General features: G+C 49.6%; 47 protein-coding genes and 1 pseudogene (1 of these 48 running past the window's edge). 27 read left to right on the forward strand and 21 right to left on the reverse strand.

The window, feature by feature from the left end:
- Window positions 1–63: 63 nt before the first annotated feature.
- Together napF and ACO6VE_RS15405 are read right to left on the reverse strand one after the other, a co-directional pair.
- Entirely contained in the window at window positions 64–633 is a 570-nt protein-coding gene (gene napF / locus ACO6VE_RS15400; protein WP_422462156.1) for a ferredoxin-type protein NapF, read from the reverse strand.
- 241 nt (window positions 634–874) lie between these two features.
- Window positions 875–2,197 (reverse strand): TatD family hydrolase, encoded by a 1,323-nt coding sequence (locus ACO6VE_RS15405; protein WP_422462158.1) that lies wholly within the window; start codon window positions 2,195–2,197, stop codon window positions 875–877.
- Window positions 2,198–2,766: 569 nt separating this feature from the next.
- Between ACO6VE_RS15405 and ACO6VE_RS15410 the strand changes: the two genes are divergently transcribed.
- Window positions 2,767–4,623 (forward strand): hypothetical protein, encoded by a 1,857-nt coding sequence (locus tag ACO6VE_RS15410; RefSeq protein ID WP_422462160.1) that lies wholly within the window; start codon window positions 2,767–2,769, stop codon window positions 4,621–4,623.
- An 86-nt stretch (window positions 4,624–4,709) separates the two neighbouring features.
- On the opposite strand, the gene ACO6VE_RS15415 is transcribed toward ACO6VE_RS15410, so the two are convergent.
- Entirely contained in the window at window positions 4,710–4,991 is a 282-nt protein-coding gene (locus ACO6VE_RS15415; protein WP_422449841.1) for a hypothetical protein, read from the reverse strand.
- 180 nt (window positions 4,992–5,171) lie between these two features.
- On the opposite strand from ACO6VE_RS15415, the gene ACO6VE_RS15420 reads away from it, so the two are divergent.
- The gene (locus ACO6VE_RS15420) at window positions 5,172–5,456 is read left to right on the forward strand and encodes a hypothetical protein (protein WP_422462162.1); all 285 of its coding nucleotides are present in this window, start codon (window positions 5,172–5,174) and stop codon (window positions 5,454–5,456) included.
- 81 nt (window positions 5,457–5,537) lie between these two features.
- On the opposite strand, the gene ACO6VE_RS15425 is transcribed toward ACO6VE_RS15420, so the two are convergent.
- Window positions 5,538–9,464 (reverse strand): ankyrin repeat domain-containing protein, encoded by a 3,927-nt coding sequence (locus tag ACO6VE_RS15425; protein ID WP_422462164.1) that lies wholly within the window; start codon window positions 9,462–9,464, stop codon window positions 5,538–5,540.
- 494 nt (window positions 9,465–9,958) lie between these two features.
- Here ACO6VE_RS15425 and ACO6VE_RS15430 point away from each other — a divergent pair, with 494 nt between their 5' ends.
- The 4 genes from ACO6VE_RS15430 (at window position 9,959) to ACO6VE_RS15445 (ending at window position 15,519) form a co-directional block, all read left to right on the forward strand.
- Window positions 9,959–11,485 (forward strand): hypothetical protein, encoded by a 1,527-nt coding sequence (locus ACO6VE_RS15430; protein WP_422462166.1) that lies wholly within the window; start codon window positions 9,959–9,961, stop codon window positions 11,483–11,485.
- 59 nt (window positions 11,486–11,544) lie between these two features.
- On the forward strand, window positions 11,545–11,667 hold the full coding sequence (locus ACO6VE_RS15435) for a hypothetical protein (RefSeq protein WP_422462168.1): 123 nt from the start codon (window positions 11,545–11,547) through the stop codon (window positions 11,665–11,667).
- Between the two features lie 68 nt (window positions 11,668–11,735).
- Window positions 11,736–12,146 carry a hypothetical protein gene (locus ACO6VE_RS15440; protein ID WP_422462169.1) on the forward strand — a complete coding sequence of 137 codons (411 nt, stop codon included), beginning with the start codon at window positions 11,736–11,738 and terminating at the stop codon, window positions 12,144–12,146.
- 91 nt (window positions 12,147–12,237) lie between these two features.
- Window positions 12,238–15,519 carry a pilus assembly protein gene (locus ACO6VE_RS15445; RefSeq protein ID WP_422462171.1) on the forward strand — a complete coding sequence of 1,094 codons (3,282 nt, stop codon included), beginning with the start codon at window positions 12,238–12,240 and terminating at the stop codon, window positions 15,517–15,519.
- Window positions 15,520–15,638: 119 nt separating this feature from the next.
- Here the strand turns inward: ACO6VE_RS15445 and ACO6VE_RS15450 are convergent, their stop codons facing one another.
- From ACO6VE_RS15450 to ACO6VE_RS15460, 3 genes are read right to left on the reverse strand one after another with little or no spacing between them, the layout of a single operon-like run.
- Window positions 15,639–16,481 carry a dimethyl sulfoxide reductase anchor subunit family protein gene (locus ACO6VE_RS15450; RefSeq protein WP_422462173.1) on the reverse strand — a complete coding sequence of 281 codons (843 nt, stop codon included), beginning with the start codon at window positions 16,479–16,481 and terminating at the stop codon, window positions 15,639–15,641.
- 2 nt (window positions 16,482–16,483) lie between these two features.
- Window positions 16,484–17,104, reverse strand: coding sequence for a DMSO/selenate family reductase complex B subunit (locus ACO6VE_RS15455; protein WP_422449833.1), 621 nt, complete (start codon window positions 17,102–17,104; stop codon window positions 16,484–16,486).
- A gap of 21 nt (window positions 17,105–17,125) precedes the next feature.
- A complete protein-coding gene (locus tag ACO6VE_RS15460) occupies window positions 17,126–19,555 on the reverse strand; it encodes a DMSO/selenate family reductase complex A subunit (RefSeq protein WP_422449832.1) in 2,430 nt (809 codons plus the stop codon).
- Window positions 19,556–20,004: 449 nt separating this feature from the next.
- On the opposite strand from ACO6VE_RS15460, the gene ACO6VE_RS15465 reads away from it, so the two are divergent.
- Entirely contained in the window at window positions 20,005–23,283 is a 3,279-nt protein-coding gene (locus ACO6VE_RS15465) for a hypothetical protein (RefSeq protein WP_422462175.1), read from the forward strand.
- Between the two features lie 141 nt (window positions 23,284–23,424).
- Here ACO6VE_RS15465 and ACO6VE_RS15470 read toward each other — a convergent pair whose 3' ends face one another.
- On the reverse strand, window positions 23,425–25,029 hold the full coding sequence (locus ACO6VE_RS15470) for a glycosyltransferase (protein WP_422449830.1): 1,605 nt from the start codon (window positions 25,027–25,029) through the stop codon (window positions 23,425–23,427).
- Between the two features lie 709 nt (window positions 25,030–25,738).
- Here ACO6VE_RS15470 and ACO6VE_RS15475 point away from each other — a divergent pair.
- Window positions 25,739–26,167, forward strand: coding sequence for an HNH endonuclease family protein (locus ACO6VE_RS15475; protein ID WP_422449829.1), 429 nt, complete (start codon window positions 25,739–25,741; stop codon window positions 26,165–26,167).
- A gap of 275 nt (window positions 26,168–26,442) precedes the next feature.
- Here ACO6VE_RS15475 and ACO6VE_RS15480 read toward each other — a convergent pair whose 3' ends face one another.
- From ACO6VE_RS15480 to ACO6VE_RS15495, 4 genes are all read right to left on the reverse strand, one after another.
- A complete protein-coding gene (locus ACO6VE_RS15480; RefSeq protein ID WP_422462177.1) occupies window positions 26,443–26,883 on the reverse strand; it encodes an HNH endonuclease in 441 nt (146 codons plus the stop codon).
- The gene (locus ACO6VE_RS15485) at window positions 26,849–27,301 is read right to left on the reverse strand and encodes a group II intron reverse transcriptase/maturase (RefSeq protein ID WP_422449828.1); all 453 of its coding nucleotides are present in this window, start codon (window positions 27,299–27,301) and stop codon (window positions 26,849–26,851) included. The genes ACO6VE_RS15480 and ACO6VE_RS15485 overlap by 35 nt, the downstream gene beginning before the upstream one ends.
- Entirely contained in the window at window positions 27,282–28,289 is a 1,008-nt protein-coding gene (locus ACO6VE_RS15490; protein WP_422462179.1) for a reverse transcriptase domain-containing protein, read from the reverse strand. Before ACO6VE_RS15490 ends, ACO6VE_RS15485 begins: the two co-directional genes overlap by 20 nt.
- 651 nt (window positions 28,290–28,940) lie before the next feature.
- On the reverse strand, window positions 28,941–29,336 hold the full coding sequence (locus ACO6VE_RS15495) for a hypothetical protein (protein WP_422462181.1): 396 nt from the start codon (window positions 29,334–29,336) through the stop codon (window positions 28,941–28,943).
- 474 nt (window positions 29,337–29,810) lie between these two features.
- Here ACO6VE_RS15495 and ACO6VE_RS15500 point away from each other — a divergent pair, with 474 nt between their 5' ends.
- The 9 genes and pseudogenes from ACO6VE_RS15500 (at window position 29,811) to ACO6VE_RS15540 (ending at window position 32,377) form a co-directional block, all read left to right on the forward strand.
- A complete protein-coding gene (locus ACO6VE_RS15500; RefSeq protein ID WP_422462183.1) occupies window positions 29,811–30,140 on the forward strand; it encodes a hypothetical protein in 330 nt (109 codons plus the stop codon).
- Window positions 30,141–30,145: 5 nt separating this feature from the next.
- Window positions 30,146–30,388: a hypothetical protein gene (locus ACO6VE_RS15505; protein ID WP_422462184.1), complete on the forward strand. Its 243-nt coding sequence runs from the start codon at window positions 30,146–30,148 to the stop codon at window positions 30,386–30,388.
- A complete protein-coding gene (locus tag ACO6VE_RS15510; protein ID WP_422462186.1) occupies window positions 30,381–30,551 on the forward strand; it encodes a hypothetical protein in 171 nt (56 codons plus the stop codon). Before ACO6VE_RS15505 ends, ACO6VE_RS15510 begins: the two co-directional genes overlap by 8 nt.
- Before the next feature lie 187 nt (window positions 30,552–30,738).
- Window positions 30,739–30,897, forward strand: a pseudogene (locus tag ACO6VE_RS15515) (hypothetical protein); the annotation flags it as partial.
- 3 nt (window positions 30,898–30,900) lie between these two features.
- Window positions 30,901–31,068: a hypothetical protein gene (locus ACO6VE_RS15520; protein WP_422462187.1), complete on the forward strand. Its 168-nt coding sequence runs from the start codon at window positions 30,901–30,903 to the stop codon at window positions 31,066–31,068.
- A gap of 33 nt (window positions 31,069–31,101) precedes the next feature.
- Window positions 31,102–31,410 carry a hypothetical protein gene (locus ACO6VE_RS15525; RefSeq protein ID WP_422462189.1) on the forward strand — a complete coding sequence of 103 codons (309 nt, stop codon included), beginning with the start codon at window positions 31,102–31,104 and terminating at the stop codon, window positions 31,408–31,410.
- A gap of 7 nt (window positions 31,411–31,417) precedes the next feature.
- The gene (locus ACO6VE_RS15530) at window positions 31,418–31,582 is read left to right on the forward strand and encodes a hypothetical protein (protein WP_422462191.1); all 165 of its coding nucleotides are present in this window, start codon (window positions 31,418–31,420) and stop codon (window positions 31,580–31,582) included.
- Between the two features lie 9 nt (window positions 31,583–31,591).
- The gene (locus tag ACO6VE_RS15535; protein WP_422462214.1) at window positions 31,592–31,930 is read left to right on the forward strand and encodes a 5-methylcytosine restriction system specificity protein McrC; all 339 of its coding nucleotides are present in this window, start codon (window positions 31,592–31,594) and stop codon (window positions 31,928–31,930) included.
- Between the two features lie 108 nt (window positions 31,931–32,038).
- Window positions 32,039–32,377, forward strand: a complete 339-nt coding sequence (locus tag ACO6VE_RS15540) for a PcfJ domain-containing protein (RefSeq protein WP_422462216.1) — start codon at window positions 32,039–32,041, stop codon at window positions 32,375–32,377.
- Between the two features lie 1,019 nt (window positions 32,378–33,396).
- Here the strand turns inward: ACO6VE_RS15540 and ACO6VE_RS15545 are convergent.
- The 6 genes from ACO6VE_RS15545 to ACO6VE_RS15570 all read right to left on the reverse strand — a co-directional run bounded on the left by ACO6VE_RS15545 (window position 33,397) and on the right by ACO6VE_RS15570 (window position 41,415).
- Window positions 33,397–33,792, reverse strand: a complete 396-nt coding sequence (locus ACO6VE_RS15545) for a hypothetical protein (RefSeq protein WP_422462193.1) — start codon at window positions 33,790–33,792, stop codon at window positions 33,397–33,399.
- Between the two features lie 393 nt (window positions 33,793–34,185).
- The gene (locus ACO6VE_RS15550; RefSeq protein ID WP_422462195.1) at window positions 34,186–35,034 is read right to left on the reverse strand and encodes a dimethyl sulfoxide reductase anchor subunit family protein; all 849 of its coding nucleotides are present in this window, start codon (window positions 35,032–35,034) and stop codon (window positions 34,186–34,188) included.
- 2 nt (window positions 35,035–35,036) lie between these two features.
- Window positions 35,037–35,672: a DMSO/selenate family reductase complex B subunit gene (locus tag ACO6VE_RS15555; RefSeq protein ID WP_422449819.1), complete on the reverse strand. Its 636-nt coding sequence runs from the start codon at window positions 35,670–35,672 to the stop codon at window positions 35,037–35,039.
- Between the two features lie 21 nt (window positions 35,673–35,693).
- A complete protein-coding gene (locus ACO6VE_RS15560) occupies window positions 35,694–38,186 on the reverse strand; it encodes a DMSO/selenate family reductase complex A subunit (protein WP_422462197.1) in 2,493 nt (830 codons plus the stop codon).
- Between the two features lie 230 nt (window positions 38,187–38,416).
- Window positions 38,417–40,981: a phosphoenolpyruvate--protein phosphotransferase gene (gene ptsP / locus ACO6VE_RS15565; RefSeq protein WP_422449817.1), complete on the reverse strand. Its 2,565-nt coding sequence runs from the start codon at window positions 40,979–40,981 to the stop codon at window positions 38,417–38,419.
- Entirely contained in the window at window positions 40,978–41,415 is a 438-nt protein-coding gene (locus ACO6VE_RS15570; protein ID WP_422462199.1) for a glucose PTS transporter subunit EIIB, read from the reverse strand. The genes ptsP and ACO6VE_RS15570 overlap by 4 nt, the downstream gene beginning before the upstream one ends.
- Window positions 41,416–41,652: 237 nt before the next feature.
- On the opposite strand from ACO6VE_RS15570, the gene nagB reads away from it, so the two are divergent.
- The 5 genes from nagB to ACO6VE_RS15595 all read left to right on the forward strand — a co-directional run bounded on the left by nagB (window position 41,653) and on the right by ACO6VE_RS15595 (window position 47,572).
- Entirely contained in the window at window positions 41,653–42,453 is an 801-nt protein-coding gene (nagB, locus tag ACO6VE_RS15575; RefSeq protein ID WP_422462201.1) for a glucosamine-6-phosphate deaminase, read from the forward strand.
- Between the two features lies 1 nt (window position 42,454).
- Entirely contained in the window at window positions 42,455–43,645 is a 1,191-nt protein-coding gene (gene nagA / locus ACO6VE_RS15580) for an N-acetylglucosamine-6-phosphate deacetylase (RefSeq protein ID WP_422462203.1), read from the forward strand.
- Window positions 43,642–44,859 (forward strand): ROK family protein, encoded by a 1,218-nt coding sequence (locus ACO6VE_RS15585; protein ID WP_422449813.1) that lies wholly within the window; start codon window positions 43,642–43,644, stop codon window positions 44,857–44,859. Before nagA ends, ACO6VE_RS15585 begins: the two co-directional genes overlap by 4 nt.
- A 274-nt stretch (window positions 44,860–45,133) precedes the next feature.
- A complete protein-coding gene (locus ACO6VE_RS15590) occupies window positions 45,134–45,301 on the forward strand; it encodes a hypothetical protein (RefSeq protein ID WP_422449812.1) in 168 nt (55 codons plus the stop codon).
- A 117-nt stretch (window positions 45,302–45,418) separates the two neighbouring features.
- Window positions 45,419–47,572: an ankyrin repeat domain-containing protein gene (locus ACO6VE_RS15595; protein WP_422462205.1), complete on the forward strand. Its 2,154-nt coding sequence runs from the start codon at window positions 45,419–45,421 to the stop codon at window positions 47,570–47,572.
- Window positions 47,573–47,673: 101 nt separating this feature from the next.
- Here ACO6VE_RS15595 and ACO6VE_RS15600 read toward each other — a convergent pair whose 3' ends face one another.
- Window positions 47,674–48,105 carry a hypothetical protein gene (locus ACO6VE_RS15600; protein ID WP_422449810.1) on the reverse strand — a complete coding sequence of 144 codons (432 nt, stop codon included), beginning with the start codon at window positions 48,103–48,105 and terminating at the stop codon, window positions 47,674–47,676.
- 249 nt (window positions 48,106–48,354) lie between these two features.
- Here ACO6VE_RS15600 and ACO6VE_RS15605 point away from each other — a divergent pair, with 249 nt between their 5' ends.
- The 3 genes from ACO6VE_RS15605 to ACO6VE_RS15615 all read left to right on the forward strand — a co-directional run bounded on the left by ACO6VE_RS15605 (window position 48,355) and on the right by ACO6VE_RS15615 (window position 51,233).
- The gene (locus ACO6VE_RS15605; protein WP_422449809.1) at window positions 48,355–49,608 is read left to right on the forward strand and encodes a sterol desaturase family protein; all 1,254 of its coding nucleotides are present in this window, start codon (window positions 48,355–48,357) and stop codon (window positions 49,606–49,608) included.
- A gap of 175 nt (window positions 49,609–49,783) precedes the next feature.
- Window positions 49,784–50,149 carry a hypothetical protein gene (locus ACO6VE_RS15610; RefSeq protein ID WP_422462207.1) on the forward strand — a complete coding sequence of 122 codons (366 nt, stop codon included), beginning with the start codon at window positions 49,784–49,786 and terminating at the stop codon, window positions 50,147–50,149.
- Window positions 50,150–50,720: 571 nt separating this feature from the next.
- Complete coding sequence (locus ACO6VE_RS15615; RefSeq protein ID WP_422462209.1) at window positions 50,721–51,233, forward strand: hypothetical protein; 513 nt, start codon at window positions 50,721–50,723, stop codon at window positions 51,231–51,233.
- Here ACO6VE_RS15615 and ACO6VE_RS15620 read toward each other — a convergent pair.
- The gene (locus tag ACO6VE_RS15620; protein ID WP_422449807.1) at window positions 51,228–51,956 is read right to left on the reverse strand and encodes a hypothetical protein; all 729 of its coding nucleotides are present in this window, start codon (window positions 51,954–51,956) and stop codon (window positions 51,228–51,230) included. The genes ACO6VE_RS15615 and ACO6VE_RS15620 overlap by 6 nt on opposite strands.
- Before the next feature lie 38 nt (window positions 51,957–51,994).
- The gene (locus tag ACO6VE_RS15625) at window positions 51,995–54,133 is read right to left on the reverse strand and encodes an FAD-dependent oxidoreductase (RefSeq protein ID WP_422449806.1); all 2,139 of its coding nucleotides are present in this window, start codon (window positions 54,131–54,133) and stop codon (window positions 51,995–51,997) included.
- Window positions 54,134–54,464: 331 nt separating this feature from the next.
- On the opposite strand from ACO6VE_RS15625, the gene hemB reads away from it, so the two are divergent.
- Together hemB and ppk1 are read left to right on the forward strand one after the other, a co-directional pair.
- A complete protein-coding gene (hemB, locus tag ACO6VE_RS15630) occupies window positions 54,465–55,472 on the forward strand; it encodes a porphobilinogen synthase (protein WP_422449805.1) in 1,008 nt (335 codons plus the stop codon).
- Window positions 55,473–55,694: 222 nt separating this feature from the next.
- On the forward strand, window positions 55,695–57,671 hold the 5' portion of the coding sequence (gene ppk1 / locus ACO6VE_RS15635) for a polyphosphate kinase 1 (RefSeq protein ID WP_422462210.1). Its footprint extends 213 nt past the window's final position; 1,977 of the gene's 2,190 nt are visible here — the first part of the coding sequence; its start codon is at window positions 55,695–55,697; its stop codon lies beyond the right edge, outside the window.

The raw sequence follows: 57,671 nt of genomic DNA on the forward strand, positions 1-57,671 counted from the left end.
CAAATAGCCCCGCTATTCTCCTCAGAAGCAGAAATTTTTATCCTCAATTTCTCGCAATCCTCGCTACGGACGCTTAAGTCCGACAGGCTCCCAGGAAGCTTTGGCCATAACCAATACATGACTGTAGCAATCCAGAGCACACTCGCCACAGCCACTGCAGAGACTGAGGTCTATCACCGGCTTATTATCCGCAGCAAAGCTGATCGCCTGTTCAGGGCAGGTTTCCTCACAGAGGTTACAGTACATCCCCAGTTCTGCCTGGCAACTGCCAGCAAGTTGGGGAATCACCTGCCGCTTTTTCCCTTGTTCACGGCTCAGGGCTCCCGATGGGCAGGCATCAACGCACTGTCCACAAAAGTCACAACGACCGTAAGAAAGGTCCAGTACAGGACGGCCAGAAAGAATCTCTTCTTGCTCATCGGATTGTCCCAGCACCCGCATTGGGCATTGCTCAATACACTGATCACACTCGGTACACAGCGCCAGAAACAGTGTGTTATCTACTGCCCATGGCGGCCGTGGATAGCGGCTATTGGGGATCACCTGCTCGGGTTCAGGGGCGAAACGCCGGAAAAAAGCCCGCCTTGCCGGGGATACCAACTGTTCGTCTTCTGTTCTCTGTATATCGGACACGACTTAACCAGAAGCCTGTAGGCTTGAAAATTGTGACCCAACATACGCTGTTTGAAGAATGATTAAACCGGTATTTATACGTGACACTTTTCGCCCTGTGCTCCTTTGCCTTGTTTGGCTTGAATTTACAGCGTATCCAGTCAAAAACAATCGGGATGAATAACATTTGGTTGGCTAATTTTTATATCTTATTGATTGATTATTGCCCAATCATTTTAACCAGTTATTTACCGATGCGGTGTCAGTCGACGAGTGAGAATATCCGGCGGGCATTTTCTGTGGTTGCAGCAGCAATCTCTTCTCCATCCACACCCAGGACCTGGCTCAGCGCATGGATCACATAGGGCAGATTGGCCGGTTCATTATCACGTTGTCTTTTGCCACGACCACCACTGCCATGATCAGGCTGCCGGGGCATAACCAGATAAGGTTTTAAAAAAGGTGCATCGGTCTCAACCATCAGCCGGTCACGCAGGGCTTCCCAACCGAAAGAGCGCAGCGCACCCACCAGATCTTTATTACGCGTGTTGCCGATCCAACCGGTAATCCCGATGGAACAGCCCAGATCAAGATAAGCCTGCAGCTGCTCACTGTTACCGGTGAAGCAATGAACGCAGGCCATGGCTGGAGAAGGCAGTTGATTTATGTAGTCTGTCAGAATTTCAATGAATTGCTTATGGGCACCCCGCTCATGCAAAAACAGTGGCTTTTTCAGTTGTACCGCAAGCTCCAGCTGCTCTCTGAACACATCTCTTTGGACATTTTTGGGAGACCACTCACGCACAAAGTCCAATCCACACTCACCTACTGCAATACAGTGGCTGCCGCCCCGTTCAATAATTTTTTCCATTTCCGGTATGCCACCATCTTGCTTAAAATTCCTGGCTTTGTGTGGATGGCATCCCACTGTGTAATACAAAGAGCATCGGGAGGAATCGGCAGACGCACAGGCTCCAGCGGCCCTAGTAGAATGCGGAGATTGCTTCAGCCATTTATCCACGGTTTTCTGCACCTTTTTTGCTAAAGCAATAGAAGTACCCGTTATCATGATGCGACCTACGCCTGACCGGGAAGCATCGGCAATAACCCGGGACAAGTCATCAAACCTGTGTCCGATGAGATTGGCTCCGATATCAACCAATGGCGTCTTGTATCGAGGCCTGAACTCCGCAGGCGTCAAATTCGCCTTGCTCAACTCTGGTCGGGCAACTAACTGAAAATCAGAAGAATCACGACCTCTGGCAGTAACATCAGGCGATGCAGCTGTCTTGGTTGAGCGCTGGCAATGACGGGACTTCAGCCCCCTGTCGGGCCTGGTCTGCTGCTCCTGGACGGCAGGATAGGCCGGGTTGTCCAGGTATCGGGATGCACAGGGGGATGCACCTGAAAAAGGCTTATCAGAAGCACCTGAGCGGCTCTTCTTTTTTTTAGTTTTCCGGGCTTTTGACGAACTGCCTTCTTGCCAGACTTTCAGATCCGATTCGTTGGCAGCCGCCTGCTTACCTTCGTTGCTAACGTCATGAGAGGAAACGGGATTGGATGACGTGATATTGGCCGGAGTCATATTAGTCAGCTCGCTCCTGTCTTACATCATTAGAAGTTACCGTCAACATTTTCACGGCACACAGGCACTTTTAACTTGAACGATCAGGCTAGTGAACGGATACGACAATTGCCACTGTACACGACAATATTCATGGTGTGTTCTCCCATCTGACCAGGCTGAGAAAACGACAGTATCAGTATGGTACTGGTTAATGCTGATAATAATTCAAACGGTATTGGCACCTGTTTAACCCAATAAGCACTGTGCATTATGAAATCATGAATATCTGCTCTGGTGTGTATCGTTGCAGTGCAGATATCCCCGATTTCTGGCTTATCCACATAGAATAAAGCCTTATCAGCATCACTTTTTCTCTATAAATTATTGAATTATCCCTTTAAAAAAACCTTGGCACTGACTTTGCACAAGCATCAATGGAATATCTATTAACTGACCTCAAGGAAAGGGATTTATGGCTTACATTAGAACCCAGCGAGTTTTCATGGAAAATACAGTTTTGAACTTATAGTTAATCAAAAGGTCATAATTTTAAGGTACTATTACAAATTCAGGGTAGTTTTCAGGGCATGTTTAATTCTCCTTTATCAATGGGCAATGGTTTTCCTTCTTTTTTAAATTTTAACGGAGGAGAAGGTACTTTAATCACAGATGCAACCCAGCCCCGTGTTTTCAATACGCCAACTCCGGGTTTGTGTCAGTCTGAGCCAATGTCAATGATGCCCGGACAGAGTATCACTACTCAATTACAACAAAGGAATATCAAGGCAACAGAGACAACACACTGCAATATAAATCCGGTAATGCATGCTGCCCCTGCGGATCACAGGCAATTCATAAATTCCCCCCAGCACCGTAAAGAAACGCCCCCCATGTTGACGTCTAGCGGGATCTACAATCCAAATTTACAACGCTCCCCGGGTTATCGATTCAGTTGCCCAGATCAAAGTGCGTCATTTTTGCAATCACCACCAGTTTCCGGCCTGCGCCCTGATAGTCAGGATCCTTTATTGTCGTCCGGTGTACTCATCAGATCCAATCGTCCCCCATTAATGTCAGACGCCTCTCCAAAAGCAACGGCTCCCCGTTTACCAAGTCAACGACTGGCTCATTTCTCCCCCCCCCCTGTAGAGGCTAATCTGCCCCGACAGGTTTCCCGGGTTTCGCTTCAGCTGCCTCTGCCTCCAAACCACCCTCTGGTTTCGCAGATCAATGCTGCAGTGTTAAGTGCACCAGCGACTCCCGATTTGACCTTCAGGCCGACCCTGGAAATCGGTAACCACAATGCATCAACGGTGCCCCCCCACAACCCTGCAAGAAAATCCTCGCGGCTATTGTCAGTTGTAGCACAAGCCATTTCTAACACCGTCATTCCTCAGCTTAAAACGGAGATAAACAGCACGGTCAAAGCTATAATGCCTGATGTAATGCGGGAACTATTGGGGGAACAAATCAAAAGTGAGGTAACCAATGCTGTCAAAGCTACGATGCCCTTATTACAGCAACAAATAAATCAAGTTGTTTCATCATCAATAACAGCAACTATTCCGGGCATGCAACCCCGTCTTGTAAAATCGGTTTCAGAAGCAATCAGGCCATTATTAGAAACCAGGCTGGAGGAAGCAAACAAACAACTTCGAGAACATACCGATAAAATACTGGCAGAAACCACTGAAAAGCACATTAAGAACGCATTTGAAGAAAATTTTTCTCAATACCAGGCACAGCAGAAAAAAACTAAAGCAAGTTCTTCAAATTCATCAAACTGGGTTCTGGAAACCCTGAATGGCCCTCCTCCTCTGAAAAAAATGCGTACTTCGGGCGAATCGATTCCTGTTGCTGATCCTGAAGTTGAGAGCAGCCAGATTAATGTATCAAAATTAAGCAGTGAAGTGAGTAAGTTCATGCGTATTAAAGAACTGAACAACAATGAGTGCACTGTCGGAAAGATTCTACAACTGGCAGCTCGATTAATTGATGATGATAAGGAATTACTGCTCCGGGCTGCAAAGCCAAGAGCAAAAAGACCACGCACAAACCTGAATCATCATGAACGAATAAAATTAGAAAAAGATAGAAAAAGAAGAATGCAGAAACAAATTAATTCAGGGATAGAGGAACTTGGAAACAGTGTTAGACGATTTTCGGAACAACATCTTAAAGAAACAAGACCGGGTCACGATAGCACCCCTGGTGAAATCATTGAACAAGCATGCTCTATCCTGCGTGATAAAAATAAAAATACTTTGGAAGTGCCGTCTATTAAAAGGAAAGGTTTACGCAGTGCGGGAAAAGGTATAACTCTCAGTGAATATTACAAAAACCTTAAGGCATTATTAGCTAAAGAGAAGAGTAAACCGGAAGATACCGGTTCTTTGGAAAACAGTGAAGCAGATACACCGTTGGCATCAAAAGAATCGTCGTAAAAGAATAAGCAGGAAAATAAACAATAAATTTTCTAAATTGCAGCCTAAACCCTTAACGTGCGGAAACAGTACAGGAAATAATTTTTTCATTGGGACAGGTTATGGAATAGGGCAAATTCATCCAGGGATGCCTCATTCAGGGCCAGATGTTCACTATCAAGCTCATCATCAAAGCAGACCTGGACAGATCCCTTGTGCTTGCAATAAACAACCAGAGGCAACGGCTGTTTAATACCCAGTGCCTGTTCACACTGACGTTTTGTCCGCAAGATATCAGCAATGCTTCTTGATGGGGTACGCGCAACATAAAAGCATTTGATGTCTGTTATACCAATTCCACCTTCTAAATATGATAACGAGCAAGTCATTTTGGACCGCTGGGCAAGGCGGAATGACGAGTAATAGCAGGGCTATTGCGAGGAATTCCAACGAAGATCCAGCGGTTCAAAATGGCTGCGCAGTTCATATTTAGAAGGTGGAGTTGGTATTACGTCATAGCAGAAGCCGTGTGGGCCGAGCCGACCAAATAGGCAAATAAACGGGATGAATTGCTGGAACAACTCAACGGAGTCCGTCGCAACGGGGCCGATGACAAAACCGTCGCTGATCTTTTTACTGAAATACTAAGCCGTCTTGCCAGACGACAGGCGCAGTTAGAAGAAATAAAAGCTTGCATGGACTCGGGATATGTCAGCAAGGAGCATTACCATCGTTCGCAACAGGCTTTTACCGCTGAGCTCGAAAGGGTTGTTCGCAGAGAACCCGCTTATCAGGAGCAGCAGAGAGAGCGACCCAAGTGTTACCAAAGCGTTTACGCAAAACCAGACAAATAGGATGAAGTTCCTTAAGCCGCTTTGGCTATCTATATAACAACAGCCTCCGGAGCCAGGGAGGCTCTGGTGGTTGTATGGGGATTAGTGCCTTTTTACGCCAGAGGGCTTTTGATAGTCTGTCGATTGAGAGGGCACGGTGTTTCCCAGCAAGCCCTTTAAAAAGAGACAAAGTTGCTCTGTCTGCTGCCGATCAGCACTGGGCTGCTCCGTCAGTTTCTCTGTTGCCAAAGTAAGCGCTGACTCGACAATAACCGGGAGATTTCTGTTCGCTTTTCCTGCCCAATAGTTCACCACCATTTTGGCAATATCGGGATGCTCAAGGGCTACGTCATACAGAAATACCTCCGGTTCGGAGTTGATATCAACATCAATGTTGATCAGTTCACTGACCACCTTGCGATGGCCACGGCGTGCCGCATCGCTCAGGCATCGGCCAAGGGGATCCGCCATCTCCTGGTTGCCCGCGAGTGTCTCGAAAAGTCGGTGATTTCCTCCATCAGCAGCGCGAACCAGCACACTCATTATGCGGTCATGCTGTTCAGCCACAATTTGCCAAAGCTTTGACCGCACCGATTCTTGTAATGTCAGTTGCTGGTCACAAATAACGTCGTCAACATTGTCAGTGATCGAGACAATGGAACGCACCACTCGTGTAAAGCTATTTTCAGCGAACATAATGGCGGCCAGCAGCAACGGATGCAGACCTCTGCCAACATCCGCAGCGTTCAGTTTAATCCCGGCCCTGACAAACTGGTGCAGCTTGTTCTCGTCTACACGCTGCACAATCCGAATCAGACTCGGGGTAGCCCGGACACCCAGTTGCCAGAGTTCTCGCAACAGATCGATATTTCCCGTTTGGGCAACACCAAGCAGGAGGTCGCTAGTGCCATTGAGCCGGGAGAGATCCCATTGAACATGTTTCATCCCATGCACCGCGTCCAGCAGCAGCTTGACCATTGGCTGCCGGTCCAGACCAATGGCCAACACCAAAGCATCGGTCAATACCCTTGAAAGATCTCTGTTGATGTAACCACCGGAGTGTTGGCTCGATGCAGCAGGGGTGTTGGCAGTCGGGCCTGACCGTGTCAAGAAAGCCAGAATGGACCGGACACTGTCATGGCAGTTCTCCTGTATTGCCTGAGAGAGGAGAGAGCCCCTGGTCTCGTCGGTGATATCAAGATCGGCTCCGGCGCGAATCAATGCCCGGATAACAGCTTCATTCCTTTCCAGATGAGTCTGATGGTCATTGATAGCATCATCACAGGATTTTATCCTCACATTGCCATGACCCGGCGGCTCCTCAACTATATCCCGCTGCCTGCCTCCCTGTCGGTTAAGGGCGGGGGAATCTTCCGGCTTCCCCTTTCTGTTTGCATCCCTGTTTGCATCCCTGTCCTCAGCCAAAATGATCTGCTTTGCTGTCAGCACACTCTCCAGATCGGTACGGACTTGTTTGCTCATGGCCAAAATCGACACCAGGATAGTCCTGAGACCAGCAGCTCCGGACTCACGCTCAACATCCACCAGCGATGAGAACACTGGCGGATTGTCCACCTCACTGAAAATCAGTGCCTTAACCTGGCTGTTTCTTTCTTCAATATTATCAAAAGACGATAGCAGTACTGACAGGGCTTCCGTTTCCCGGGCTTGTGCCGCAAGTTTAATGTCATTAGCAGGATCAATACCATTGTTCATGAGCATTTTAACCTTCTCTTCCTCCTTGCGTGCTGCCGCTATCAGCAAGCCCGACGCCGACCAGCAACGGCTTTTATCCATACCGGCCTTGAGAAATTCATCAACCACCTGCAACTCGTTATCGCCAAGCGCCATGGCAAAGGCAATCTCAACGCTGAAGGTTGTTTGCGTGGCGAAGACACTGACCACCTGACGCTGTTCACTCACAGCAGCCTGACGGAACAGTTGCCGGAACTTTGTGCCACCAAGGTCAGCTATACCCAGCAAAGGCCTGAGCATTTCAACGTCTGCCCGACCAACCGCTGCGGTTACTTCACTTTCAATATCTACGCCACCTGTCGCTTTGATCAGCTGGTTAGCGATCGACTTATAGCCTTTTCGGACAGCAATGGAAAAGGCAGTTTTCCCTTCCATATTCAGCAGATCAGCTATTGCCCCCCTCTCCAGCAATAGCTGAACCATCTGCAGGTCTCCTCTGTCAGCAGCAGCGTGCAGCAAAGGCAAGCCATTGCAATCAGTGATATTAGGATCGACCCCGACCGCCAGTAGCGTTGCCAGCATTTTGTCATCGTTATTCTTAAGGGCTTCAGAAAGAATGGTCACTGTTTTACCGACATCCATTTTATCTAACAGCCGTCTGATAGCCGGTTCACCGTAGCCAGGTTGATTACGCAAATAACTAATGACCCGCTGCATCTCACGGAACATTTGTCCCGCCCCCGGGTAGGAAGCCAGCAGTGATCGCAATTCCGTTTCAGTCCCTTCCCTGGTCGACCGGACAATAATATTGACTCGTTGGTCAGGCCCCAGAGCGTCATGCAACATACTGACCACCCTGGCATGGCTATTGCGTGTGGCTATAACCAGTGGCGTGTCAGCCTGACCATCCCCGCCACTGGCATCAATGCCGGCATTGAGCAGGGCCTGTACCAGTCCTTCATCACCACTTTGTGCAGCAAGCCTTAAATAGTGACCACCGTCATCTATGTTCCTGGCCAGTAATTGTTCAAACAGTTCCAGTTGACTTTTAGAAACGGCCTGCACCATGGCATCCACCAAACACGCCCCCGATTTGAGCAACGCAGCAATGGCGGGTTCATTATGCGCACGGACACAGATGCACAGCGCGTCTGTCAGCGTCACAAACGCTGTCAGTTCCCGCAATGCGCCGCGGTGTTCTTGTTGTGCAGCAAGGATTATGGCCTCAATGAAATGGCCATCCCTGATGATGTTGCGAAGCTCAGACGATTCCTTAAAATCACCTAGCAGCACCCTGTTCCCTGCCTTTGCGGCCATGAGAACAATCTTGCCACCACTGAGTCCGATGCTGTGCAGGAAATTTATCATTGCCGGGCTGTGGTCAGCCCTAATGACATTTTGGGCTATCGGATAGGGATCAACGCCAGCGGCCAACAGCGATTTCGCCTTTTTCTTGTCCTTTCGTTCAATTGCCCGGAGCAGGTGCAAATCGGCAAACCCCAATTTATCGCTCCTGATCAGCATTGCCAATGTGCCTTCATCATTGTCTTCCAGGGCATGCGTCAGTGACTGTCGAAACATGTTCGGGTTAACGGCCATCTTCTTAACACACGTTTCATGATTATGTTCAGCAGCCACCAGAGCCAGAGGTACAGGTCCCTGATAAAGGACAGTTTCCTGAGTGGTGCTAAAAATATGCGGAGCTTGCTGTGCAATCTCCTGAAGCATGTCCTGATCGCCAATGACACAGGCCTGAACTGCCAGTAGCTCTTCAATTCCAGAGCGCAAATCTTCATGACGGCGCTTCAACCCCTGACTGACCAGGGTCGGTAAATCAGGAATGATATGGTCTTCACTGCCCCTGATACTCGCATCATTAACTGAGCTTGCTGGCAAGCTCGTTGAGCCGCTTGCCATTGTTGTTGTGCTGTTATTGCTCCCCTCTGCGCCACCCTGATCGTTTTCGGATGAGCTTGCCTGCCGACTGTTAGTACGCTTTTTCAGAAAGTCAGCAAGATCCGGTAAACAGTAACCGGTGCTGTGGCTATTGCTATAAGCCAGGGTGTTCAGATTAACGACAGGCAGGGCATTCTGTCGGCAATGCATACAGCTCAAATAAGTCTGGCATGGTTTGACGGGAACCGTACAGGCCTCCCTGCCCTGAATGCTTAATTCATTGGCTTTCCACTGTTCCATGCAATCGAAGTGAAAGGGTTGTTTGCAACAATGGGTCACGACAAAATCATTAAACCGGGCTTCCAAATCATCTTCTAAGCAAAAAGGGCATTGAAAATTTGATTTGGTCGCTGTAGCTGGTGCATTGACTGAATCCACAAATGACTCCACTGTTGTTTTTAAAGTTGATCTTAAATTTGTATCAACGCACTTTGTGACAATTTTTAATAGTCAAAGTTCATTATCCCTGCCTCTTTAGTTTCGTTTAAGCCTGAAATGATGATTACGTTTAAGTAGTTAACCAAATGGAATCGTATATTTCTGGCTAAGTGGTCAGTTACTATGCAAGGCACAACGTAGGGAGCATAGCCGTAGCTATGTGACCGTAGTTGTAACGCCGCACGACTGCATGGATGCAGGAGCTAGAGCAACGCAGGAGCAGTTGCCGGGAGCGACTGTCCACTTAGTCAGAAAATACGATTTCATTTGGTTAACTACTTACCTTCATGCACCCTGATCAACCTGATTGAAGAGTTTGTCTGCCGGGAAAATATGGGCGTTTTCTTTCTTTCTGACTATCTTGATTACCGATGATCAGGGTTTGATCAGGCGAAACTGATAATAATTATTGTGCATTCACGAGTCCGGAGTTTATGAATAACCTATCACTCAGTCAGCAGGCGGCATCAAGTGCAAATATGTCTACACCGATGCTGGATATTCAATCAGGTGGGAAATCGAAACCGGGTAAAGGGCTATTTAAGGGCAAGATAGCAAAAGCAGTGTCAGCTGCCACGAAGCGGGCACAAGACAAGGACAACATAATAACAGGGTCGTCAGCACTGAAACAGCCATTGAAACAACTCCGGGAGGCTGGCGAGCAAAGACTCAGGAAACTTGCCAGTAAGAACTACCTCGACTCTGAAACTGCTGAAAGTGTGTACAGGAAAAACATCCCTGTATTTGCCCGACACTATCAAAACGCCCTGAATGCCTATGTGCAGAAGGGTTGCCAGTATTACCAATATCTTATGGGTTATCTGGCAGGAAACCCGGAAGATTTTGTCTTCAGACTGTCGGAAAGCACTGAGGACGAGCTTTCCGTTACAGTGACACACATGCGGCCAACATTTGAAGCATTTGCAGAAGAAATAGCAAGTTTACTGGAAGGGCACGGGGCGGGTGGAAAATTAGCAAAGGAATTAATAAAAAGTCTCGAGCCTTTGGGTTTGTCGTTGTCTCCGGCAATGACAAAAAGAACCTGGTCAGTGCATATGAAAGCCCCGGGGATTGCCGATTCGTCAGTGCAGCCTGAGACGGCTTGTGATAACAACAGCCCTCCCGGCGTCAGTCAATTTCAACGCACCGATAGTGAGGAACGATTAAGAAACAAAGCATTGGAAGAAAAAAAACTAAAAGAAGAAAATTTAAAAAAAGAGCTGGCGGGCAACATTCAGAGACTGCGCCAGGAGAATGGGCTCGCAGTTGAGAAATGCACAATAACCAAGCGTGTTGCTGAAGAGATTTTTCGTTTTGATTCCTGTTGGCAAGAGCCTGTGGGGTTGTCCGATTATCGGGAATTTCGTGTTGCCAGCACCGCTGATGACCTTGAAAAACTCAGCCTGGAAATGCTGGTGGCTGAAGAGAACTCGCTTAAGTTCAAGAATCAGAAGCTACAGGAATACATAGCTTCAATATGGGAAAGTTTTCCCGTTCCATCGGATCAGCGCCAGCGCCCTTTGGTTCGGTTTAAAGACCATTATTCCGTGAAGGAGGTACTGTCTGAAGCGACTGAAATACTGGATCAACCTGCACTGCAAACCTGTCGATCGGGTGGATTGATGAAGTCACGACTGTTTGCTTCCCGGTACGCGCGGGAGCAGGAAGTGCGGGAATCAATGCTCGATGACCTTCAGCACCTGAACGCCCTTGGTGAAAGTCTTAAAGGGTTTGACAGCCTTGCACAAGCCGCTGAAAACTCCGCATGGTTTATGAATCTGGTTGGCGAGTGTCTGAGAAAAGAAATGCCTCAACCTCTATTGACACTGGGAAAGATCAAGACTTCATCGGATTTTCGAAAAACATGGAAAGAAAAGCTGGAGCAATGGGGTATTGAACGCATTGATAAACCCTCACCTGCACTTCAGGAACAACCAGCAACCGGTCAACTGGCTGAATAAACAGGCCACCCTATATCTCCGCCAGGCCAGGAAATAATGCCTCTGCCCCGGTGCATGGCTTGGCACGGCTGCAGGTGGCTAATGGTGTTGTTTCCGGGGGGGCTGCCGATATTGATCAGTACATGATGGCTGCTGCCGTCAGTTGGAATAAGCGGGCTCGGGGAATCAGTGTGCTGGTCTGATTTACCAGATAGAGAACAATGCCATCAATGAAGTTGTGCCCGGTCAGGCCAGAGCATGGGGGTGATTTATGTTACTGAGCAAACACCATGACAGTCATGTCCGCTACTGGCTATTGGCTGCCATGACAGGAATATGGCTGTCATGCCTGGCGGTCCATGGCAACGCAGCGGGCAGGCAAGTTGACCAGGAGTTCGGCAAGATAGAAGTTGAATTTCGCAATGAGTCCAGTGGCTTGATCTGGGCCTACCCCTGTGCAACCTGTCTGCCAAAACGATTGGTCTTTGACCAGCGGTTGCAAGTGGGCAGACTGGGTGGTGGTAGTCAGAAGGCAACCTTGCAGGACTTGCGGGACCTGGAGGACTTGCAGGAGTCCCGGGACTCCCCGGAGCAGCCTGCGCTGGTGATCTGGATTGAAAATACGGCTCAAGTCTTGCAAGTTCTGTTGATCACACCACCGCAGGGTTCGGCACCGGAGTAAGGAACTGTCAATTCTGCTATTGCCTGATAAAAGTATCACCCTTCGTAGATATGAGCATTGGCTGGGCATAACAACAGAACAGTGGATAAAAATGTCAGGAATGTTTAGCAACGATCATTCAAAATATGAATATTCAGAATACTCGCAGACCATCTCTCGATGGTTAAGGACATCAGCGTGTTTTCTGCTCTCCCTGATTTTATCTTGTGAACTGGCGGCAAATGATATTGATCTGTTTGTTGCCGACCTTCCCACTGGAGCCCAGCCCAATGTGATGCTGATTATGGATACATCAGCGAGCATGTTCGCGAGGCCCGAGGTATGTGGTGTTTTTGGGAATTGTCAGTATTCTGGCCCCTCCCGCATGGATATAGCCAAGCAAGTGGCCAAGGACTTTATCAGTGATGCACAGAATATCAACATCAGTGTAATGAGATTTAACTATGATGAGGGCGGCCGCGTTATATTCGCATCTGAAGATATTGACACGGGCCGACAAGGGGCTATGAATGCCATTGATAGTTTGAGTCCCAATGGCTTTTCACCAATGGCTGAAACGTTGTATGAAGCCTACCTTTATTTTTCGGGGCAGTACACAAAATTCGCGTCGAACCCCTTTGGCAGCGATTTCCGTGCCTATTGGAATCCAGGCGCGAATTATCGTTCCCCCATTGTCACAGAATGCCAAAAGAACAATATCATCTTGCTGACTGATGGCGCACCTTCCTATGATACCAGTGCTGATATTGACATTGAGCGGATGATCGCGGGTAAGACCATACCAAGTCATTTGTACCACGATTGTCACCAATGCCTTAATGAAATTATCTGGTATATGGCCAATCATGATATTCACAGCGGTTTTAATGGCGACCAGAACGTCTTATTAAGCGTTATTGGCTTTGGTGAAATGGATCAATGGTCGTCAGATGTACTGTCCAATTCCGTCAGGGCCGGTAACGGGAAGTACTACCGGGCAGAGGATGCTAACCAGCTGAGTCAGGCGTTTGCCGATATTATGGTTCGGGTCAATTCGGAATCCACCTCATTTGCTTCACCGACCGTCCCCGTCAATGCGTTTAACTCCCTTGAGTCCACCGATGAACTTTACTACACCGTTTTTGCCCCTAGCTCCGGACCAGACTGGACGGGCAACCTGAAACGTTACCGTTTGGGTGATGATAATCAGATATACGATGCCAACGGGAATCTGGCCATTGATCCGGTGACTGGCTTTTTTTCTGACAATGCCCAGAGTTTCTGGAGCGCTGCACCGGATGGTAAAGTCGTTACAGCCGGTGGGGCTGCGTCGCTTTTGGATCCGGCGCGACCGATTTATACCAATTTAACTGGCGACAGGGATGTGGAGCTGTCAAGCGATTCGAATAGGGTCAACGAAGGCAATTTTGTTTCTTTTCCTGACGGTACTCTGGGCGTTACTGGTATGTTGGAGAAAATATCGCTGCTGCAGTGGGCACGGGGCATTGATATTGATGACGACGATGGCGATGGTGTGTTGATAGAACCACGGTTCAGTATGGGTGACCCTATTCATACTCAGCCGGTCATTGTTACTTATAACCCCTGGGGGTGGCATGGTGATGTGGATAAAACCATTTTTTTTACCACCAATGATGGTTTTCTCCATGCTGTGGATACCAGTGGGTACACTACTTTCTCGTTCATTCCCAAGAAATTGCTGGGCAACCTGCGAATGTACCGGGAGGGGACGGTTCGCCCGGCGATATCCGGTGCGCCAACATCGGATTCACAGTGTGTGTGGAATTACCAGGTACCCGGTGCCTGTGTGCCGGCCCGTTATTGTGAAGAAAGGTTTGAGTGGGGAGATTTAAACCTGAGCGAGAGTTGTCGTCTTATCCCCCCGACACCCACGAACGATGATGAATGCGATTGGGATTGGTCAAAATCAAGGTGTGCACATCCTGAGTATTGTAAATGGCATTATAACGGTATGTTGGTCGGCGACACTGTTTGTGATATCAGGCCCAGGCATGAATGGCCAGCTCCACCACCGGAGCCCGACCCTGGCAGAGCCAAAATATATGGCATGGATGGACCGATAACTGTCTTTTTCAGGGACTGGAACGGCGATGGCAACATAACGGACGGTCATGGGCATGCCTACTTATTCCTGACCATGCGCAGGGGAGGCAGTAATATCTATTCTCTGGACGTCACTAACCGGAATACCCCGAAACTTAGATGGGTTATCAAAGGGGATGTGGATTCCAATAACAAGGCTGACGACGATCCATCCAGAAATCCCGACTTTTCGGAGCTGGGACAAACCTGGTCAAAGGCGCAGTTAACGAAGGTCAAGTGGCAGGGGTCTGAACGGTATGTGTTGCTGTTTGGCGGGGGCTATGACGAAGATGCTGACCAGCAAGCGGAAATTGAGGAAAACGACATAGGCCGGGCAATATATATGGTCGATGCCTATTCCGGTGAAATGCTTTGGCATGCTGGCAAAGACGGTAACCTGAGCATCCCGGAAATGGAATACAGTATTCCGGCAGATCTGACATTGGTTGATATCAACCAGGATGGCCTGACCGATTACTTTTATGCAGTGGATATTGGCGGTCAGGTGTTCCGTATTGATATCAATCCCGATAACACCGGGTCCTGGAATTTCGCCAACGGTGGTCTGATTGCCCAATTGGCAGGCGAGTCTGAAGTGGATGCCCGGCGTTTTTTTGAGGCACCCACTGTAGCCGTTGACAGCAATCGCGAATATCTCAATATCGCCATAGGCAGCGGTACCCGCCCCAGCCCCATGAATACGGCGGTGGAGGATCGTATGTATGTAATTCGTGACCGCAATATCTTTAACAAGCCGACCACTTACCGGTATGCCAACGGTGGGGTCATTACTGAGTGGTCACTGTACGATGCGACCTCCAACATCATTCAACACGGTAACCAGTGGGATAAAAATGCGGCACTGGGCTCTTTGAGCGGAGCTGCTGGCTGGTATATGAGACTGGAAGATCCCGGCGAGAAAATCCTGGGCCGGGCCTCACTGATCAATGGCATGCTGCTGTTTAGCTCTTTTGTTCCTCAAATGTCCTCTAACAGCTGTAATCCGGGCGTCGGGCTCAATTATTTTTATGCCGTGAATATTGAGGATGGTACTAGCGTGTTGAATGTATCCGTTATGGAGAATATGGGCTCACACGGTCGAAGAATGATACTGAACAGTCGCTCCATTGCGCCTCAACCCTCTGTGATCTCCAAAGGCGGAGAAATGAAGGTGTGCATCGGTTCTGAATGCCTTGTCGGTGAAGACCAGCGTTTGGAACCGGCCAACCTGAAACGTCTAAAGCGAAGTTTCTGGAGAGAAAACCGGTGAACAGTTGAGGGTAAAAAGAACCAGCAGAACCTGAAAAGCCCTGTATAGGGATTTTCAGGCTATTGTGCTTATAACTGCAGGTGTCCTGCATTTACTCGCTTACATAATAATTATATTGATCACATAGACGACAGATGTAGATCATAGAAGAAGATACGACCACACAGTTCAGCGGTGAGCACCAGGACGGTACTCACCCCTGCCAGACCTGCCGATGAGTTATTACCACGAGTGGCAGCCATCACCCAAACGCCCAGACCGGCAAACAACAGACCGAGACGGGCCAGCATCAGACGACCGTGGTAGTCAAACAGACCCAGCGGATTAGCAAACAGATCAACCTGCCCCAGCCAGAACAGGTACAGCGGGTACCCCACCAGCACCAGACCCAGGGTGATAAAGCCCAGGGTGGCCAGTGCACGATCAGTGTTTTTCTGGAATGCACCCAAAGAGGCCGACTGACTTCTCAGCATCAGCGCCGCTGCCGGGATACCCACCACAAAAGCGGTCATAACAAACTGGAAGATGGTCCAGCCGCTGTTCCAGGCAGGCACTGTGGCCAGGGTGTACACATTGGCAATGGCCAGCAGTAACAGCACGCCCAATACCATGGCTCCCGCCAGAACCAGCTTCTGCAACTTTGCCAGGATACCGAAGTGCACCATGGCCACATAAGTGAAGACAGCACCACCAAACAGCGAAGTGGTGATGATCTCAACACTCAGTGCCGACAGATGTTCCAGACCAAAAATAACATTCATGGCACGCAATGGCTGACCCAGGTGAGTCATGGCCGCAGCGCCGGAGACACCCAGCAGCACCAGAACCACCATCAGCAGTTTATTCAACAGCTGCTGACGGCGGGCATCACTGTTCGCCATCAGCAGGCAGGCCAGTACCAGGAACAGGCCAACGGTGCCCTGTGCCAGCACCGTAAAAAATACCAGTGGCAACTCATGCATGGTTATACCTCCCGAGTGTTCATAATGCGTCCGGTCTTGTCACCGGAAGGTTTGGCATGACGGCTCGCCTTCATCACCAGCGATGGCTCAGTCAGAGAGGAGTCCGTCAGTGGCGCGATATCCGCTTCCGTGCCGTATTTGGCACGCAGCTCATCAATCGGACCAAAATCCAGGGCTCGCAGCGGGCAGGATTCGATACAGATCGGCTGCTTGCCCTGCTCAACCCGGTCGAAACAGCCATCACACTTGGTCATGACTTTCTTCTCGGCATCAAACTGCGGTGCGCCATAGGGGCAGGCCATTTCACAGTAACGGCAGCCAACACAGACGTCGGCGTTAACTACCACCAGGCCATCCTGGTCACGCTTATGCATGGCACCGGTTGGACAGGCCTTGGTACAGGCTGGCTTGGCACAGTGGTTACAGCTGATGGAGGTGTAATAGGCAAACACGTCCTGGGCGTAGGTGCCGTCTTCGTTCTGAAACCAGCTACCACCGCCGTATTCATAGACCCGGCGCCAGTTCACACCGACTTTCAGGTCATTCTCATCTTTGCACGACAATTGACAGGTTTTGCAGCCCGTACACTTGGCCGTGTCGACATAAAATCCCAATTGTTTCATCGAACTTTAATTCCTATCCTGTTATGCCCTGGCAATTTCAACCAGATTGGTGTGCATCGGGTTACCCTTGGACAGCGGCGTACTGCGCTGAGTGGTCAGCACGTTGAATGAGCCACCACGGTCAACACCGTCTTTACCCGGTGCGTACCAGGCACCTTCGGCCAGGGCAGCAACACCCGGCATAATCCGGGGGCTGACTTTAGCCGGAACCCGGGTCTCGCCACGGTCATTCCAGACTTTCAGCATGTCGCCATCTTTGATTCCCCGGGCCTGTGCATCTGCCGGGTTCAGCCACACGGCATCGGTCACTGCTTCACGCAGGAAAGCGACGTTGTGGTATGTGGAGTGCACACGGCCCTTGGTGTGAAATCCAATCAGCTGCAGCGGATACTTCTCAGTCAAAGGATCCAGATGGCTTTCCCAGGTGGTGACGTACTGTGGCAGCGGTGTCACCACATCCCCTTCCGGCAGCTCCCACTCGGCGGCAATGGTCGCCAGTTGTTCGGAGTAAATTTCGATTTTCCCGGATGGGGTTCCCAGAGGATTGTTCACAGGATCCTTACGGAAACCTTCCAGAGCGATGCGAATATGCTTCGGTGCCAGCTGTTTGTAGGGACCGTCACGACGCAGGTCTTCCAGTGTTGGCACCTGAGGCTGTTCTTTACGCATCTGCTCGTACAGTTCCGCCACCCACTGCTCATGGGTCTTGCCTTCTGTGTACTGCGCTTCCAGACCAAAGCGTTTGGCAATACCTGCACAGATGTCGTATGCACTGCGGCACTCGTACATCGGGGCAATAGCAGGCACCAGCGGAATCACCGCGCCCAGAGTGCCCGAGGCATAGCCGTTGCTGGCCACTTCATAATTTTCAATGGTGGTGATATCCGGCAGCAGAATATCCGCGAACCGTGCGGTAGGTGTCATATGGTTTTCAAACACCAGGATAAACTCACACAGGCTCTCATCAGACAGGATCTCTTTGGTCCGGTTGATATCAGAGTGCTGGTTAACCGTGATATTGCCCGCATATTGCCAGATGAATTTGATCGGATTCTTCAGTGACGTGCCGCCCTGCAGAGCATCGGTCTTATCCGTCATTTCATGGTGACGATGAATCGCATCTGTCCATTTGAAGAATGGAATCGCCGTCTTGATCGGGTTGGTACCCATGGGCAGGGTTTTCACCGGGAAGCCATAGTTTCCTGGCATTTCGCCGGTGTTGGTGCCGGCAAGGCCAATATTGCCGGTCAGAATTGGCAGCATGCAGATGGCACGGCTCGCCTGTTCACCGTTGGCCTGACGCTGAATACCGGTACCCTGAATAATGTAGGCAGGTTTGGCCCTGCCAATTTCCCGGGCCAGCTGAATGATTTTTTTCGCTGGAATACCGGTAATTTTTGCCGCCCACTCCGGGGTTTTCTCGATGCCATCAGCACCTCGGCCCAGAATGTGCGCTTTGTAGTGGCCATTCTTCGGTGCACTGGCTGGCAGCGTTTTTTCATCATAGCCAACACAGAACGCCTCGAGGAATGCTTCATCCACCATCTTCTCGTTGATCAGCACCCAGGCCATGGCTTCTACCAGGGCAGCATCGGTCCCCGGGCGGATTGGAATCCACTCAGACTCTTTGCCCAGCATGGTGTCGGTATAACGCGGGTCAATGATGATGGTACGCACATTTTTGCTGTTCACCGAGTTGATGTGCTCGTAGATTTCCCCACCGCCACTCATGCGGGTCTCTGCCGGGTTGTAACCAAACATGACCAGCAATTCTGCATTGGCGATTTCACTGGTGAAACTACCGAACGCCGCTGGACGTCCACCGCCATAAGTAAACGGCAGAGCACGTTGAATCTGTCCCCAACTGTAGTTACCGTAATAAGGCAGAAAGCCACCGAGCATATTCAGCAGGCGCTTGGAGGCAAAAGGACCGTCGGTTTTATAGCCCTGGGTTCCGGAGCCATACTGATAATAGATCGCATCGTTACCGTAAGTATCGATGGTGTACTTTAACTGTCTGGCGATGGTATCCAGCGCCTCATCCCAGCTGATGCGCTCAAAGCGGCCTTCGCCACGCTTGCCAACCCGCTTCATGGGGTATTTCAGACGATCAGGGTTGTATACCCGTTGCTTGATGGAGCGACCGCGCAGACAGGCGCGAATCTGATGATCACCGTATACGTCATCGCCCCGGTTATCCGATTCAACATGGGTGATAACGCCATCTTTGGTATGCACCTGGAGAGGACAGCGGCTGCCACAGTTCACCATACAGGCAGACCAGGTCACCTTGTCTCCAGCGGCTCTTGCCTGCGTTGAATCCGTTGCCATGGCTTTCAGAGGCAACGCATTGCCAGCGACAACAGCGGCACTGCCCGCAGCAGTCCCCCACTTGATAAACGTTCTTCGCTTGATGACAGACGACAGCGCACTATCGAGAAGTTTCTTCATTTATTTTACCGTTATCACTAAAACCGGAAACCAGCACACAAACAGGTAGTGTTACCCCTGACAAAATGCATCTCTGTACAAATAATGAACTGGTGAAATAGTGCTGATAATACGAGCTGGTCAACAAACAACCGATTGACCTGGATCAATTTTTTGCCGGGTTTGAGGCAATTACTGAAGAGGGTAGGAACTTATTCGAGCACGCTACAGAGCACGGCGCACCCTGTAATTGATCATGATTATTGAGGACAAAACTGCACTGCCACTTCGGTGACATGGCTGCGGCGGTACTTCCGCCGCTGTGCTTTGCATGGCACCTGCCCGGGCTGCCAGATTACGGGGAACCTTTCGATATTTTCGGTGTCTGAAGTTTGTGCTCATTTCACTCAGGCGGAGCCTTACTCCCGTGCAGTCCGATATACGATTTTAAATTCATTGAGACCCTTGATATGTCCATACCTCAGGCGGAAGCAAGCATTGGTTCGTCAGGATTTCATCCACCACCGACAGGCGGCAAGAAAGAGGAATACAATCCTGTTGCCGCATTCGGTCAGTTTGGCGGAATGATGGTTCGTGTTGTCAATGCGTTACAAGCTGCCGGTTCAGGCGATCAATACAGGCCAGTGAGTTTATTGTCACCCGGTGCCCAATATGCAATAGAAGCCAGGCGGCCGGATCAATTTGGCACCAGGCCAGACCAGGTCATTACGGTTCTGAAACCTGCGCCCGGTTGCCATATGCTCTGGGCTTATAAAAAAGATGTCTGTTCGAATCCCTCGGGGGAACCGTGCTGCAGGTTCACATACACCAAGAAAATTACCAGCTGGCATGTTTTGGAAGAGAAAATAGCAGAGAGTTACCACAGAAAGCACTCCCTGTTTAGCAAATCACCTTTAACCTCAGGACACCTTGGTGTAAATGGCTATTTACTGCACCAACCGTCTGAATGGATCATTAAAGAAGCAGGCAAATATCCGGAAATTCTCTGTCACATTAATTTTGACCGCATGCACTATGGCTATCTTCTGGACTTTACCAGGGAGTTTTCTTTTCGCCGTCTTGAAGAAGTCATGGGCAATATTCTGACGCTCGAGCAAAATAAAGGTAACGCGTCCGGTGATGAGTTCCGTGAGCCTGTAAAACTGTGCCTGTACAACAGTTATCAGGGGGTGTTGTCTCCCCCGGTGGAAATCAGCCGTACACAAGCGCTAATGCTGCGGCGAAACATCCGTGCCTTCTCTCAATATGTCAACTTCACTGGACAGGAACTCAGGCTTTACCAGTTATTGAGTCAGTCCGGTGGTGAACGATTTCTGCAGCTGCTGAAAAATATTCCGGAGCAGGTCAGCACGGTATCAGCCAGTGTCAAGGCACTTGGCACCGACATCAAAGCCATCCTGACAGCCATCGAGAACTGTGATTCAGCAACCTTCTTAAGCGAACTTCCAGCCCGGGTGGACGGGGTCAACAGCAAAGTGGGTTTACCGAATCTATTACTGGAAGCTTTGCTTGAGCAGACCCCGTTTCATAAACACTTTCCCTGGTTGTATTATGCTTTCGAGATACACGACAAGCAGTCTAGCTGGGACTACATTTTCGAGCAGGTTAAACCCACCTTTGCCGCACAAGCGGTCATCTGCCGGGAGTTATTAAATAACAAATTGTTTGTTCCCTATTTATTAGGGTACAAGGAATCAACACCTGTCCACTGTAATCCGCTGGTGTGTTGCCTGCTCATCGCTTACGGCGCAAGAATCTATCTCAATTATCAAACATCAACCCAGCCTGCAGATCATCTTGAAATATTAACATCTGCCAATCATTTTCTCCGGGCGAATCTGTTGACCGACGATGAAGCCAATACCATTCGTAACGAGGTGCTGTGGGAACTTCTTTGCAATGATGGGGACGGCCCCGTTACTAAACACTATATGATAGCTAATAGAGTATCGATCCTGAGGACAGCATTGCACGAGCATTTGAATCACCGGCAGCTGGATAGTTCAGAGCTACGTCAAAAGGCTGTTGGACTGCTTGGCGAGGAGTTTTATGATCGCTTTTTTACCAATGAACCGGTTTATGGGCATGCAGTTAAAGAATTTCTGGAAAATAGATTTTCAACCCGGCGATACAGTGATGAACAGTTACGTGAGCATTTAAAGAGTACAGCGACGCTCAATCGAACCATTGATCAAAGGCTGAGTATTTTTCTGGGGGAATATTACACTTGTAAGCCTGCCGTTGTGGTCCGGCGAAAGGAACAAGGAGAATGCCAGCCGGACTGGCTGGTGAATTTTCTGGCATCACCGCCAACCTTTGAGGGCATGGAAATCCTGCCTGATGGCCGCTATAAGTCAATTACCCTGAAAGTCGGTCAGTATTATTACCAGTCTCCCCATCCCAACAGGGCACAAACCATCCTGGCGAAGGGCATAAAACCCTATTACCGCAAATGGCACGGACTGGATCACGCCCTGCGCGCACAGCTGGCCACCGAATTCCTCATCGATAGTAAGGTTTTGCCCGACTTTCATAAGCCATTCCGGGAATTACTGCTGAAGCATCCTGAGTTGCAAGAGTTACTACCCATTGCCGAACTCTACCACGATGCTGTCGCTGAAGATGAGCATAAAAATGTTGAAGAGCTGCGGGCAGCAGAACTGTTTCAGCGTGATATGACCAGGTTGCAACAGTACCCCGGGCAGCTGGTTACCCTGGTGGCCAGCGCCCTGAGAAACAAAAACTGCAAAATGATGGATGCTGAAAATCCGTCGTTTACTCCTGACCACCAATGCACAGAGGAAGAGTTACTGCTGCGTCAGGTGCTGCGCTTTGGGGATACTGTGGATATCCTGCGGGTCAAACCACCACGGGAGGACTTTCCGACGATCAGGCTGACACCGGACTCAGCAGAAATTGACACCAGTGAAATGATCCATGATGGCTATTTTCAGCCAGAAAAGATTGAACTGCTGTCCGTGGTCAACAACCCGGACTTCACCCTGCTGATCCAGTCAGTCATGTTGAGCTTTCGGGATCTGGCCAGCATTACCGGGGGATGGCATCACCAGGTGCCCAATCCGTTCACCAGTCGATACCATCTCCCGGTTGATAACCATAAACGACGATTACTGATTGAGCAGGCACCGGACCCCTATCAGTGTTTGCGTGAGTGCCTGAACGATCTGGTCCGGTTCGCTATCGCTGAGAAAGCCGGTATTTCACCTTGCTTCACAAAACACCACCGGCGGAGTACAGATCACCAACCGCCTGGTTGCTGGGATCCGGATACCGGGTCCGGTGGCGCTTATCGACGCCTGCACAATGAAGGGGAACTTCGACAAGTCCGGTTACCCGAAGCAATGACCCTGGCAGAAAAGATGATCGTGGTGGCGAACCAACCCGGGCTGGAAAAACTTATGTCGGCTGACATCCGGGATGCCCTGGAAACTGAGACGATACGACTGCAGCAGAAGGCCATCCTGCCCTCTGTTGGTACCTTGGAACAATCTGAACTGGAGCAGATGCTCCGGCAGCCGGACTCTCCGGGTGCCCGACTGCTCAGTGAGCGCGGCTATTCTGTGAAGTCGAGCGTACATGACGGGAAAATTTTTTACCAAATGATGCCCAATTCCACACTTGCAAGGAACTTTTTGCTGCTGCCACCAGAGTATGATGACGAGGCTGATCCTGTTACCTTGCCTGAAAATAACCAAGGCAGGTACTGATCTGAGTTTGAAGCTTATGATGACTGAAGATGCACACAGGATACCCTGCTTGGCAGCCAGTTCGTTTTTGCTCAGACAAGTTGCTATAGAGTGGCAATAGCCTTTGAAGGCTGGAATTGCCACACGATTAAAGAAATACGTTTAATTAGAAAGAGCATTTTCTATTGAAGTAGTAAATTTCTCCATTGAATGGAAATAACTGGCATGCCTAACAATGTGAGATGACCTGGGCCTTCCGGCTTTTAACTTTTCACTAACTACCTGGAGGAATGCTTTATTTGTATCTTCTGAATAATGGCCATACTCAGCATTTGAATGAACTTCTGTTCTGCATTCATCGCAAGGAGGTGACGCCTCAGGCAGTCCCCCTACATCCGAGTTGATTACATGCAGCCCCATAGAATGACATTCACCGGCAATCAAGCCTAAGGACTCAGCCAGAGAAGGAATAACGGCATAGTCCGCAACAGCCATTAAGAGTTGCTTATGCTCTTGATTTTTAGTAAGTAAAACGAGGTTATTTCTTGCTGCTTTTGTTTCCTGAATAGCTTGAATAAATGGATCTTTTTCTGTTCCGTTAGAAACAATAAAAAACAGGCAATCCAGTTTTTTTACCATATTCAGTACATGCTCTGTCCCTTTTTCAAAATGAGGCCTGCCCATAAAAAAAACAATTGGTAAGTTTTTAGTGACTGGGTTCACACATCCTTTGCTATTCAATGGTGGCTTTAAAGGCAATTTTCCAGCAAAGAAAAGGTCTCTGAGTTTTGATTTGATATTTTTTTCCGGAGTTCCTTCTAACCCGTATTTTTTGGCGGTAGCACCCAGGCTAAATTTTGATAAATCTGAGCAGCTTTTGATTGAGCGGATCGCCTTTTTGTGAATCCTCAAGAACTTTGATATGAGAGGATGTTTAAATGTCAGAAAAGATTGGGCATATTTCGATACTGTTAAAATTACATCAGCATGTTTAATTGCCCTCTCTCTTGCAGGTTTTTCATAATCCGGTAGCTTGCAGAACTTGCTCTCATCCATCTTCATATAGCTCTGGGTTGTATAAACAGGCTTTTTATTGGCCATACAGTCGCTAAAACCCGTATGGGGACTTAAGCAATGTACCCAGTTCACTTTTTTAACGTTTTCGAAGTGATTAACGTATTGAAGGGATCCTCCAAAAAAATGATCATGAATATATACATTTTTGCTTCCCATTGTTGGCAAAAGCACTTCGTTGACAAATTTTGCCGCTATCTGGTTAAACACACACATTTTTAGAGATATAGCACCAGCAAATTTCAACCTTTCATCAGAATCATTAATTCCTTGTTCTTTAAAGTAAAGATCCTCTGCCAAAGAGTCTTTGTATTCTTGCTCTATATTGTATGAATTAATATGCTTTTCAAAATACCTTTTCTGCCCCCCTGTTGGTTGGACTCTATAGACATCACATTCAGGCATATCACTGCATCTTTCAACCAATATTAATTCACCAGAAGAAAGCTGACAGCCAGCAGTGATTGATTTTTTTACATCTGTATCCTCTACGAAATCAAGCAGTGGAAGAACCATGATATTTCTACAACTACGCTCGTGAAATGCCTTACAAAAGGTGTTTACAAAAACGCCGTTACCGCCAACAGTGTACCGGTAACCTTCTGTAGAAATGTGTATGTGGTTTTGTTTAACTTTCTGATCATCATCTGGCAGGCATAAATTTGTAACTTGAGTTGATGAAATTGGCTTCATTTAACACTCACTAAATATGCAAGTTTTTATCATTAGGATTAAACAGTAGGTTATTCATTCGATAGTGATCAAATATTTTTATTACTCGACTCTCATACTTTAATGTACGAGTGTTTGATAATAAGGAAATGGTCATATAGTAATACAACAAACGTCGCTTTTATTTTCTTTCCCGCTACGCCATTATAGCTTTTCAACGTTCCTACTTAAAAAATTATATTTATCCGAGTTTGACTCTGTAGACGAACCAGACCAGACCAGACGACCATATCAGTCAAACAGGCCCAGCGGGAGCAGGCAGACCAGTACCGGGAACAAGCCAACGGTTCCCTGAGCCAGCACCGTACAAGAGGCGGTATTTATTCAATAGTCCTTTTAATGTATTTTGTCGTCTAATATTCAATCCTGTGTCAATTTCTCGATGAAACACCTCCTGATAACGTTTCTGGCACTCTTGAGCACCTCTGTAAATAGTGCAGAACTGGTAAAAAAGAGCAAGTCAGGCATCTGTCACGATATCTCTAGCTCCAGCTATGAGAGAACAAAAAAATATACTGCCTTCTACTCTCTCAATGATTGCCTCAGCTCCGGCGGCAGACTTCCTAAAGGATCAGGCTTAAAAAAGTCGAATGCGGCAACGTACCGCCAGAGTCCGGCAAAATATGACCGTTCATATTTTGGTGATTGGGCTGATGAAGACAGGGACTGTATGAACACTCGCCACGAGCTTCTGATGAAGCAGAGTACCAGCGCGATAGATACCGCCGGGAACCAGTGCGCAGTATATCGGGGCAGATGGCTTGATCCCTACACGGGAAAGACGTTTTATGAAGCTCGCCAGGTTGATATCGACCATTTAGTGCCTCTGAGATGGGCGTGGGATCGTGGGGCTGATCAATGGTCGAAGGCAAAAAGAGTGCAGTTTGCCAATGATGAAGTGAACCTTTTTGCCGTCCAGGCCAGTGTCAACCGCCAGAAAGGGGCATCAGGTGCCCTTGAGTGGTTACCACCTTCGAAGTCTTTCCACTGCCAGTATGTTGCCAGATTCACTCGCGTGGTAAAAAGCTATGGTCTTGTGCTGTCAGACTATGAGCAACAGAAGTTCAGGGAATTAGAAGAGCAGAAGTGCCGTGGATAACTTATACAATATATTTGTCGTTAATTCTCACCATCGCTTAACAACAGCCTGTGGGTAAGTCAGACTGCCCTACTGCGGTGGCAGCAAATTGGCCTAAAAATTCCTTTTTGTTCGGCAAATAGCCCCGCTATTCACCTCACAAAACGGAATTTTTATCCTCAATTTTCTGCCATCCTCGCTACGGGCGCTATTCTCGGACAGCCTCCTAGTGGGTAGGGAACGTGCTCCTGTAAACAGGTTGCCGTTTCCCCCCCTCCGAACCGTGCGTGCAGCTTTCACTGCACACGGCTCTCCATGCTGTTACGAGGACTGTACCTGTTGTCTGGCAGCTTGCCAGCATGCAGCAGGTCATGGCATTCAACACAGAGTACGAGAGTTTTGCGATTTCTCGCTATCATGAGTCTTTGCCATGTCTTTGTACCATCTTTAATGTCCTTCAGCTTGCGTACATGGTGTACTTCAAATTTCCCTTCAGTCTTGCCGCAATATTCACAGCGTTTTGCCAGCATTCTGGTAATTAGCTCTGTCCTACCACTGTATTTTGCAGTGGCCGGGAGCAAATCAGGTTTGGCTGGCAATGACTTTCTGAGATCTTTGAGCGTCCACAGTGGATAGAATCTGTCTGCGGCTTTTACTCCTCGCCGGTTGCCTGCTCGAAGCCTTCCACTGACCGTCTTCACACTACACTTGTGTTTCGAGGCCAATGTTTTGAGCATGCTTAACCTCTACAATTGCCGCAAGCTCCGTTTTCGCATTATTGGCCAGCGAATAATATTGCGAGAAGCCCCGCAATTCCGCATTCACCTGTAACACGATTTCCACGTCGCTTTGGCTTAACATCCGTGCCCGATGAATGGCTGTCTTGTTGGCATAGTTGCCATAGCCATTCTTGCGAGCGAAGCCACGCAGCTTTTCAGCTGGAACTCTTAGTGAGATGTGTTGCGCCATTGTTCGCTTCTTGAAGCGTTTGCCATCTCGCTTGACCCACCGTATTTTTGGTGTTGGTTTTGCGTCAATGTTATACCCAAGAAATTGACATCCCTCGGTCGGCGCATGCCTGATCCCAGACTTTTCTTCTGCTATTTCAAGCTTCAGATCGGTCTCAACGTGGCTTTTAAGCGCTGTAGATCGCATTAGCTTCCTGCCTTAAACCGATAAATCCCAGTAGAAAGTCATCTGCGTAGCGACAATATCTCAACCGACGATAACTGGGGTCATGCTGATCCGTTGATGAGGTTTTAAAAAGCAACTCCTGCTGAATCCTCACCTCTTGGTTTGCTCTCTTTATGGCCTCTTGATCACCATGCTGCCTGACACGTTCAAGTTCTTTCTCAGCCTTGGCTTTCTGACGCTTAATGCAGTTGTAATCCGGATTATCCCGCCGTTTCTTACCGCATGTAACTGAGGCTTGAAGCTCCTTGATGTAATCATCTAACTCGTTGAGATAAATGTTCGCAAGAATAGGTGAAATTATCCCACCTTGCGGTGTACCAGAGTAGGTTTTGTAGAATTGCCACTCTTCCATGTATCCGGCTTTTAACATCCGCTTGATTACAGAAATAAATCGCCTGTCATCAATGCGCTTCTCTATTATCGACACCAATTTCTGATGATCGATATTATCAAAGTACCCTTTAATGTCGAACTCGATGAACCACTTGGAGCCTGTCCAACTGGTTTGGATTTCTTTCAAAGCTGTGTGACAGGATCGTCCCGGTCTGAAACCATGGGAGTTGATACTGAATGTTGGTTCATAGACCACTTCCAGTAACATGCGCCACACTTCTTGAACGAGTTTATCCATACCCGATGGAACACCCAGAGGGCGTTGTTTCCCATTTGCTTTGGGTATGTAGACTCGTCTTGATGGTACTGGGAAGTATTCGTTGTTTTTCAAAAGACTGATCAGATGATCAATTCTTTCAATCGATTGCCCATCAAGGCTCACACCATCACTTCCCACAGCGGTTGCACCACTGTTGGCATAGATATTGGCGTATGCCTGCAACCAGAGGTCACGGCACTCTAGCGCCATTTTGAACAAGTCTCGACATCGGTACTTCCCATTTCGAGAACAAATCTCAAGTCCCTCTAATTTTCGTTGTGTTCTTCCGGAAAGCATATTCACTATCCATTACCGTCGAAAATTAAAGATCACACAACACTGCCCCCCTTCTCCCTTTCGGCTTTCACTCGCATCACTGCTTGCTTATACCGTCCGGATAGGCCGGATTGTTTACCGACTGCCAGTACCATTACAGCCTGACATTGGGTACTACGGAGACTCTGTCGCCATACAGGTCAAGACCAGCTTAGGCGATCCCATGTTTCCAGTGTATAAGAGATGCTATGCCCTTAGGTTCCCTGTCCGTCATTTATCCTGCTCTGATCTCAGGTGGCCCGACCCTGTTGGTCGAGATTTGCATTCGCAGACCCAGGCGTCACAGAGGTCTCTCAAAGGTCGGCGCAACTCAATAGCAATCATGGGCTGCGGGTGCGGTGAAACGCCATGACTAGGGTTTAAACGGTATGGTCTTAACCATAGGCACATTACCTTGACCGGCATCGTTCGGATTGCTCCCCTTTGCTCAGCCTTTTCTGTAGATGCTATGTTCAGCACTCCTTTTCAGGAATTCAGCCTGTTACCAGGCGTACCTAACTACAGTAGGTATGAGATATACCAGCAATCTCAGCCACGTTTGTGGCACTCCAATACACCGTTTACACGGCGCACGACACTCCCCGCCCTATCGCGCCCGAAGGGCAGGGAGTGTCAGACGGTTATTTTAATGGTTGGTCCCTTTTTACCTGAAATTTCTGTCAATTCGACAGTTATTACAGGGGCATGAGAGATAATCGAGTGCATCCCGGGCTGTTGTGTGATTATTCTTGAGCCAATGGAAAGTTGATGAATGGTATCATCGTTCCGAATCAAGTGATAACAGGACGTGCCAGCAGCTATTAATGCAAGACCTGAAGCACCTCCTGCTGCCGCGCTTCCCAAAGAGATGAGAGTACTTACCTCGATAGGTTTTGTACAACATGAACACAGCATGCCAAAAACACCACCTATCATTACACCTGACACACCACAAAGTTTGTAGTTAACGTGAGCGCCGGGAGGGCATAAGCAATCTTTAGTAGCAGTACATGAGCCTAAAACGTTCATATTTGTTACCTTTTTAGAGACTTATCAGAATATTTCACTTTTTGGACTTCATTTTTATTAAAAAGTTTCTGCAATTTCTTTTAAGCTGTAAATTAATTCCCCTACTCTGTAACCGTAATTCTGATACGAAAGTACTGCAATCACCGTAATACCAAGAGAAGGCCACAAAGTAATTGTTGCCAAAACCCGGGCAGTGAATCTTGAAAATCCAAGTCAATTCTGAAAGGCCAGCTTATTGCAGAGACCAGTAATGGCAATAGTGAGTTGCAAATTCAGGGTAAGGAAAGTATGAATACAGAAACGCTTATTGCACTCCAAAATAATTTTCACAGCGTAATCCTCAAAGGCTGTGAAAACGACAATTGCCTTCAGTTCAACCGTTTATTGCCTGCGGTTTTAACTGATAACCATCACCATCTTTTTTCCATTATATTCCTGCCTTTATCGATTTTACTGTGAGCTACGACAGCGATAATGAGTGCATACCTTCTGACATGGAATCCCAACTTATTCTCATTTGGAGAAGAAGACGATTCATCCTGCCAAATTGGTGATGAAATCACCTGGTCGTGCTACAGCCAACAACCCAAAATAAACGACATCGTCTATTTGATGCGCACCGGTCAAGAGCCCCGTGGTCTTGTTGCCAAAGGTGTAGTCACCAAAGTAAGCTTTGCTGAGCCTGATTTTCGTGATCCATCACAAATAAAACGCAAGATTCGCTTCCGTTTTGAAGCTGTGAGGCTGAATCACTCTGAAGGTGCCCTGTCTCTTTTAGTATTACAATCCGCACAGAAAAATTAGCAAAAGTGTTAAAACAACACTTCCTGGTGAATGTAGAAACGCGTGGGAACTGGAGTCAGGTTAACCTCAATGTTTTAAAGGCGACTGCACCGCTGTTTTCCGATGAATTGGATATCTACCAAAGAAATATTGCTTTTTGGAAGCTCTATCAAAAAGCCAGCAATTTCACCGCAGACGACCTGGAAGAAGCACCGGCCATTGCTGAATGTCAGCCCACTGATTATGTGAAAGCAGGGAACTATGAATAACGTGAAAAACGGAACAAATACTATTCTCTACGGCCCTCCCGGAACCGGCAAAACTTACCATGTAATAGAAAAGGCCGTTAAAACTGCCCAGGCAGAGTTCAACGATTGTCAGGATCGTGATCAACTGAAAGCAGAGTACGATGCTCTGTTAAAGGCTAAATGAAAATCTGGAAAGGGGCTACCCGGTAGCTATTGAACATCTCTGGAATGAGTATCAGGGGGTTAACCATGAACGAATTTATAACCCTTCATATGTCAAAGCGATTCTGAGCCACCTGGTTGAAGAGTACGATGTACCTGTTTTCGATGAGTCGATTACCGTATCCAGCCCTGAGCCGTTCGTACTGATCATCGACGAAATCAACCGTGGTAATATCTCTAAAATTTTTGGCGAACTGATTACCCTGATTGAGCCTTCCAAACGGGCGGGGCAGAAAGAGGCTTTATCGGTACAGCTCCCCTACTCAGGCGACACATTTACGGTTCCGGCAAACCTGCATATCATCGGCACCATGAATACAGCAGACCGTTCTCTGGCTACGATGGATACTGCCCTACGTCGTCGTTTTGATTTTATTGAAATGATGCCCGATTACCAACAGCTGGATGCCATGACGGTGAAAGGCATTAACATAGGAGCCCTGTTGCGCACGCTGAATGATCGTATCGAGTATCTCTAAGACCGTGAGCACACACTTGGCCACGCTTTCTTTATGCCTATCGCTGAAAGAGAGAGTGAAGATGACAAGTTTGATGAATTGGGTTCCATATTCAAAAAGAAAATTCTGCCTCTGCTACAGGAGTATTTCTTTGAGGACTGGGGCAAGATTCGCCTGATACTGGGAGATAACCGGAAAGGTGAGGCTGCGCTGCAATTTGTGACAAAACAGGAAAGCGATGTCCGCTATCTCTTTGGTGATGACTTTCCTTCTGACGAGTTATCAGACGACCGCGAAGTGTATGCCATTAATGACGACGCCTTCGCCAACCCGGATGCTTATTTAAGAGTAATCAGTCAGTGAGAAACCGATGAACAATACTATTTCGGTTTTTGAACACGACTTTCTCAGCACCCGGATTGAAAGCGATCGCTGTCGTCGAATAAGCAAGGCTTCCTTTGATCCGGCAAGACTTTGCAATGGCGCAGCCGGGGAATGGATCATTATCAAAGCCCGTTATCCTGGGCCAGATTGATTCTAGCCACTGACTGTATCCGGGAAAACCCGGGCTTTCTCACTACTGTTCCCCATGGAATCGGTATTTGAAGCCTATGTTGTCCGCATACTAAAGCAGCAACTCCCTGCCTCACTCCATCTCAGGGAACAGGCAAGTTCCAAGGTTCACTTCAACAGTGATCCCCGGTTGCGGCTGAAGCCAGACCTGTTGATTGAGCAGGATGGCAAACCATTGATGGTACTGGACACCAAGTGGAAACTGCTGGATAGCAACAAAGAAAACAGTACGGATAAGTTTGCCTTGTCACAGGGGGACTTCTACCAGATGTTTGCCTATGGCAGGAACTCATTCGCTTCAACAGGATAATCTGGCGAAATCTCAAGAGCACATCTATTGGTGTGAAAAGTTAAAAAGACTGGAAATGGCTGACTTACTTCGTTCAAACCCGATCCCGGAACCGTTGATATCATACCGATATTAACACCCGAAGATCTGGCGAATGAGGGAAAACAAATGAAACACTGCGTGGCCAGCTATACCCGCCGGGTGCAAGAGGGACAATATTTTGTCTACCACATGCATTCTCCACAGCCCCTGACCATTGGTGTCAACATCAGAAATGGTGTCATTACCGGCCATGATCAGATCAAGGGTGTCAGAAATCATACGCCTGAAAAGGGTGCTTATGACATTGTCATGTCTTGGTTAAGGCGAGTGCTGAATGATAGAGCGTCCTGGGAGCCTGGCCTGAAGGTGCCATTGGCATTATTGACGGCAGGTTCCAACACATTTTCTACCTGGACAATTACCTGATGAAACACCTCCTGATAGTGAGATTGTCGTAAATTCCTGAACAACACTCTCCGAAGGTCTGTTCCCATGCGCACCCACAGGGCATAAAAGCCGACTTGAGTCCGTCACCGCCATACTCTGTAAAACTCAGAGATCATGGTGGTTAGTTCGGGTGTGCATGGTGCAGGCAATTGCCGGGGGCATTACACGGCTATTTTATCAACTGGTTCCTTTTCATCCGGAGTTTCTGTCCATTCGACAGTTAATACAGGAGCCTGAGTGATAATCGAGGACATCCCGGGCTGTTTTGTGATCACTCTGGAGTCTATGGGAGGTGGACAAGAAGTACAATCAGGAACTAAGTTGACACAGGCCACGTATGTAGCCACATATGAAAGGCCTGAAATAACTCCTACTGTCCCGCATCCCAAACTGCTGAAAACAGCTACGCGGAGAGGTTCTTTCGTCACAAGCAGACCACCCAAATAACCTAACGCTCCACCTGCAACAGCACCAAACTTGTATGCACCGTGAGTGTCTGGGTGGCATAAGGAATCCTTAATAGCAGCACATTGGCCTAAAGAGTTCATATTTTTTTACCTTTTTAGAAATTTATCAGGATGTTTCACTGTTTAGACTTCATTTTTTCTAAAAAGTTTCTGCAAATTATCTTAATCTGTAAATTAATTCCCTACGCTGTAACCGTAATTAATATACGATAGTACTACAAGCATCGCAATACCACGAAGAGGCTGCCAGTATGTCATCAGATTCACTCTCGTGGCCTGGAGGCTGTCGGATTAAGAGCAACAGAAGCTCGGGGAATTAAAAGAGCAGGCCGCGGATAATTCATGCTAATTATCTGTCTGCTTAGCTGCCTGTAGGTAAATGAGATTGTCGTAAAACCCTGAACAACACTTCACGAAGGTCGGTTCCCATGCGCACCCGCAGGGGATAACAGCCGACTCGGGTCACCACCGCCATACCCCATGAAACTCAGAGATCATGGTGCATGGTGCTGGAATTCCCGGGGGTGGGGGTCATAACACGGTTTCGTTATTGGTTGATCCAACTTCACCTTGAATTTCTGTCGGTACGACAGTTACTTCAGGAGCATGAGAGATAATCAAGGGCGAACCGGGCTGTTGTGTGATCACCTTGGGTTCAATGGAAGATTGGTGAGCGATTTTACGTTGTGCTACTTGGCAACAGGTAACGACTCCACTCACTGCAGCAAGGCCTGTAGCACCTCCTGCTACCGCGCCCCCAGAAGCGCCGAGACAAAAATAAGCGAAAGTTTTTGACACCTTAGCACAGGTACAAAACCCACCAAGAATATAACCTTCCGTTGCACATACTATGACAGCCAATTTGTAGGGATCTTCAGTCCCGGGGGGACAGAAAAAACTTTTAGCAGTTGAGCATGATACATCCATAAAAATTACTTCTATCAAAGTTTATCGGAATATTTCACTTTAATAGACTTCATTTTTACTAAAAAGTTTCAACAACTGTTTTTAAGGTGTAAATTAATTGTCTACCCTGCTCCACAAAAATAATACGAAAGTATTAAATTAACCAAAACACCAAGAAAAGACGAAAAAGTAAATATTGCAAAAGCCTTGTGATTTTCGTGATTTTGTTACGTTAGTTCCAAAAAATAGCCCCTGTTTCTTCCAGTAAATATGGGTGTCTTCTTCCTGACTATTCTGGGCTGCTATGACCACGGCCTGATCAGGCGAAGCTGGTAACAGTTGTTGTGCGTTCACGCGTCCGGAGTTTTTGAAGAGTTCCTCCTTTCATTTATGAAGGAGGAACTTTGTACTTATTTACATGCCACTGGCAAACATATGCAGGTCATAGAAGAAGATACGACCACACAGTTCCGCCGTGAGCACCAGGACGGTACTCACCCCTGCCAGACCTGCCGCTGTGTTATTACCACGAGTGGCAGCCATCACCCAAACGCCCAGACCGGCAAACAGCAGACCGAGACGGGCCAGCATCAGACGACCGTGGTAGTCAAACAGACCCAGCGGGTTAGCAGGCAGGTCAACCTGACCCAGCCAGAACAGGTACAGCGGGTAACCCACCAGCACCAGACCCAACGCGATAAAGCCCAGGGTGGCCAGCGCACGATCAGCGTTTTTCTGGAAAGCACCCAAAGAGGCCGACTGACTTCTCAGCATCAGCGCCGCTGCCGGGATACCCACCACAAAAGCGGTCATAACAAACTGGAAGATGGTCCAGCCGCTGTTCCAGGCAGGCACTGTGGCCAGGGTGTACACATTGGCAATGGCCAGCAGTAACAGCACGCCCAATACCATGGCTCCCGCCAGAACCAGCTTCTGCAACTTGGCCAGAATACCGAAGTGCACCATGGCCACATAAGTGAAAACAGCACCACCAAACAGCGCAGTAGTGATGATCTCAACACTCAGTGCCGACAGGTGCCCCAGACCAAAGATCACGTTTATGGCACGCAATGGCTGACCCAGGTGAGTCATGGCCGCAGCGCCGGAGATACCCAGCAGCACCAGAACCACCATCAGCAGTTTATTCAACAACTGCTGACGGTGGGTATCACTGTTCGCCATCAGCAGGCAGGCCAGTACCAGGAACAGGCCAACGGTGCCCTGTGCCAGCACCGTAAAAAATACCAGTGGCAACTCATGCATGGTTATACCTCCCGAGTGTTCATAATGCGTCCGGTCTTGTCGCCGGAAGGTTTGGCATGACGGCTCGCCTTTATTACCAGCGATGGCTCAGTCAGAGAAGAGTCCGGCAGTGGCGCGATATCCGCTTCCGTGCCGTATTTGGCACGCAGTTCTTCGATCGGACCAAAATCCAGGGCACGCAGCGGGCAGGATTCGATACAGATCGGCTGCTTGCCCTGCTCAACCCGGTCGAAACAGCCATCACACTTGGTCATGACTTTCTTCTCGGCATCAAACTGCGGTGCGCCGTAGGGGCAGGCCATTTCACAGTAACGGCAGCCAACACAGACGTCGGCGTTAACCACCACCAGGCCGTCCTGGTCACGCTTATGCATGGCACCGGTTGGGCAAGCCTTGGTACAGGCTGGCTTGGCACAGTGGTTACAGCTGATGGAGGTGTAGTAGGCAAACACGTCCTGGGCATAGGTGCCGTCTTCGTTCTGAAGCCAGCTACCACCGCCGTATTCATAAACCCGGCGCCAGTTCACGCCAACTTTCAGGTCATTCTCATCTTTGCACGACAGTTGACAGGTTTTGCAGCCCGTACACTTGGCCGTGTCGACGTAAAATCCCAGTTGTTTTATTGAGGGTTGTTTCATCGAACTTTAATTCCTGTCCTGTTATGCCCTGGCAATGTTAACCAGGTTGCTGTGCTGGGGATTGCCCTTGGCCAGTGGCGATGGGCGCTGGGTGGTCAGCGTATTCATACACGCGCCCCGGTCCACGCCACTGCGGTCTGGTGCGTACCAGCTGCCCTGCCCCATGGCGACCACGCCGGGCATAATGCGCTCAGTCACTTTCGCAGCAACACGGATCTCGCCACGGTCATTCCAGACCTTCAGCATGTCACCGTCTTTTATCTTGCGCTTGTGAGCATCAACCGGGTTGATCCACACTTCCTGCCGGTTGGTTTCCCGCAGCACATCGACGTTGCCATAAGTGGAGTGAGTACGGGCTTTAAAGTGGAAACCAAACATTTGCAGCGGATACTGTTCAGCGTGGTCTGCCTCATGCCCTTCCCAGGAAGAAACGTATTCAGGCAGTGCCCGAATAATATCGCTGTCCCCCAGCGTCCAGCTGGAGGCAATATTCGCCAGGCGTTCTGAATAAATCTCAATTTTACCGGAGGGTGTATCCAGTGGATGCTTTTCGGGGTTTTCCCGGAACTCACGGAATTGAACATGAGGTTCACCGGGATTCTTCTGCTTGACAATGCCCTGCTCACGGAAAGTCTCAAAGTCCAAATCCACCAGTGTCGGGTTCATTTTCCGGGATTCTGCATAAATATGACGCAGCCAGGCTTCCTGGTCCCGACCTTCGGTGAACTGTGCTTCTACCCCAAGACGTTTGGCAATTCCGGTACACATGTCATAGACAGAACGGCATTCATACAACGGCTCAACCGCAGTATCACAGAAAATGGTGTAACCCATATTTCCGCAGTACCCGTTAGGGGCGAAATCCGGTTGTTCAGCCGCGGTCAAATCGGGCAGCAGAATATCCGCATAGCGTGCACTGGGCGTCATGTGGTTGTCGATCACCACAATCATTTCACACTGGCTGTCATCCTGGAGAATGTCATGGGTGCGATTGGTGTCCGCATGCTGGTTGATGATGCAGTTACCGGCATAGTTCCAGATAAATTTGATGGGCTGAGTCAACTTTTCTGCACCACGAATACCCGCAGTCAACGCGGTCATTTCATCATGACGGTAAATGGCATCCGTCCAGAGGAACATGGGAATGGACGTTGATACCGGGTTGGTCAGTGTCGGAAAGACCGCAAAGGGCATGGAGTAGCTGCTTTCACGGGCACCAGTACCACCACCGGGAATACCCACATTACCGGTCATTACCGCCAGCATACAGATAGCCCGACTGGCCTGCTCACCATTGGCGGTGCGTTGAAGTCCCCAGCCCTGCATAATATTGCAGGGTTTGGTCATGGCAATTTCACGGGCCAGACGGATGATGGTGTCTGCCGGGACACCGGTTATTTTTGCCGCCCATTGCGGGGTCTTTTCAACACCATCATCGCCTTTGCCCAGAATATAGGATTTCCAGGAAGCGCCTTTCGGTGCGCTGGCAGGCAGTGAGTTTTCATCGTAGCCGATGGTGTACTTGCCCAGGAATTCATTATCCACCAGGTTTTCGCTAATCATCACCCACGCCATACCGGCTACCATTGCGGCATCGGTACCCGGTCGCAGAGGAACCCACTCATCATTGGCACCCAGGACCGTATCGGTCATGCGCGGATCAAAGGTGATCATACGTGCATTACTGCGTTGCCGGGCTTCGGTCAGATGATAAACAATACCGCCGCCACTCATCCGGGTTTCCGCCGGGTTGTTGCCAAAATTGACCACCAGCCTGGTATTCACAACATCTGACGTACAGTTATTATCTACCCAGCTGCCGCCGTACAAATACGGTAAACTCACGGCAATCTGGGCCGTACTGTAATCACCATAGTGGTTAAGATAACCGCCCCAGCAGTTCATCAGACGGGCGATCGGTGTGGCGGCTGGTGGCCAGGATTTGGAAACCGTGCCTCCCAGCGTACCAGTACAATAGTTGAGATAGATGGCTTCATTGCCATACTCTTTTTTGATGCGCTTCAGGTTATCAGCGATGGTGTCAAACGCTTCATCCCAGCTGATGCGCTCAAATCGACCTTCACCACGCTTACCGACACGCTTCATTGGGTATTTCAGACGGTCAGGGTTGTAGACGCGCTTGCGGAAGGAACGACCACGGAGACAGGCCCGAACCTGGTGGTCACCATAGATATCGTCACCGGTGTTATCGGTTTCGGTATGGATGATCACACCGTCTTTTACCTGATGACGCAGTGCACAGCGGGAGCCGCAGTTGACCGTACAGGCAGACCACACTGACTTGATCTCTTCAACCGCAGGTTTGGCCTCTGTCGCAGAAGCTTTCACAGGTAGTGTGCGCGCAGCAACGACTGCCGCACCGCCCGCAGCGGTTCCCCACTTCATAAACGTTCTTCGCTTCACCGTGGAAGCAAGCACTTTATCCACAATTTCTTTCATTGATATCGCCACCCCATCATAAATACTGGTCGTGATCACAGATTGCTCAGACAATTATCAGATTCTGCTTTCCCTGCAGACATAAAGGTGTGAACAAAAAGTGCCGCCAACCAAATGGTGGGCATTATAATTGGACAGTAATTAACCGGCAGATGACCTGAATCAAGACCATGTGATTTAAAGTACAACTACGTACTAACTCAGGAAAACTACATATTTCAGACAGCAATAAAAAAGCCCCATGGCCAAAACCAGGGGGCTTTCAGAAAGACGATCGTCTGCGATCAGGCAGTCAAACTTCTTACGTCTTCTACTGAATCCAGAGTCAGCGCTTCACGGGCCAGGCTCTGGCAGTGCTTATAGTTCAGACTGCGAACACGGGCCTTAACCACCGGGATTGCCGGGACACTGATGGACAGTTCCTGAACGCCCAGGCCGACCAGGATAGGCACCGCATTCGGGTCACTGGCCAGGCTGCCACAGATACCCGTCCACTTGCCTTCTTTGTTGGCTGCTTTCACCGTCATATCGATCAGGCGCAATACTGCCGGGTGAAGACCATCGACCCGTGCCGCCAGTTTTGGATGACCACGGTCAACAGCCAGGGTGTACTGGGTCAGGTCATTGGTACCGATGGAGAAGAAGTCCACTTCTTTAGCAAAATGATCGGCCAGCAGCGCAGCGGACGGCACCTCAATCATAATACCCACTTCAACGGTGACGCCTGTCGTTTCCTGCTCTTCCAGCACCAGTTTTTTCACGGCACGGAATTCATCCAGGGAGCTGATCATCGGGAACATGATACGGGCATGACCGGCATGAGCCGCCTTCAGGATCGCACGAACCTGCTTGCGCAGCATGGTCGGACGGTTAATACCGATACGCACGCCACGTTCACCCAGAAACGGGTTCTCCTCTCTTGGCAGGGGCAGATAAGCCAGAGGCTTGTCACCACCGACGTCCAGAGTACGGATAATGACCGGGCGGTCTTTACCCATAGCGTCCAGAATACCTTCGTAGGCTTTTATCTGCTCATCCATGGTGGGTTCGGTTGCACGTTCCATATAGAGGAACTCGGAACGCAGCAGACCTACCGCTTCAGCACCCATTTTGACCGCTTTTTCCGCATCGTCCTGGTTGGCGATATTGGCAGCGATCTCAACATGATGGCCATCCAGAGTCACCGCAGGCTGGTCCGCCACTTGCAGCGCCGCAGCATGTTCCGCCGCCGCACGTTCCTGGCGGGCAACGGTTCTGTCGATCTCTTCCTGAGTAGGATTAACCAGCATGTAACCCTTGTTGGTGTTCAGGATAACATCGGTACCGTTCTCATACTGACGAACACTGCCCGGTACGTTGACCAGGTAAGGAATACCCAGGGAACCGGCCAGAATCGCCGCATGGGAAGTCGCGCCGCCGTGCAGGGTCACGATACCAATCACGCGCTGGCGATCGAGAGTCACCACTTCAGAAGGCGTAATGTCTTCCAGACAGAGAATGGTGTTTTCCGGCAGCTGATCGGTGCCGCCTTCAACGCCCATCAGGTAACGCAGAACCCGAAGACCAACGTCTTCTACATCGATGGCCCGGGCCGCCAGCAGCGGGTTATCCAGCTTGCGCATTTCATCCGCTTCGGCCAGAAAACTTCGGTGCCATGCCCACATGGCGCTCTTGCCTGCTTCAATCAGTTCACGGGCACGATCACTGATCGCCGGGTCGTCCAGTAACTGCTGATGGGCAACAAATACTTCCGCATGACCACCCACATGATCCGCTTCCATTTTAGTCACCAGCTGCTGCAGGGACTCCCGGGCTTTCTGGATACCGTAGCCAAGCTGACCCAGTTCATCGCTGACACCAACACCCTCTTCCGGGTAGCTGGGCAGTTCATGAACCAGATGGTGCAGCTTGCCAATGGCCATACCCGGTGCCGCTTTAACGCCGGGTAAACGACCATCGGAGCCTTCTACCGGTCCAAGCAGTGGCGCTTCTTCTTCCATGGCTTCATCAGCGCCCGGCAGCACGTCGGCCACGGCTTCACCCAAACCACTGCGGAAACCATCCAGAATGGCTGCCATCGCTTCTTTGGCATCAGGGCCGGTGACGGTGATTTGCAGGTTAGAACCCAGCACCGTCTGCAGCCCCATCAGAGCAGTCAGACTGTTGGCCTTGCACTCTTTGCCAGTGTCTTTGTTCAGAATCATCACATCAGAATTGAAGCCTTTGATAATCTGAATCAGAGTGGCAGAAGGGCGGGCATGAAGACCCAATGGGTTCATCAACACAAAATCGTCTGTCAGGGTAATGCTGTCCTGGCGGCTGTATTTGCTCTCGGTGGACATCTCCTTTTCAGGCTCAGCCCCAATGGCAAATACGGTATCCTGCCCCGCTGTTACTTCGGTACGGGGATTTACCACCACACCGGTTTCCCCGGTGGTGATCATAATCGCGGTCTGCAGGCTGGCCGCCCTGGCTCCGACAAACTCGGGATCAAACGACAACAGCTGCTGACCAACAGACACTTTGTCGCCTATTTTAACGTTGGTCTCAAAGCCTTCACCACGCAGAACAACCGTATCGATGCCCACATGGATCAACACTTCCACACCGGAATCTGTCTTGATCGCCACGGCATGTCTGGCGTCATGGAGCTGGCTGATGGTACCGGCGCACGGTGCCAGTACCACAGAGTCCGTTGGGTTGATCACAATACCGTCACCGATCAGTCGACCAGCAAATACCGGGTCAGTGGATTCCTCGATGGATAACAGCATTCCGGACAAAGGCGCAACCAGTGACAGTTGGCAAGGTTTGCCCTCTTTTTTGACATCTTGATGGGAGAGCGTCATGCAGAAACCTCAACATTGGCAAGATCATCCGTCACCGGGATCTTTTTCATTTCATCAGCAATTATTTCAGCCTGGGGACCGACGACGATTTGCAGGTTCTTGTCACCCACACGAACCACCGCCGCTGCCCCCAGCGCCTTAATACGGTCATCACTGACGCTGGCAGTATCTTTCAGCGTCAGACGCAGGCGTGTGACGCAGGCATCAATCTGAGTCACGTTCTGGTGGCCACCCAGCACTTTCAGGCACTGACGGGCGAACAGAGCAGTATCTTTTTTCACTGTCTCCTGAGAAACAGCCGCCGCTACTTGCTGAGTCTGACCTGGCGACTGGGTAGCACTCAGATCTTCAGTAGCCGCACTTTTCTTCACCTTACCGGCAAAGGGCTGCATCAGCGCCTTACCGAGTTTCTGCAAGTAACCAAAAATGTTCATGACTGATCAACCATTTAATTCTTTACAGTGAGAGTATGTCTCGTTCAGTGTGGCGCGGAATTTTACTGATTTATTTTTCCAAGAAAAATAAAAAAGCAAATACATTGACTCAGATCATTACTTAAAGACATTTTCTACCCGTTGAGCACATTGCCAACCGCCTTTATTTTTCATTAAAAAATAAATAAGCTATGACAACACCCCCTGAGCAGGTTAGAGAAGCCTGGAGTTCACGACATGCGCTTTATACCTCTGAAAAACAAGCCAGCCGTTGGTCGTTGGGCTGCTCGATACATTGTCAGCCGGATCAAGGCATTTAATCCGACCCCTGAACGCCCCTTTGTTCTCGGCCTGCCAACCGGCGGCACACCCATCCCGACGTATCAGGAACTGGTTCGCCTGCACAGGGAAGGAGAAATCAGCTTTGCCCATGTTGTTACCTTCAACATGGACGAATACGTTGGCCTGCCTGCCGATCACCCGGAATGTTACCGAATGTTCATGCGCCGCCACTTCTTTGATCATGTGGATATCCCGGCAGCAAACATTAACTTTCTGGACGGTAACGCAGAAAATCTGGAAGCCGAATGCCTGCGTTATGAAACAGCGATTAAACATTGTGGCGGCATTGAGCTGTTTATGGGTGGTGTCGGACACGATGGGCACATCGCATTTAATGAACCCGGTTCTTCACTATCCTCCCGTACCCGCCTGAAGACGCTGACCACGGAAACCCGTGAAGCCAACGCGCGCTTCTTTGATCAGGACATCAGCCAGGTACCAAAACTGGCACTTACCGTGGGTGTCGGAACGGTTCTGGACTCCCGTGAGCTGATGATTCTGGCCACGGGTTCTGATAAATCCCGTGCGGTTCAGGCCACGGTTGAAGGATCAGTCAACCATATGTGGACAATCTCAGCCCTGCAGCTTCATCCAAAAGCGACGATGATCTGTGATGACCCTGCCACCCTGGATCTGAAAGTTCGCACTCTGCGCTACTTCCAGGATATTGAGTCTGAAAACATCAGGGACTTTTGATATGTCTGCGGATCTGGTCATCAGCCCGGAAAAGAGTTACGCGCTGGTTAATTTCAAACCGTTAACCGGTGACCCGGAACAGTCGTCGTTTGATACCATCATTATAGAGAATGGCCGAATTTCGGCCATTGGCAAGGCGGAGGATATTGCCGGTGGTCATCAGGGTGCTGATAGCCTGAAAAAAGTAGACATCGGCGGTCTTACGTTAAGCCCTGGTTTTATCGACCTGCAATTAAACGGCTGTGGTGGTGTTCTTTTTCACAGTGATATCGCCATCGATACGCTGGATATCATGCACAAGAACAACCTCCGCTCAGGTTGTACGGCATTTCTGCCTACGCTGATTACCAGCAGTGATGAGGATATGCGACAAGCGGTCAAGGTCACCCGTGAATACATGGCCAGGCATCCGGATCGTGTACCCGGCGTCCATCTGGAAGGCCCTTATCTGAACCCTCAGCGCAAAGGCATTCATGATCCGGACGTCATACGTGCGCCCTCCTGCGCAATGATCGATTTTTTCTGTGACAATGCAGACGTCATTGCCATGGTGACACTGGCACCGGAAGTCTGCCCTGAAGGCACCATTGAAACGCTGAGTAAAGCGGGCATTGTTGTGTCCATCGGCCACACCAATGCCACCTGTGCACAGGCTAAAGCGGCAGAACAGGCGGGGGCAACCTTTGCCACTCATCTGCATAACGCCATGAGCCCCCTGGGCAGCCGCGAGCCTGGTGTGGTAGGTGCCGTCTTTGACAGCCATGCTATGGGTGCCGGTATCATTGCTGACGGTCTTCACCTGTCCTGGGAAAACCTGCGCATCGCCCATCGTCTGATGCAGGACCGTCTGGTGCTGGTGACCGATGCAACCACGCCGACCGGTACGGATATGGCCACCTTTGTCTTCGCCGGACAAACCATCTATCACCAGGATGGCAAGTGCTCCAATGCAGATGGCACCCTGGCAGGCTCCGCACTCACCATGATTGCTGCGGTCGCCAATAGCATTCGGGCAGGGATTGAGCCTCAGGCAGTGATTCGCATGGCTACCGTCAATGCAGCAAAAGCCATTCATATTGAAAGTCAGATGGGCAGCATTGCGGTTGGGCAGTTTGCCAACCTTGCCATTTTCGATGACAACTTTACCCTGCAGGGTACGGTGAGCGGTGGTGAGCTGAAACTACAAAAATGACGACAGTAATTGCTAATCTGGACTTTGTAAAAGAGCGGAACATTTCTGCTGTTTACCAAGCGATTGTTGATCATGGCTCCATCTCGAGAATCCAGATAGCCAGACAATGTCGTCTGGCTGCCGGTAGCGTGACCCGTATCACCCGACAACTGATGGAAGCAGGCCTGATTGTTGAACAGGAACAGCAGACCTCTGAACGGGGGCGTCGGGCCACATCGCTGGCTCCCCGGCAGGGCCAGATCCAGATTCTTGCGGCAAGGGCAGGCAGAACCAAACTCCACCTGGGGTTGTGTGACCTGTCAGGCAAGCTGCTGGCTGAGTACTCAGAGCCAATTCAGCCTTTGAATCAGGTTGAATTTACCAAACAGCTGATTGCCTCACTGAGAAAATTCCTCAAAACCCATAAGAAGTATATTCGTTGTCTGGCCGGTGTTGGCATCACAACGCCCGGGCTGGTCAATTCAGCCAAAGGGATTATTACTTTCATGCCCCACCTTTCGGTCAGCAATCTCCCTTTGGCAGAGCAGGTGTCTGACGCATTGGGGATTCCCTGCTTTATCAACAACTTTATTTCGTCCATGGCGCTGGCCGAGCACCACTTTGGTGTCAGCCGTGGATTTAGAAACAGCCTCTTTGTCAGCGTCCATAACGGGGTGGGAGCCGGTATGATTCTGGACGATAAGCTCTATGAAGGCAGCACCCTGGCCGTTGGCGAGATTGGCCATATTCAGATCGATCCGCTGGGAGAACGGTGTTACTGCGGTAACTTTGGCTGCCTGGAAACCCTGGTCTGTAATCCGGCCATAGAAAAGCGCTGTCATAAGCTGCTGGCGTCGGGTGTTCCCAGTCTGTTAAATAAGAGCCAGACAAAAAAGGCGGATATCCTGGCAATCTGTCATGCCGCGAACGAGGGCGATCAGCTGGCAAATGATCTACTGAAAGAAGCCGCCGGTAACCTTGGCAGGGCAATAGCCATGAGTGTCAACCTGCTGCGACCGGACACGGTGGTGCTTGCCGGTGAGATCTGTGCCGCCGCCACGATTATCCACCCGGTGATCAAACATTGTCTGAAAACGCAGACGGTTTCAATCAATGAAAACCTTGAAACCAGCGTCGTTTACTCAACGCTTTATGACAGCCCATGGTATGGCGGGTTTACCCTGGTAAGAAGGGCGCTTCTGGAAGAGGGGCTGCTATTGAAACTTATCCAGTAAGAAAGCGGGGAAGGGAGATATTGTTACTGTGAGCCAGGCTCGATTTTGCGATGCTATCAGGAAAAAAGCTGGCTGTTAAAGCCAGCAGTCAGTGCATCGAAAGGAACAGTCGTTGGCCATGAGGGCCCCAGCGAAGCCGTGAGGCCTAGGGCTTTGGGCTTTGGGCTTCCATAATTAAACATCTGTCGTTAATTTGGATCATTCAGCAATTCCATTTTCAAATAATCGAACTTATTTAGTAGGTTGTTGTCATAAACTAACGGAGGATATTGCAATGCAACCTATACAAGGCGCTTCATCAGCGGCAGTTACATCGCCGCAGGAACAAACCAACTCTTCAACATCAAATTCAGGTGCCTCACTTGACCCTCACAAAGTCTCCATTGCAGGACTCGATAAAGCAATTGTATTAATGCTGGTTTATAGCAATCGAAATGGCTAAAAGAATAATGAATTCAGCTGAATAGCAATTTGATAAAAACTCCAATAACTAATAAACCAGCTACTGACCATGCGAATAGTTGCCAACGATCTTCATCCATGTCATCAGGTTATAGTTATGAATACGATCCAGAGTGTTCCTTCCAGCTCCCATCCACAGCCTGTTGAGGCGCTGCCTTTGCAGGTTCTGGCGGCACCGGATACCGGGATAAGCGATGGTGATGACCGCTCTAATCCGTTGAACGAGGCATCAGTACTGGCCGCCTGCCGCAATAATAACCTGGTCTGGCTCCGGGAGTTACTGGCCGAAGACCCGGAACTGGCAAAACTGACAGCTCCGTCCGGCGCGACCAACCATCCGGTTTCTCCACTCCATATCACTGCCCAGGGAGGGCATAAGGAGGCTACAGAATACCTGCTGAATACAGCCTTGCAGGGTGTACCGGAGGCAGAAAAGGCTAATACCGCCATCATGCTCATGACGCTCCGTAATAGTAATGGCGTAACCCCGTTTTATCTTGCCGCTCAGAATGCCAATGAGTGGGTCTTGTTAACTTTCCTGAACTACCTGCTGACATTGCCTGAGGCAGATACTGCCAGGGCACTGGTGACGGTCATGAATACTGCCCGTAAAGATGGCCAAACCCCGCTGTGTATAGCGATCAAAAGAGGCGATGACCGGATGGTATGCTGCTTCCTGGAGGTCCTGAAATACTCACCGGAGGCCAAAAGAGCCGATACCATGATCAAGGTGCTGGCCCCTGACAGGCAGAGCGAGGGTAAGGGTGAGAGGCAGCCACTCCATTTGGCTGCCAGCATGGGCAATAGCGGGATCATCAAGTTATTGCTGGAGACTGTTTCAGCGGTACCGTCTTCAGAGCGGAGCAAGGTAGCCAGGGCGGTGGTGAATGCCACTGACGCCCATGGTGCTACGCCGCTAATCATTGCTGCACAAGGCAGGTTTGGCAGGATTGTCCAGTATATACTGGCGGTCATCAGTGAAGTGCCAGAGTCAGAAAGGGCCGGGGTTGGAAATGCGTTGGTGAATACCGCCAACAAAGATGGGGCAACCCCACTCTACGCAGCAACCTCGGTTAAAGACAGGCCTATTGTGTCGATGCTGCTGGCGCATGGTGCTGACCCGGAACAGGTAAAGGTTCGCTGCGCCCCGGGAACATACCGAAGATTGACTCCCCCCCGCCAGATGGCACCAGTACTGGCTGCCTGTAGTAATAATGACCTGGTCCGGCTCCGGGAGTTACTGACCGAAGACCCGGAACTGGCAAAACGGGCAGCCCCGTCCGACGCGACCAACCATCCGGTTTCTCCACTCCATATCACTGCCGGGGGAGGGCTTGTTGAGGCCACAGAATGCCTGCTGAATACGGCCTTGCAGGGTGTACCGGAGGCAGAAAAGGCAAATGTTGCCATCATGCTCATGACACCCCGCCATAGCAATGGCGAGACCCCGTTGCATCTTGCCGCACAGAATGCCAATGAGTCGGTCGTGTTAACTTTCCTGAACTACCTGCTGGCATTGCCTGAGGCAGATATTGCCCGGGCACTGGTGGCGGTCATGAATGCTGCCAGCAAAGACGGCCAAACCCCGCTGTGTAAAGCGATCAAAAGAGGTGATGACCGGGTGGTATGCTGCTTCATGGAGGCCCTGAAAAACTCGCCGGAGGCTAAAAGAGCCGATACCATGATCAAGGTGCTGGCCCCTGACAAACACAATGGGCGCAGGGGTGAGAGGCAGCCTCTCCATTTAGCGGCCAGCATGGGCAATAGCAGGATCATAAAGTCACTGCTGGAGTCTGTTTCAGCGGTACCGCAACCACAGCGGAGCAAGGTAGCCAGGCAGGTGGTTAATGCCACTGACGCTCATGGTGCTACGCCGCTATTCATTGCTGCACGAGGTGGGTTTGCCAGGATTGTCCAGTATATACTGGGGGTCATCAGTGAAGTGCCAGAGTCAGAAAGAGCCGGGTTTGGCAATGCGTTGTTGAATACCGCCAACAAAGACGGAGCAACTCCACTCTACGCCGCAACCTCGGCCAATGACAGGACTGCTGTGTCGATGCTGCTGGAGCACGGTGCTGACCTGGAACAGGCAAAGGTTCGCTGGGCCCTGGGCAAATACAAGAGAAGCCCCCCCCGTCAGGCAGCAGTCCAACGTGGTAACAGGAGTATCGTTGCCTTGATCGATAAAGCGATTCAGTCACGCAAGGCAACGGGGCTTCAGTCAGGAAAGGAACCTGCTGAGACTGTTTAGGGAAAAATTCTTTACGACGATTTTGGGTGAAAACATTCTTTAACGATGAGTAACAGGAAAAATAGCGCCATATAACATAATGACGCTCTTTTTCTTTCTCGTTATTTTGTCAGGCTCTGAATAGCCATTGCACCGACACCTTCGCCATTATCTCTGTCATATCGACGTGTATCTATGACATCTCCTGATATATTAGTTTTAATTGCTCTGCCCCGGACATATTCAAGATTCAGCGTTTCAGAAACCAGTGAACTCGCTTCATCAAGAGACATAAATTTATCAGAATCCTTAATCTTGAAGGTATACATGTTTGGAGGGTATGCGGGCGTAGGATTGTGTGACTCGGGAGGGCTATAAAAACTGCCCATCGGGTTACGGGCGTAATTATATAAAGCCATCAAGACTTGCCCCTTCTCCAAATTCACTATGGAGACTTTATGCCCTCCAAAAGCAGTGCCCGCAGCAGGAGCCTGAGAATCGCAGGAAGTATTTTTTGGAGTAGCCCCAGCAGCCTGGTTTGATAAAGGAGTCATAAATCACAAAAACATGAGTTTTTTTGGTACTTGGTACGACCCCAAAAAAAACAGAAAAGTTCATAAATGGGAATTTAAAATTTCAGACAACTGTAGTTGTCTAACCGGTCAACTACCGGTAAGAGGCTAATTCTGGTTCCAATCTAAAATCCAGGCAGCATAAGACGTGTTCAATTGATGAAAAACCATGCTTTTCGTTGGGACTCATGTTAAAAACAGGCCTATAACAACAATAATCAGGCTCGCCCCATGAATCCGATTGTGTACGCCATACCAATCTTCTTGCTGATGATCCTTGTTGAAGTGATCGCCACCATCATTCGCAAGAAGGATTACTATCGAATTAACGATGCCATAAACAGCCTGAGTACGGGGATGCTTAACGTCACCACGGGTGTTATTTTCAAACTGGGTATTTATACCCTTATTTATAATCATGCAGCGCTCCTGTCACTGGATAGCAACGCCCTCTGGGTATGGGTCCTTGGGTTTGTCTTGCAGGATTTTTTCTATTACTGGAATCATCGCAAAGGCCATGAAATCAACCTGCTCTGGGCCGCCCACTCGGTGCATCACCAGAGTGAGGAGTATAATCTGACCACGGCTCTGCGCCAGACCAGCACCGGCTTTCTGTTCTCATGGGTGTTCTACATTCCCATGGCCATTCTTGGCATCCCGCCTTATGTCTTTTTGACGGTAAGCCTGATGAATCTGCTTTATCAATATTGGGTGCATACCCGCCATATTCCAAAGCTTGGCTGGTTTGAACGGCTGTTTGTTACCCCTTCAAACCATCGGGTGCACCATGCCAAAAACCGGAAGTATCTGGATAAGAATTATGGTGGGGTATTTATTATCTGGGACCGGCTGTTTGGCACATTTATCGAAGAAGATGAAAACTATGAGCCCATCCGCTACGGCACGCTAACGCCTCTGAGAAGCTGGAACCCGGTGTGGGCAAACCTGCATCTTTATACCGGGATGTGCAGGGATGCCTTTAATACCAAAAGCTGGAAAGACAAACTCACACTCTGGTTCAGACGCACAGGCTATCGACCTGCGGACATCGCCTCACCGATGAAGATGCCGGATATTCACGGCTATAAGAACTATAACCCTGACGTCAGCATGGGCTTGAAAGTCTATGCACTGATCCACTTTGCCATGCTTGTGCTGGCAACCACGGTATTGTTAGCCATCAGCCACAACACGCCTTACGGCTTCAATGCACTCTGGACATTTGTTCTTGCACTGAACCTGATCGGTATTGGCTGGTTGCTGGAAAAATTCACCGGATTGATCGTTATTGAAGCCATACGCTTTGTATTTACCGGGGCAACCATCGTTGTATCCAATGGTATATGGATTGATCTGATGCCAGACTGGACCTGGCAGTTTGTTTTAGTCAGCGGAGTTATGTCTCTGCTGGTGCTGAAAACCAGTGGTATTGCCAGCCCTTCTGCCTATTCTATGATCCCGGACCCGACTGAAGCCCAGCCTTAATCTTTATTACCCACAGAACACTTATGCCTCCCGGCCTGTCCTGGCCAAGGGGCATATGGAACTTACCTGGCCGTACACAGTCTAAGTTAGAAAACGGCGTTCTCATAATAATTCCCCCCTGACAAAGTCTTTCGATATTTGAGGGCAAATTATTGAAATTTAAGGAATTTAAATAATGATTAACAACACAGTTGAAAATATTACTTATTATGTTAAAGCGGCAATAAAACTGCCGCTTAACATTGTGCGTTGGTTTTGTGGAAGAGTGGTGGCCATTGCCCACAATATTTCCAACTTCCTGTCAAAACGATCAGACCAAAATGACAGTTCTGACCTGCAACAAAAGGATATTTCGGATCGTACTGTTTCTTCATCCCACTCTCAGCCTATGTATCATGTAAGGGAGACCGTAACTACTGCAGTTTTTCCTTTTGGCAACCTGGAAAAATACTGGATTGTCATAGCAGTGACTTTGAATCTGCCGAAGCATTTGCCCAGGAAAAAACGAGGCTTCTGCAGGAAGCGAAGTGGCTTCACATAAAGTGGAATGAGACTGACATGTTATGCCTGAAAATAATCACTAAAACGAATGCTGAAGGGAAACAGGTTACTTGCAGTTTGACCAAAGAAGTTGATCGAGCCAACAGCAGAACCCCTTCATGACCGTTGATTCTGCCCATACAGCGGATGTGCTTCCGGGGCTGATGCCTCATCCACCAGCATTTTCTCAAATTGCCTCAGCTCCCCGGCCTGGGGAAAAGACGCTTTGGGTGCCTGCAGCTCAATTTTCAGATCATTTTCATGAATGATGGATAGCTTGAGATCGTGAACAGCCTCAACGTAAGCTTCATCCGCCTGCCTGATAAAATTTCAGACAACCGTAATTGTCCTACCGGTCAACTGCCAGCAAGAGGCTAATTCTGGTTCCAATCTAAAATCCGGGCAGCATCAGTAGTTAACCAAATGAAATCATACGCTTTGGACTCACCGGGGCAACCATCTGGAACTTACCTGGCCGCACACAGTCTAATTTGACGAATGGTGTTCGCGTAATAAATCTCCCCCTGACAAAGTCTTTCGATATTAGAGGGCAAATTATTGGAATTTAAATAATGATTAACAACACAATTGAAAATATTACTCATTATGTTATGGCGGCAATAAAACTGCCAATTAACATTGTGCGTTGGTTTTGTGGAAGGGTGGTGGCCATTGCTACCAATATCTCCAATTTCCTGTCGAATCGATCAGAGCAAGGTAACAATTCCGCCGTGCAACAAAAGAGCATTTCGGATCATACTGTTTCATCAGCCGACTCGCAGACTTATGTTTCATCAGCCGACTTGCAGGCTTACTATGAAAGGAAGAAAAGGGAGAAATGGGAGACAGAATTTTCTGTTGTTTTTCCCTTTGACAGGCTGGAAAACGCACTGGATATTCTCCATAAAGATGAATTTGCCTATGACGAAGCATTTACCCAAGAGAAAACCAAGCTTCTGAAGGAAGCGGAGCGTCATCACTTAGAGAATAAGATTGACGAGTTCGAGCTGATAATAACAACCAAAACGAATGCTGAAGGGAAAAAAGTTTTTAAATGTAAAATGATCCCGAAGAATCCGTCATGACCGTTGATTCTGCCCATACAACCGATAGGCTTCCAGGGCTGATGCCTCATCCACCAGCATTTTCTCAAATTGCCTCAGCTCTCCGGCCAGGGGAGAAGACGCTTTGGGTGCCTGCAGCTCAATTTTCAGATCATTTTCATGAATGATGGATAGCTTGAGATCATGAACAGCCTCAACGTAAGCTTCATCCGCCTGCCTGAAGTCACTGGCAACGTCTGCAGCAACACAGTCCTTGAGACAGTCAACCACCCGAGCCCGCTCTTCAGTAACCTTGGACTGCCCCCTGCCCTCCAGCAGGTCCAGCCAGAGCTGCGACTGCTCACAATCCAGCTGTAGCTTGCGTAACGCCTGATCACAGGCACCCTCAGCCTTGCCTTCTCCCAGGCGCTGCCAGGCCATTTGATTCTTCTGCTGGACCAGCGCAATCATCGTTCCAATCTTTTTCTGTTTATCAATAGGTTTGAGACGGGAGACCATCTTATAGACAGAGGTTGGCAGAAAGTTTTTTATTCTTGCCAGAAGGCTCTTGTTATTGGTTTTGAGACTCTTTCGGGAAGAAGGCTCAGCCAGCATAACACTTCGGTTCTTGAGGATTTTTTTCAGCTCTTTGAAGATTTTCTTATCTTCGCTGATGGCAGCCGACGCTAACCTTGGGCTGTTATTTACAGAATCCTTTGAGGGATCCTCTGTCGGGCCACCATCAGACGGGTCCGGGTCACTCATTAAACATCCTTATGTTTATAATGACCCCTTAATGATAGTCAATGGCGCATCCATGCGTGGTATTTTTCCACCAGCGACAATACACCCTGGGGTGCATGGGCTTTTTTCCACTCACCCGCAGCGTATTTGTTGGCTTCGCTCAGTGTCGGGTAGATATGAATAGTCCCCAGGATTTTATTAAGACCCAGACCGTGTTTCATGGCACTGATATACTCCGTAATCAGCTCACCGGCATGATAACCAACAATGGTGACTCCCAGGATCTTATCCTTGCCCGGCACGGTCAGCACTTTCACAAAGCCCCGTGCCTCTTCATCCGCGATGGCTCGATCCAGATCATCAATACCGTATTTGGTCACTTCATAGGCAATGCCCTGCTCCCGGGCCTCCTGCTCATTCAAACCCACTCTGGCCACTTCCGGATCGGTAAAGGTACACCAGGGAATCACTGAGTAATCGACTTTGAACTTTTTAAAGCGGCCAAACAGTGCATTCACCGCACAATACCAGGCCTGATGTGCCGCCGTATGGGTAAACTGGTAAGGTCCTGCAACATCGCCACAGGCATAGATATTTGGGTAACGGGTCTGCATGTAGTCATTAACCTCAATGGTTCCCCGCTCAGTTAACTCGATACCCAGCGCTTCAAGGCCAAGATTTGCCGTATTGGCTTTGCGACCCGTGGCAAACAGGGCGATATCAAAGTCAATTTCTACGGTCTGACCGGCAAATTCCGCTGCCAGAAATTGACGCTCGACGCCGGTGTCCGGATCCGGCAACTTATGGAAAGAACGGGCTTCGTGTTTCAGCCTCAGGTCGACGCCATCCTGAATAAACTGATTCATCACCAGTTTTGAAACATCGTCATCTTCACGATGCAACAGCCGGGCTCCGTGATCCACCTGAATAACCTGAACCCCCAGCCTGGTGAAGGCCTGAGTCAGTTCACAGCCAATAGGGCCACCGCCAATCACCAGCATTCGACCGGGCTTCTTGCGCAAGCCCCAAATGGTGTCCGATGTGTAGTATTCGATTTGCTCAAGACCCGGCAGCGGTGGCACATAGGGGCGACCACCACTGGCAATGACAATATTTCGGGACGTGATTCTTTTACCATCCACTGCTACTTCCCAGGGGCTGATCAGCTGCGCGGAGCCACTGATACAGTTAACTCCCAGACCGGAATAACGCTCCACAGAATCGTGGGGCTCAACCTTGCCAACAACCTCCTGAACCCTCTCCATTACTTTGGCGAAATTAACCTGCCCGGACGCATGTTCTATACCGAACTCATCGGCCCGCTTCAGGTAATGGGCCATTTTGGCGGAGCGAATCAGGGCTTTGCTGGGCACACACCCGGTATTCAGGCAATCGCCCCCCATTTTATGCTTTTCAATCAGTGATACTTTGGCCTTGACCGCCGCAGCAATATAGCTGCTGACCAGCCCGGCAGAACCGGCACCAATCACGGTCAGGTTATTATCAAACTGTGCAGGCTGCGGGTAGCTGCGATATAAACGACGACGTCTTAACCACTCCATCACCATTCTGGCAATCCAGGGGAAAATACCCAAAAGTACAAATGAAGCGATCAATGGTGGCGTTAAAATCCCTTCAAGAGACAGCTCCTCCACCAGACCAAGCTGGGCACCGGCATTGACGAAAACCGCCGTGCCCGGGAGCATTCCCAGCTGACTGACCAGGCTGAAGGTCAGGACCCGCATGGAGGTCAGCCCCATCACCAGGTTGATCACAAAGAAAGGCACCGCCGGAATCAGTCGGAGCGTTGCCAGATAAAAGGCTCCGTCCTTGTTCACGCCGTTGTTAATGGTCTCCAGATAACCGGAAAACTTTTGTGCTACCCAGTCTCTTAATAAGGTTCTGGAAAACAGAAAAGCCAGGGTGGCTCCCAGGGTGCTGGCAAAAGAGACCAGCAACACACCATGAAACAGGCCAAAAATGGCCCCCGCCACCACCGTAAGCACTGCCGCTCCCGGCAGTGACAGGCCGGTTACCGCTACGTAGATGATAAAGAAAGCGACAGCCGTCAGTACCGGATCATCACGATAAAGGCCCTGAAAGAAATCACGGGTCAGGTATTGCTGACCGTCCAGGGCGTAAAACGCACCAATTGCTGCGGCCAGCACTGTCAGCAAAAGCCATTTCTTGTTATTCATAACACCTTCCAGAGCTACAAACATCTGTTTGATACGACAATCCCTGCAAAATCATACGTTTTTTCCCGTATAATGCCAGCCATTATTGTCAAATTAGAAACTGTGGCTGTTTGGCCTGTTGACGCTTCGTTGCGACCCGGCCCTTATACCAACTCCACCTTCTAAATATGAACTGCGCAGCCATTTTGAACCGCTGGATCTTCGTTGGAATTCCTCGCAATAGCCCTGCTATTACTCGTCATTCCGCCTTGCCCAGCGGTCCAAAATGACTTGCTCGTTATCATATTTAGAAGGTGGAATTGGTATTACAACCTCAAAAGGATAAAGAAGTATGATTCATCGCCCTTTTCCTGCTGCCCGCCCAAGACGGATGCGCTACAACGACTTCTCCCGCCGTCTGATGCGCGAAAGTCAGCTTTCCGTGGACAACCTGATTTATCCACTGTTTATTGTGGACGGTGATCAGCAGCGCCAGGCCGTTGCGTCCATGCCCGGTGTTGAGCGCCTCAGCATTGATTTACTGCTTGAGGAAGCCGCTGAGCTGGTGGCGCTGGGCATTCCGGCCATTGCCTTGTTTCCCGTAACACCCGCTGACAGGAAGTCTGAGCTGGCGGAAGAAGCCTGGAACCCACAAGGCCTTGCCCAGCGCGCGGTTCGAGCGCTGAAAAACCAGTTCCCGGAGCTGGGTGTGATTACCGATGTCGCACTGGATCCCTTTACTTCCCACGGTCTTGATGGCCTGACCAATAAAGAGGGTTATGTGGTCAATGATGAAACGGTTGAGGCTCTGGTCCGTCAGGCCCTGTCCCACGCCGAAGCCGGCGCAGACATTGTGGCCCCGTCAGACATGATGGATGGCCGGATTGGTGCCATCCGCCAGCGCCTGGAAGAAGAAGGCCATATCAATACCCGCATTCTGGCTTACTCAGCCAAATATGCCTCCAATTACTACGGCCCGTTCCGGGATGCGGTGGACTCGGCCGGTAACCTCGGCAAAAGCAATAAGTTCAGTTTTCAGATGGACTTTGCCAACAGTGATGAGGCAATCCACGAGGTGGCTGCCGACCTGGCAGAGGGTGCCGATATGGTGATGGTAAAACCAGGCATGCCCTACCTGGATATTGTTCGCCGGGTTAAGGATGAATTCAAGGTCCCGGTCTTTGCCTACCAGGTCAGTGGTGAATACGCCATGCACAAGGCAGCGGCGGCCAATGGCTGGCTTAATGGCGATGCCGTGATGCTGGAATCCCTGATGTGTTTTCGCAGGGCCGGTGCGGATGCCATTCTGACCTATTTTGCCAAGGATGCGGCAAGAGCGCTCCGTAAAATGAACTCTTGATAAAACAGGTAAACGTTCATGCAGGGAGTAGTCTTTATTATTTCTGTTAGAATAAAATGAATAATGCGACATTCTCCCTGCCCTATTACTTCCGCTCCGAGAGTCGCCTGTTCACCGGGCCATTGGTTGAATATCTGACAAACGTCACTGACAGGATCCATGACAAAAGCCACTGAAACCGGTCATCATAAGCCAGTGCTATTTTGCTGAGAAAGAGGTCATATGGATACCCCCCAACAGTCGGATGTTCAGGAAACCCGGGCCCAATCATCTGAGCTTGCCGAGCCAATGGCCAGCAAGCCCCCAAAGGTCAGTGATTATCAGAACCCTGACTATTACATTAATCGTGAACTCAGCCATCTGGCGTTTAATTTCCGGGTGCTGCAGCAGGCGTTAAACGAAGAGTACCCGCTGTTGGAGCGCTTCCGGTTTCTGCTGATTTTCAGCTCCAACCTCGATGAATATTTTGAAATCCGGGTCGCGGGCCTGATGCAGCAGATCGACTTCTCCCGTGAGCAGGTGGGCCTCGATGGCATGGGACCACAGCAGGTCCTGAAAGAGATCAGCCAGAAGGCCAAAGAATACGTTGCTCTGCAATACCAGATATTGAATGAAAGCCTGTTACCTTCTCTGAGAAAAGAGGGTATTCGCTTTCTGCGCCGCAATGAGCTGACGGAAAAGCAGCAGACATGGATCAAGCGCTTCTTCTACCATGAAGTGATGCCCATTATCAGCCCTATCGGGCTGGACCCTGCCCATCCGTTCCCAAGGCTGGCGAACAAGCTGCTCTGCTTTATTGTCTCTCTGGAAGGCAAAGATGCTTTTGGCCGTGATACCGGTATGGCCATTATCCCGGCACCCCGGTCGTTACCCCGTATTGTCAAAATGCCTGAAGATATCTGTGATGGCCGGGAGAATGATTATGTATTTCTCTCTTCGATTATCCATCGCCATGTCAGCGACCTGTTCCCCGGCATGGATATCAAAGGCTGTTATCAGTTCCGACTGACCCGTAACAGTGACCTGGATCTCGAAGATGAGGTTGAAGACCTGGCCAAGGCACTGCAGGGCGAACTGCTCTCCCGTCGCTATGGTAAAGCGGTACGACTGGAAGTAGCCGACAACTGCCCACAACCGCTGGTGGATTTTCTACTTAATGAATTTGGTTTGACCAATGAAGACGTTTACCAGGTCAGTGGACCGGTCAACCTGACTCGCATGATGTCCATCTGCGACACCAATGACAAACCGGGCCTGGTCTTCCCGCCGTTTACCCCCGGCTACCCGAAAGGCCTGCACAGTAAACGGAAGCACAGCAACAACGTGCTGGATCTGGTGGCCAAACAGGACATCCTGCTCCATCACCCCTTTGAGTCATTCACCCCTGTGGTGGATATGCTCCGTCAGGCCGCCAAAGACCCTGATGTGCTGGCCATTCGGCAGACGCTTTACCGCACCGGTGCTCACTCAGAAATGGTGGATGCCCTGGTAGAAGCCGCCAGGCAGGGTAAAGAGGTGACGGTTGTGGTAGAGATCCGTGCCCGGTTTGATGAAGAGGAAAACCTGGCCCTGGCCCGTCGCCTGCAGGAAGCAGGGGCCGTCGTCGTATACGGTGTCGTCGGCTATAAAACCCATGCCAAAATGATGTTGATTGTTCGTCGTGAAGGTCGGCATATTCAGCGTTATGCTCACCTTGGCACCGGTAACTATCACGCTGGCAATGCCCGTCTCTATACCGATTACAGCCTGCTGACCTGTGACAAGATACTGACCAACGACGTTCATAAAATCTTCCAGCAGCTGACCGGGATGGGGCGTGCGGTTCGTGTCCGTAAGCTGTTCCATGCGCCTTTCACGCTGAAGAAGAGCCTGATTGATCTGATCAACCAGGAAACCAGTAACGCCAAAGAGGGAAAACAGGCCCGGATCATCATCAAAATCAACTCACTCACTGAGTCTCATATCATTAAGGCGTTGTTCAAAGCGTCTCAGGCCGGTGTTGAGGTGGGTCTGATCGTTCGGGGCATCTGCTGCCTGAGGCCCGGCATTGAAGGGCTGTCGGAAAATATCCGCGTACGCTCCATTGTCGGACGGTTTCTTGAGCACACCCGTATCTACTACTTTGAAAATGGCGACGATGACGCACTGGTCTACTGTTCCAGTGCGGATGCCATGATCCGAAATCTGGACATGCGTATT

Origin of the sequence: Endozoicomonas sp. ALB115 (genome assembly GCF_049310245.1) — a bacterium.
GTDB lineage: Bacteria > Pseudomonadota > Gammaproteobacteria > Pseudomonadales > Endozoicomonadaceae > Endozoicomonas.

What these genes read in the sequence shown, in the direction of transcription:
- ACO6VE_RS15530 (WP_422462191.1), top strand. Translation starts at nt 31,418, where the DNA reads ATGAACAATACTATTTCGGTTTTTGAACACGACTTTCTCAGCACCCGG.
- ACO6VE_RS15500 (WP_422462183.1), top strand. Translation starts at nt 29,811, where the DNA reads ATGAGTGCATACCTTCTGACATGGAATCCCAACTTATTCTCATTTGGA.
- ACO6VE_RS15595 (WP_422462205.1), top strand. Translation starts at nt 45,419, where the DNA reads ATGAATACGATCCAGAGTGTTCCTTCCAGCTCCCATCCACAGCCTGTT.
- ACO6VE_RS15490 (WP_422462179.1), bottom strand. Translation starts at nt 28,289, where the DNA reads ATGCTTTCCGGAAGAACACAACGAAAATTAGAGGGACTTGAGATTTGT.
- ACO6VE_RS15415 (WP_422449841.1), bottom strand. Translation starts at nt 4,991, where the DNA reads ATGACTTGCTCGTTATCATATTTAGAAGGTGGAATTGGTATAACAGAC.
- ACO6VE_RS15520 (WP_422462187.1), top strand. Translation starts at nt 30,901, where the DNA reads ATGAATACAGCAGACCGTTCTCTGGCTACGATGGATACTGCCCTACGT.
- ACO6VE_RS15600 (WP_422449810.1), bottom strand. Translation starts at nt 48,105, where the DNA reads ATGACTCCTTTATCAAACCAGGCTGCTGGGGCTACTCCAAAAAATACT.
- ptsP (WP_422449817.1), bottom strand. Translation starts at nt 40,981, where the DNA reads ATGACGCTCTCCCATCAAGATGTCAAAAAAGAGGGCAAACCTTGCCAA.
- hemB (WP_422449805.1), top strand. Translation starts at nt 54,465, where the DNA reads ATGATTCATCGCCCTTTTCCTGCTGCCCGCCCAAGACGGATGCGCTAC.
- ACO6VE_RS15470 (WP_422449830.1), bottom strand. Translation starts at nt 25,029, where the DNA reads ATGAAGCCAATTTCATCAACTCAAGTTACAAATTTATGCCTGCCAGAT.
- ACO6VE_RS15440 (WP_422462169.1), top strand. Translation starts at nt 11,736, where the DNA reads ATGTTACTGAGCAAACACCATGACAGTCATGTCCGCTACTGGCTATTG.
- ACO6VE_RS15480 (WP_422462177.1), bottom strand. Translation starts at nt 26,883, where the DNA reads ATGCTCAAAACATTGGCCTCGAAACACAAGTGTAGTGTGAAGACGGTC.
- ACO6VE_RS15525 (WP_422462189.1), top strand. Translation starts at nt 31,102, where the DNA reads ATGCCTATCGCTGAAAGAGAGAGTGAAGATGACAAGTTTGATGAATTG.
- ACO6VE_RS15590 (WP_422449812.1), top strand. Translation starts at nt 45,134, where the DNA reads ATGCAACCTATACAAGGCGCTTCATCAGCGGCAGTTACATCGCCGCAG.
- ACO6VE_RS15485 (WP_422449828.1), bottom strand. Translation starts at nt 27,301, where the DNA reads ATGCGATCTACAGCGCTTAAAAGCCACGTTGAGACCGATCTGAAGCTT.
- ACO6VE_RS15625 (WP_422449806.1), bottom strand. Translation starts at nt 54,133, where the DNA reads ATGAATAACAAGAAATGGCTTTTGCTGACAGTGCTGGCCGCAGCAATT.
- ACO6VE_RS15495 (WP_422462181.1), bottom strand. Translation starts at nt 29,336, where the DNA reads ATGAACGTTTTAGGCTCATGTACTGCTACTAAAGATTGCTTATGCCCT.
- ACO6VE_RS15610 (WP_422462207.1), top strand. Translation starts at nt 49,784, where the DNA reads ATGATTAACAACACAGTTGAAAATATTACTTATTATGTTAAAGCGGCA.
- ACO6VE_RS15585 (WP_422449813.1), top strand. Translation starts at nt 43,642, where the DNA reads ATGACGACAGTAATTGCTAATCTGGACTTTGTAAAAGAGCGGAACATT.
- ACO6VE_RS15615 (WP_422462209.1), top strand. Translation starts at nt 50,721, where the DNA reads ATGATTAACAACACAATTGAAAATATTACTCATTATGTTATGGCGGCA.
- ACO6VE_RS15555 (WP_422449819.1), bottom strand. Translation starts at nt 35,672, where the DNA reads ATGAAACAACCCTCAATAAAACAACTGGGATTTTACGTCGACACGGCC.
- ACO6VE_RS15475 (WP_422449829.1), top strand. Translation starts at nt 25,739, where the DNA reads ATGAACACTCGCCACGAGCTTCTGATGAAGCAGAGTACCAGCGCGATA.
- ACO6VE_RS15570 (WP_422462199.1), bottom strand. Translation starts at nt 41,415, where the DNA reads ATGAACATTTTTGGTTACTTGCAGAAACTCGGTAAGGCGCTGATGCAG.
- ACO6VE_RS15410 (WP_422462160.1), top strand. Translation starts at nt 2,767, where the DNA reads ATGTTTAATTCTCCTTTATCAATGGGCAATGGTTTTCCTTCTTTTTTA.
- ACO6VE_RS15620 (WP_422449807.1), bottom strand. Translation starts at nt 51,956, where the DNA reads ATGAGTGACCCGGACCCGTCTGATGGTGGCCCGACAGAGGATCCCTCA.
- ACO6VE_RS15455 (WP_422449833.1), bottom strand. Translation starts at nt 17,104, where the DNA reads ATGAAACAATTGGGATTTTATGTCGACACGGCCAAGTGTACGGGCTGC.
- ACO6VE_RS15445 (WP_422462171.1), top strand. Translation starts at nt 12,238, where the DNA reads ATGTCAGGAATGTTTAGCAACGATCATTCAAAATATGAATATTCAGAA.
- ACO6VE_RS15510 (WP_422462186.1), top strand. Translation starts at nt 30,381, where the DNA reads ATGAATAACGTGAAAAACGGAACAAATACTATTCTCTACGGCCCTCCC.
- ACO6VE_RS15460 (WP_422449832.1), bottom strand. Translation starts at nt 19,555, where the DNA reads ATGAAGAAACTTCTCGATAGTGCGCTGTCGTCTGTCATCAAGCGAAGA.
- ACO6VE_RS15465 (WP_422462175.1), top strand. Translation starts at nt 20,005, where the DNA reads ATGTCCATACCTCAGGCGGAAGCAAGCATTGGTTCGTCAGGATTTCAT.
- nagB (WP_422462201.1), top strand. Translation starts at nt 41,653, where the DNA reads ATGCGCTTTATACCTCTGAAAAACAAGCCAGCCGTTGGTCGTTGGGCT.
- ACO6VE_RS15450 (WP_422462173.1), bottom strand. Translation starts at nt 16,481, where the DNA reads ATGCATGAGTTGCCACTGGTATTTTTTACGGTGCTGGCACAGGGCACC.
- ACO6VE_RS15605 (WP_422449809.1), top strand. Translation starts at nt 48,355, where the DNA reads ATGAATCCGATTGTGTACGCCATACCAATCTTCTTGCTGATGATCCTT.
- ACO6VE_RS15550 (WP_422462195.1), bottom strand. Translation starts at nt 35,034, where the DNA reads ATGCATGAGTTGCCACTGGTATTTTTTACGGTGCTGGCACAGGGCACC.
- ACO6VE_RS15405 (WP_422462158.1), bottom strand. Translation starts at nt 2,197, where the DNA reads ATGACTCCGGCCAATATCACGTCATCCAATCCCGTTTCCTCTCATGAC.
- ACO6VE_RS15545 (WP_422462193.1), bottom strand. Translation starts at nt 33,792, where the DNA reads ATGGATGTATCATGCTCAACTGCTAAAAGTTTTTTCTGTCCCCCCGGG.
- nagA (WP_422462203.1), top strand. Translation starts at nt 42,455, where the DNA reads ATGTCTGCGGATCTGGTCATCAGCCCGGAAAAGAGTTACGCGCTGGTT.
- ACO6VE_RS15430 (WP_422462166.1), top strand. Translation starts at nt 9,959, where the DNA reads ATGAATAACCTATCACTCAGTCAGCAGGCGGCATCAAGTGCAAATATG.